This is a genomic window from Neorhizobium sp. SOG26, assembly GCF_003491345.1.
In the GTDB taxonomy this organism is placed as follows: Bacteria; Pseudomonadota; Alphaproteobacteria; order Rhizobiales; family Rhizobiaceae; genus Neorhizobium; species Neorhizobium turbinariae.
In genome coordinates, this window is the sequence record NZ_CP025513.1 from 772,999 (window position 1) to 829,264 (window position 56,266).

A 56,266-nucleotide genomic window follows, 5' to 3' on the forward strand; every position below is an offset into this window, starting at 1 on the left:
GCACGATACCTGCGCTTCAAGGGTATGCGGAAGCCGCCGAACGCGGTGAGCCCCTGCCGGACAACCTGCGCGCCAGCATCGGTATCGGCACGGCCGAAGATGTCGCGCCGCTTGCCGTGTTCCTGGCATCTGACAGGTCTGCAACGATCACCGGCCAATGCATCGGCATCGGTGGGGACAGGTTATCGCTTTGGTCTCACCCTCAGGAAAAGCAGGTGGCGCTTTGCAAGGGCGGTTGGAGCGCGGACGAGATTGCGGAACGATGGGCGTCAGATTTTGCCGGACTGGAGGAGAGTGTCGGCATCACGATGGACGGTCTTTGATCAACAGGACCGCATAGGAGAGCGGTCATTGGGAGGAGAAGGAAGATGAAAGCTACATTCACTTTGATAGCACTTGGCATGGCGGCGGTCGCCGCTCAGGCAGCAGGAGCCGCTGAGCTCAGGCTCGCCCACTGGCTGCCGCCGCAGCACACGCTGCAAACGACGGGCTTCGAGCCCTGGATCAAGTCGATCAGCGATGCTTCAGGCGGCAAGGTCACGATGACGATCTTCCCGGCGCAACAACTGGGCTCGGCGACCGACCACTATGACATGGCGCGTGACGGTATCGCCGACATCACCTTCGTAAACCCGGGTTACCAGCCGGGACGTTTCCCGATCATCTCTGCAGGCGAGCTTCCCTTCATGGTGACGAATGCCAAGGGCGGGTCCAAGGCGTTCGACAGCTGGTATCGTGCCTATGCCGAAAAGGAGATGGCGGACGTCCATGTCTGCATGGCTTTCGTCCAGGATCCCGGCACGATCCACTCGCGCGACGCGATGCGTGTTCCGGGCGACATCAAGGGCAAGAACATCCGGCCTGCCCAGGCGACCATGGGGAGCTACGTGAACCTGCTCGGCGGGGCGAGCGTCCAGGTGCCAGCACCGGAGGCCCGAGAGGTCATCGCCCGTGGTGCGGCTGACGCCATCACCTTCCCTTGGGATAGCGTCTATCTCTTCGGCATCGATGCGGTGACGAAGCACCATATCGACATGCCGCTCTACACGACGACCTTCGTCATGGCGATGAACAAGGCGAGTTACGAGGGTCTGGCTGACGACGCGCGCAAAGTCATCGACGACCATTGCACCAGCGAATGGGCCGAAAAGATCTCTGCGGGCTGGGCTGACCAGGAAGCATCTGGACGTGAGAAGGCGCTCTCGCAGAAGGATCACACGGTCTACAAGCCGACCGCGGAAGAGATGAACGCATGGAAGGAATCAGCCAAGCCGCTGACGGACAAGTGGCATGAGCAAGTGAAGGCCTCCGGTGGAGACTCGGAGGCCATTTTCTCGGCGTTCAAGTCTGCTCTCGCCGCTGAAAAGGCACTCGCGGAATAGGCTGAAAAACATGGACAGGCTGGAACGGGCCTTGAATCAACTGACGCTTGGCGTGGAAGTGATGGCGGGGCTTTGCCTCGCCATCGTCACCGTCGTGATCTTCGCGTCGGCGATCGGGCGGTATCTATTCGCTTACCCGATCCCGGATTCCTTCGACATCGCCCGGTTGCTGCTGGGCATCACCGTGATGTGGGGTTTTGCCGTACTTGGCTTCTCAGGCCGGCACATCACCGTCGACCTGCTGGCCGAAGCTGTGCGGCCAGCGCTCCGGCGTGCCATTGATGTCTTCGCACAGGCCGTCTTGCTACTGTTTTCGGTGCTTCTTGCATGGAAGATCTTTTCGCGGCTTGCCAGTGCCTATGCCAGCCACGAGGCAACATTCGATCTGAGGCTGCCGGTGTGGCCCTTCATCGGCATCATCTGGATTGGCGCACTCATGGCGGTGGCCATGGCCCTGCTGCGCTTTGGCATGCTCGCAGCCGGCCGGCAGGCAAGCCCGATCTCACCAAGCGAGAACATTCATGACTAGCCTGGACTGGATTGCCATCGGCGGCTTTGTCGCCTTGTTCGCCATGCTCGCGTTCCGGGTGCCGATCGGCGTAGCCATGAGCCTCGTCGGGGTCGGCGGCTTTGCCGTTGTTGCCGGCTGGAAACCGGCGCTGAACCAGCTCGCGATCTCGCCGATGCGTACGATCACCGACTACAACCTCTCCCTGATCCCAATGTTCGTGCTGATGGGGGTTTTCGCCACCCATTCCGGCATGTCGCGTGAGCTGTTTCGAGCGGGACAGGCATGGCTCGGGCAGTTGCGAGGCGGGCTGGCGCTCGCTACCATTTCCGCCTGTGCCGGCTTTGCCGCGATCTCGGGTTCATCGGTCGCAACGGCGGCGACCATGAGCAACGTGGCGCTGCCGGAGATGCGCCGCTTCGGATACTCCGACAAGCTTGCGACCGGGGTCATCGCCGGCGGTGGGACTCTCGGAATCCTCATCCCGCCATCGGTGGTGCTGGCGATCTACGGCTACATTACCGAGCAGGATGTGGGAAAACTGTTCATCGCAGGCATTATTCCCGGACTGGTCGCCGTCCTGATGTACATGGCCTGCGTTTACGTCGCCTACTGGAAACACCTCCCGCGGGGTGCCAAGGTGTCAGGCGGCGAGCGGCTGCAGTCGCTGAGGGCCATCTGGGCCGTTGCCCTCTTGTTCATCGCCATCATCGGCGGAATCTATGCGGGCGTGGTGACGCCGACGGAAGCCGCAGCCGCAGGTGCGTTCCTGACGGCGCTGATCGGTATCCTGCGCGGCAGGCTGAATACCCGCCGGATCATGGAGTCGCTTGTCGAGGCGCTGACGACCTCGGTCGCGATCTACACGATCCTGATCGGCGCGATGCTCTTCAACTACTTCCTGGTGATCACCCAGACGCCGCAGAAAATCGCCGCCTTTCTGGTCCATCTCGATCTCGGGCCCTATCCGACGCTGTGGCTGATCCTCGGCTTCTTCCTGCTGATGGGCTGCATCCTCGATGCAATGGCGATGGTGATCCTCCTGGTGCCGATCGTCTTCCCGGTGATCACCCAGCTTGGCTTTGATCCGATCTGGTTCGGCATCATCGTGGTCATGACCGTGGAACTTGGCCTGATCACCCCGCCGATCGGCATGAACGTCTTCGTCATTAACTCCATCAACAAGGACGTCAGCCTCGTCACGATCTTCAAAGGCATCATCCCCTTTGTGATCACGGACCTGTTGCGGCTGATCCTCTTCGTGGCGTTCCCGGCAATCGTGATGTTCTTGCCGAACTCGATGTAGCGACCAGTCTCAAGCCATGGCGGAAGCGGGCAACTGCTCGAGAAGAGCCGCGATTCTGGCGCGCGCATCGGCTTCGCGAACGTCGAGGAACATCATAGCGGCGCGTCGCGCAGCCTCGATGCCCTGCGTGCTGTCTTCCAGCACGAGGCAATCGGCAGGCGAGGTGGCGAGACGCTCGGCGGCAAGCAGGAACATGCTCGGGTCCGGTTTTCCCTCGGCGACATCGTCAACCGTGACAATTGCGTCGAACAGGTGAAGTAGCTGGCAGGCCTCCAGCGTGGCTTTCACGACGGAGGCCTCGCCGTTGGATGCCACGGCGGACGGCCGGGCTCCCCAAGCGTGGGCGAGTTCGGCGACCGGTGGATTGGGGGCCGCATGACCTCCAGCGGCAAGCGCACGCGCTTGCTCAAGGCTTTCTCGGTAAAGCCGGGCAGGTTCGACCTGCCGGGCTGAAGCGCTGTTCCACTCTTCGATCAGCGCCTGCCTAGAGAGGCCGGTGCGTGTGTCGTAGAACGAACGCTCAAGCTTTGCCCCTTGGGCAACGAAGGCATTCGCAAACGCCTTGAAATGCAGTTCGCCTGTGAGCGCGAGCGTGCCGTCGCAGTCGAAGATGAGGGCTTTGGGCATTGCGATCATGCAGGCAGGCTTTCATTGAGGCAGGCCGCCAGGGCGGCAGATGTCAGCGGTTTGGTGAGGCAGAAAATGCGGCCGGCAAAGCGACCGGCGAGAGGTGAGCTGTCCGGAAGATTGCCGGACACGACGATGACCTTCGTTTCGGCGGAGCGGGTGAGCGCCGTCTCAGCGATACGCCAGCCGGCGGCTTCGCCCAGCAGGTTGAAGTCTGTCACGACGAGTTCGAACGGGTCGCGTGAAGCAAGAATATCCAGCGCCTCAGCTACCGAGCAGGCTTCGATGAGCTTGGGAGTCTCGAGCAAGCGCCGGGCATGCGCGGCGTCGACGGGATTGTCTTCCACCAGAAGGACCGGGCCTGGAACGATGAACTTCCTGTGTTCGGCCGAGGCGAGAGGCAGAAGCAGGCGTACCGTCGTGCCATTGCCGACGGTCGAAGTCATTTCCAGGTCACCGCCCGACTGGCGGATGAAGCCGTATACCATCGCAAGCCCAAGCCCGGTCCCGGTGCCGTCAGCGCGGGTCGTGAAAAACGGTTCGGTCGCCTGTGCCAGTACTTCCGGCGACATGCCCCGCCCGGTATCCGAAACCTCTATCTGGGCGATTTCGTGTGACTTCAGGCTCAGGCGGATCTCGACGCGACCGGCCCCGCTGATCGCCTGCCCGGCGTTCAGGCAGAGGTTGAGGAGCGCGCTTTCCATCTGACCAGGATCGACCCTCACCATCAACGGCTTATCGGTCACCTTGATTTCGAACTCAATCTCTTCGGAGAGGGCAAACCCGATGAGATCCTCGACGCCCTGAAGCAAGGTATTAAGGTCCACGACCTCGGGCTCGAGGTTCAGCCGGCGCGCGAAGGCAAGCAGTCGTTGCGTGAGCGATGTACCGACTTCGAGCGCCGAACCGATCGACTGTCGCAGGCCCGACATCCGTTCTGGGGAAGCGGTTTCCATGAGGTGCAGGCTGGTAGAGATCGTCGAAAGAATATTGCCGAAGTCGTGTGCGACTTCTCCGGAAATCTTGCCCAGCGCTTCCGTCCGCTGGACCGATCGAAGTCTGTCTTCCAGCTCTCTTCGTTTCGACGCATCCGAGAACAACATCACCGAGCCGCCTGTCGCCAACCGGCTTTCGCGCAGTTCCAACACGCGTCCACTGGGATGATGCAGTTCGGCAAAGCCATCGGCACCATCAACGCGCGTCCAACCTGCTTCCGCTAAAAGATCAGCCATAACAGGTCGCCCAACCAATGCTTCTGTTGCGACCCCCGACACTTGCGCAAATCGGCTGTTACGCGCGACCAGGGCACCGGTTTCCGACAGGATCGCAAGGCCGTCACTCATTCCGTCATAGAGGTTCTGGAACAGCGCATTACGCTGGGCAAGCTGCCGGTTGGAGCGATCCAGCCGGAGTGCGTTCGCGCGGAATGCGCGGAAGGACTGGAATAGCTTGCCGATCTCATCGCCCGGGTGGGTGGTTCGCGGCAGGCGGCTCGAGCGGTCGCCGACCGCCAGGCGCGACATGGCCTCCGATATGGCTCGCAGGTTCGCTGCCACGTAAGTCGAGACAAAGATGCCGGCCGTGATCGCGACGACAGCGCTCGCAAGCACCGCAATCAGAATGATGCTTTTCGCAAGCGTCAACGAGGAGCGGGCGCGGTCCCGCTCGGCAGCGATATCCGCCTGCGCACGAGCGCCGGTTTGCGCTGCATAAAGATTGGTGGCTTCGGCTCCAAGCCGGATGCGATCGAGGGCAGCTTCCGCCTCGATCTGCCGCGCGAGCTCCTGCCTGCGCAGCTCAAACAAGCCGTCCGACCCCTCGGCGCGCGTACGAAGGTCCCATGCTTCGCCGGAGGCACGAGACCCCAGGCGGGCGATCATGACGCGAAACTCGCGTTGATACTCTCCAACTGCAACCAGATTTCCAGCACGTCCTGCGCCAATAAGTGCGCCAGCCATCCGCTGCAGTTCAAGCCATTGATGCGCCTCGGCAAGTGACCTGTCGGTTTGGCGGGCGTTGTCAGAATAACGCCGTTCAAGGATCGCGATCTCGGCATTGATGCGCAGGATCCGGTCGGTCAGGCGGGCACGTTCGCTCGCAACGTCCGCCAATCGGTTGACGTTCTCCGAAAGCTTGCGAAGATTGGCGACCATCTCGGCATCATCAGGCGAGACGCCGCCGAGGATCTCGTTGACCGTGCGGCTCGCCTCGTCCGCTTGCTGGCGAATGCGGAACGGGCTCGGCAGCGTCAGCAAATACGGCGCTTTGGTCGCAAGATCGGAGGCGCGACGCGACAGAGCGAGCGCCCGTTCCGCAGATGCCAGCGTCACGTCGTGCAGATGGTCGAGCTTGGAATTCGCGAGGCTCAACGCTGTCCAGCTCGTGCCGCCCACGACGAGGGTCGCCAGGGAAAGGGCGATCAGCGTGAGAAGCAGGCGAGTGCGGACAGACGTACGTGTGGCTGTCATGTGGTCGTGACGAAGATGTAGCCGTGTCCACGGCGGGTCTGGAGGTGGACGGGCTTGGCTGGAACAGGCTCGATCTTGCGCCGCAAGCGCATGATGAGCACGTCGATCGTGCGGTCCATGTATTGCGACAGGTCGCTGCCGAGTTCACGCAGGAGGTCTGTGCGCGGGATCACCCGGTCTGGATTTCGCACGAAATATTCGAGCATCCGGTATTCGGCATTCGTCAACGGTATTTCATTGCCGTCAGGGCCGATGAGCTCGCGCCGGCTCTGATCGAGGCGGAAGCGGCCGAAGGTGCGGATCTGGTTCTGGCTGCGGTCGGGCAGCGACAAGCTGGCATGCCCGGTGCGGCGCAACACCGCCCGCAGGCGTGCAACGAGTTCACGCGGGTTGAACGGCTTCATGATGTAGTCGTCGGCACCTGTTTCCAGCCCGATGATCTTGTCCGTCTCGTCGCCACGGCCGGTCAGCATGACGATGGGCAGGCCCATCCGCTCGCGAATATGAATTGCCAGTGTCAGTCCGCTTTCTCCCTGAAGGCGAAGATCGATCATGGCGAGATCGATCGTCTGGTTGGCTGCCGCCGCAAAAAAGCCTGCACTGTCTGCGACCGGTACCGGCACGAAGCCGTTGTCGATCAGCAGGGTGGCGATGGATTGACGCAGTTCCGTATCGTCGTCGACGATCGCAACCACGGCGCTTCCCGCAGGCGCAAGAGAAGACATATGACCTCCTTCGGCGAACCTCCCTGCCGTCATTCTCTATATTGCCGTATTACAAAGAACGGGACGAGGATTATCGCGTGTCGTTTATGACCGCCGGGAAGCGGCCTCTGTAACATTGTTCATCAAGTTCCCCGGTAGCTGAAGTGTTGTTAATCAATGACCATTAGTCACTGCTGAGGCGCCTGTGGCAGGTTCTCCGGGAGCGGATTTGGAGATCCGTGGATTCCCTTGGGAGGACATTATCATGAAGACGATAGCGATTAGCGCATTGGCGCTGGCAGCTTTTTTTACCGCCAATTCTGCAAATGCTGAACAGTTGAACGTCGTTTGCTCCAACGAGCAGGCGTGGTGCGACCTGATGGCGCAGAATTTCAAGATCGACACCGGCATCGACGCCGCCATGGTCCGCAAGTCGACCGGCGAAGTGCTGGCACAGCTGCGCGCTGAAAAGGGCAACCCGAAGGTAGATGTCTGGTGGGGCGGTACGGGCGACCCGCACATCATTGCGGCAAACGAAGACCTTACCGTTGCGACGGGCGTGGACGTTTCCGGCCTGCTCGGCTGGGCACGCAACATGACCGAGATGACCGGTGGTCGCGCCGTTGGCGTGCACGTCGGCCTGCTCGGCTTTGCCTACAACAAGGAATTCCTGGCCGAGAAGAAGATCGCGCCGCCGGCCTGCTGGCGTGACCTGGCGAAGCCGGAATACAAGGGCGAGATCCAGGTCGCCAACCCGAACTCCTCGGGCACGGCCTACACGGAACTTGCGACCCTGGTGCAGCTCTTCGGCGAAGACGAAGCCTACAAGCTGCTCGCCGAGATCGGCGCCAACGTCAACCAGTACACCAAGTCGGGCTCTGCGCCGACCAAGGCTGCTGCACGTGGCGAAACGGCAATCGGCATTGGCTTCATGCACGACATGGTCAAGCTGAAGAAGGAAGGTTTCCCGATCGAGATCGTCGCACCTTGCGAAGGCACTGGCTACGAGCTCGGCGCCGTTTCGGTCGTCAAGGGCACCCCGAACCTCGAAGCTGCCAAGAAGTGGGTTGAGTACGTGATCTCGGCCGAAGGTCAGTCGCCGGGTCTGGAAGTTGGTGTCTACAACATTCCGTCCCACCCGGACGCGAAGACCGACCCGGAGGCTCCGTCCATGGCCTCGATCAAGCTGATCGACTACAACTTCGCGACCTACGGTGCATCTGAAACCCGCGAGCGCCTGCTGGCGCGTTGGGAAAAGGATGTCAAGGGCGCAGGCGGCGCAGTCGAAAACTAAGGTCTTCCGGACTCGCGCCGCAGGGCGCGAGTCATCTCTTTTCAGGATATCGTTGCGATGACGCGCACCACCAGGCTCTGGAGCTCCGTGGGTTTGGCAGGCTTTTGCTTGCTGCCATGGTATATTGTGCCAGGGGGCTTCTGGTCCCTTAGCTGGTTGAGCGACCTTGGCAATCAAGGCGCTTCCGGACTTGTTCATGGTTTGACCGGCAAGTTCTGGCTGGTCGCGCCCGCCATCGCGCTCCTCGCGGCCCTCATCCTCAGCGGCATGCGGCTCTCTGCAGCCGCCCATGCGCGCGCCTCGGTCGCCGCTGGTGCTCTTGGTCTGCTGCTCCTGGTTGGCCAGGGTCTCATGGTCCTGCGGCAGGGATCGCGCTTCGACCTGTTTGGCGATGTTTCCCAGGCAGGCATGGGCGCGGGGGCGTTCATTGTCGCCTTGTCGCTGCTCTTCGTCATGACGACCGGCATTTCCGGCCTCGGCAAGGGCAGGGGCGACGCCTTCGTCACAGGCCTTGTCGGCTTGATCCTTGCGCTGGTCGGCGTGTTCGTTTTCTATCCGATGGCCTTCATCTTCGTGCAGGCTTTCCAGTTGCACGGCGGAGCGGGTTTCGGTGTATCCGAGTTCCTGCCACGTCTCTTTGCTCCCACTACATGGTCGCTCCAGTGCCTGGTCGGGCACGGATATTGCGGACCGGCGGTCAACTCGCTTGCCCTTGCATTGCTGGCAGGTCTTGGGACGACCGCCCTCGGCCTGGCATTCGCGCTGATTTTCACGCGCACCTCTTTTCCGCTGAAGAAGCTGCTGCGTGTCCTCACGGTCCTGCCTATCATCACCCCTCCCTTTGTCATCGGTCTGGCCCTGATCCTCCTTTTCGGCCGGACCGGGACGGTGAACGTCCTGCTTGCCGATGCCTTTGGCTGGGAGAAGACCCGCTGGCTCTACGGCTTCTGGGGTGTGTGGCTCGCGCAGATGTTGTCGTTCACGCCGATCGCCTTCCTGGTTCTGATCGGCGTTGTGGAAGGCATCAGCCCCTCCATGGAAGAGGCCAGCCAGACGCTCGATGCCAACCGCTGGCAGACGTTCCGCCGCGTATCTTTCCCGCTGATGCGTCCGGGTCTCGCCAACGCGTTCCTGCTCGGGTTCATCGAGAGCCTCGCCGACTTCGGCAATCCGCTTGTGCTTGGTGGCAACTTTAACGTCCTGTCGACCGAGATCTACTTCGCGATTGTGGGCACGGTTGCCGATCCGGCCAAGGCTGCGATCCTGTCGATGATCCTGCTTGCCATGACACTTGGTGCCTTCGTGGCGCAGCGCACATGGCTGGGCAAGAAGAGCTACGCGACCGTGACCGGCAAGGCCGACAATGGGCAGCATGCCAGCCTCAACCCGACGCTGAAGTGGGCCTGCTACCTCACCGCACTGCCGTGGGCTGCCTTCACGCTCGTCCTTTACGTGCTGATCGTCTTCGGCAGCTTCGTCAAGCTATGGGGCTACAACCACGCCTTCACGTTCGAGCACTATGAGAAGGCGTTCCGCATCGTCTTCCGCAACGGCGTGCATTTTGTCGGCGCGGCCTGGGACAGCTACTTCACCACGCTCACCATCGCTGCGGTTTCAGCTCCGCTAACCGCGATCGTCGGCCTGGCTACGGCCTACCTTCTGGTGCGCCAACGGTTCGTGGGACGCGACGCATTCGAGTTTTCGACGATGTTGTCGTTTGCCATCCCGGGGACCGTCATCGGCGTCGCCTATGTCATGGCGTTCAACTTCCCGCCGATCGAGCTTACCGGCACCGCCATCATCCTCATCCTGGTGTTCATTTTCCGCAACATGCCCGTTGGCGTGCGCGGTGGCATCGCAGCGATGAGCCAGCTCGACAAGTCGCTCGACGAAGCATCCATCATGCTGGGCGCCAACAGCTTTACGACGCTGCGCCGCGTAATCCTGCCGCTGATGGGACCGGCCATGCTCGCCGCCGTCACCTACAGCTTCGTTCGCGCGATCACCTCCGTCTCCGCCGTCATCTTCCTTGTGTCGGCGCGCCACAACATGGCGACGAGCTTCATCGTCGGGCGTGTCGAAAACAACGAGTTCGGCATTGCGATCGCCTATTCCACGGTCCTGATCGTGACCATGCTGCTTGCCATCCTGATGCTTCAGGCCGTCATCGGCCGACGTCGCCTGCGCCGCGCTGACCGCGTCGCGGCTTGACATGAAAGGGCTAGACACAATGACCAAAGGCTCCGTTCGCTTTGAATCCGTCACCAAACGCTACGGCCCGGTGGTGGCCCTGAAGCCGCTGACGCTCGAGATTGAATCCGGCACGCTGTGCACGCTGCTTGGGCCCTCCGGATGCGGCAAGACGACGACCCTGCGGCTGATCGCTGGCCTCGAGAGTGCGTCAGAAGGGAAGATCCTGATCGGTGGCGAAGACGTAACCCATCTTTCCGCAACCTACCGTCGCGTCTCGATGGTCTTCCAGTCGTATGCGCTTTTCCCGCACATGACGGTGGCCGACAACGTCGCCTATGGTCTTTCGGTCAAGCGCGTGCCGAAGGGCGAAGCGGCTGCACGAGCCGACGCGGCCCTCGAAATGGTCGGCCTCAAGGGCTTCGGTAAGCGCCTGCCGTCCGAGCTATCAGGAGGCCAGCAGCAGCGCGTTGCCGTTGCCCGCGCCATCGTGCTCGAGCCGGAAGTCCTCCTGCTGGACGAACCGCTCTCTAACCTGGATGCGAAACTTCGCCGGCATGTGCGCGAGGAAATCCGGCAGATCCAGCAGCGCCTGGGCCTGACCGCGGTTTATGTGACGCATGACCAGGAAGAGGCCATGGCCGTTTCCGACCGGATCATCGTCATGAACAATGCCGAGATCGCCCAGGCGGGCACGCCGCGCGACCTTTACGAGCGCCCGGCATCGGCCTTCATCGCCGACTTCATTGGCGATGCCAACCTTCTGGATGTCGACGTGGCGCAGGATGGGTCGGAGACAAAGGTCCAGTTGCGCGAGCACTCGTTCAATCTGCCGCGGCCAACAGACCTTAAGGGGGCGGCGAAGCTGGTTCTTCGCCCGCATCAGGTACGCTTGTCGCAGGGGCCGTCCGCGATGTCGCTTCCGGCCGAGGTTGCCTATGCCGCCTACCTCGGAAACTGCATCCAGTACACACTGGCGACGGCCGCCGGAGAGATCTTCGCAATCCTTCCTCCCTCTGGGCAGCCCTTTGCCAAGGGCGACACCGTGCACGTGACCTGGGATCCGGAAGACCTGCGCCTCGTCGCAGCATGACGGTGCGTTCGATGTAAATTGACTGGGGCGCCTAGCGCTTCCAGTCTTTTGACATCCGGACTTTGTCGCCCCACAGGAAGCGCTCTTCGTGCGTGCTTGCGAAATCCGGGTCAGCATAGATGTAGAGCCGTCTGATCAGGTCGCCGTCAAAAGCGAATACGTTGGCGAAACGTCCTTCGGAGCGCCCTTCAATAGGCCACGGCGTGCCGTCAGCCATCACACCGCTCTCGAACCCTTCGACGATCACATGGTCGCCGGCGACATGGAAGGTCAGCCGATCGATGTCATGGCGGATGCTCTTCAGCGAACCCATGAGCCCCTTGGCAAGCTCCATGAATTCCGCCTTTCCATAGCCAACGCCGAACTTCGGGAAGTACACCTCGACATCATCGGTAAACAGGTCGAGGATCGTTGGATCGCCTCGGTCGATCCTGCGGAAATACTCGGTCGCGGCTTCGATGCGACTGTCCGCAGAATGAGCCATGCTTTTTCCTCGCTGGTGGTAATCGGCCTGCCGAAAAGTATAGGGCGGGCAAGCAACAAACCAATGCGCTCGGCGCGGGAACCTCGCGAATCCTGTCACGTTTCCGCAAACAGGAGCATCAACAGGAGGTTCTTGATGATGACCACTCGCCCCAAACGCTTTTGCCGCACGGAGTTCAAGCATTGAGCCGCATTGCATCCATCTCAAAACACGCCGGGCACGCGGCGGTGCCACAGGAAGACGCAGGTACTGAAGTCGCGGAAACAGATGCGGCTCCCGATGAGCCGCGAGGCTTTCTCGCACAGCGTCAGCGGGCTGAACTGTCGTTGCTGTTCAACAAGGATGCCGGGCTGAAGGCCAAGGTTGAGGTCAGCAACGGTGGGCTGCTTTCGATCGCTGCACTCGTGTCGAGCATCCTGCTCACCACGAGTGTTCTTGTTCATGTCGCAGTTCGCGACGGGAAGCGGAGCCGCTGGCTTAGTTGACGTCGCGAAGATTTCACCGCTGAATTCCGTCTGAAAACAGGGTACTGCCGTGCGATTGAAGTCTTCGCTGTTGACTTTACTTTGCTCCTAATCGACCTGTTCCACTTTGAAGCAGTTGCTGAAGGTAAGGTAGATTGGCCAACGCAGTCGTAGGTGCTCACGATATCATTCTGGTCGTGCTGGCGGTGCTGATCGCAGTCGCTGCCTCCTATACTGCGCTCGACATCGCCTCGCGTATTGCAGCTGCCCCGACGCGCCTCGGATCTGCGGCATGGCTCGCGGCTGCTGCGGTGTGCATGGGCGGCGGCATCTGGTCGATGCATTTCGTCGCGATGCTGGCCTACGTCTTCCCCGGGGTGACGGTCGCCTATGATCCGGCGCTTACCATCCTGTCGCTGCTGATCGCTGTGGTCGTCACAGGCGGCGGGTTCGCGGTGGTCTCGCGGCCCCGAGCCGGGACAGTGGCCCTTGTTCTGAGCGGGCTCTTCATGGGAGGCGGCATCCTCGCCATGCACTATGTCGGCATGGCCGCGATGCGCATGCACGCGACCCTCTCCTATTCAATGACCTGGGTGGCGGTCTCCGTATTCATCGCGATGGGCGCGGCCATCGCAGCCCTTTGGCTCGCCTTCCGTGGCGGCGGCTATCTCCAGAAAGGTTTCTCGGCGCTTGCCATGGGTCTCGCAATCTCCGGCATGCATTTTGCTGGCATGCGCGCTGCGTCTTTCGGCATGCATGAAGGCATGGAAGCGGATGCCGATCTCGCGAGCGTCGATCAGGGCACGCTTGCGCTTGCCGTGGCGTCCATCACCTTCCTGATCCTTCTGGCGGCGATCGTCGCAGCGATGTTCGACCGGCGGTTTGCGGCACTCGCTACCAATGAGGCACTGGCCCTGAAGCGCAGCGAAGAACAGTTCCGCTCGCTCTATCGCCGCACGCCGCTGCCACTGCATTCCCTCGACGACGAAGGCCGCATCGAGGACGTCAGCGATGCCTGGCTCGCCATGCTCGGTTACCAGAGGCGCGATGTCATTGGCCGCCCGCTGATCAATTTCATGACCGAGGAATCGGCCCGGCAAAGACTTCTCGACTGGAAACAGCTCCTGGAGGCGGGCGAGTTGCGCGAGCGGGAATACCGGCTCGTGACCCGCGACGGAGACTTCATCGACGTTCTGGCCACCTCCCGCGTGGAGCGGGAGGCCGATGGGCGTTTCTTGAGAAGCGTTGGCGGGCTGGTCGATGTTACCGCGCGTCGCCGCGCTGAAGCTGCCTTGCGCCAGGCCCAGAAGATGGAGGCCGTCGGGCAGTTGACGGGCGGTATCGCTCACGACTTCAACAACATTCTCGCGGTCATTCTCGGGAGCCTGGAGATGATCCGCAAACGTGTGCCGGCGGATGAGCGTACGGCGCGCATGGTGGAGAACGCGATCGAAGGGGCCAAGCGGGGAGCGGCGCTGACGCAGCGGATGTTGTCCTTTGCACGCCGCCAGAGCCTGAACCCGCAGCCGGTTGACCTGCGTTCCCTGGTTGAAGGCATGCGCGACATGATGGAACGGTCTCTCGGCCCGAGGGTGTCGCTCCTTGTCGACCTGCCGCCGGATCTGCCAATGGTTCAGGCAGACCCACACCAGCTTGAGATGGCCTTGCTGAACCTTGCCGTCAATGCCCGCGACGCCATGGATGAGGGCGTGATCCAGATTACCTCCGACCCCGAGAAGATACCGCCTTCGACGCTCAGCAAGGGGAGGTTCTGTTGCCTCAGCGTCATCGACAACGGCAAGGGCATGGACGAGGCGACGCTTGCGCGAGCGCAGGAGCCGTTCTTCACTACCAAGGGCGTCGGCCGCGGCACCGGCCTTGGCCTTTCCATGGTCAGTGGCTTTGCCGAGCAGTCGGGCGGGCTGCTAGACATTATCAGCCGAAAGGGTAAGGGGACGCGAGTCGACATCTGGCTACCTCTGACGGATGCGTCGGCTCCGGCTGCTGATGCCGATGCGGACACCCCGGCAATCCCGGCTTTTGCACTGGCGGGCAAGTCGGTCCTGATCGTCGACGATGAACCGCTGATCCTCATCAACACGGAAGCCACGCTGCAGGAGGCGGGTGCACGGGTTCGGTCGGCCGCGACGGGGATCGAGGCGCTTGAGATCATCCAGAGAGACCCTGAGATCGCCTGCGTCGTCACTGATTATGCGATGCCCGGCATGACGGGAGCGCAGCTTGCCGCTGCGATCCGCGTTACGAAGCCCGGCATCCCGATCATCATCGCGACGGGTTATGCGGACGCACCGGAGGAGATCGCCAAGTATCCGCGGCTACAGAAGCCGTTCACAGCGGCAGGCCTTATCAGCTCTGTCACTGATGTGCTCTCCACGTCCACGGCCGAGGTCATCGAGTTCCCGAAAGGCCGCCCAGGTACGTCGTGAGGCAGTCGCCCCGGATCGAGGCTGCCGGCCATATCTCCGGTCAGTTCGCGAACAAGCCTTTGAGGCGTGACGGCTGGCATCGCAGGTATTGCGGTGCTGCCTGCACCTGTGCGCCAAGTTCAGCCGCGGCATGCCATGGCCAGCGCGGATCGTAGAGTACGGTGCGGGCGAGTGCGATAAGGTCCGCATCGCCGGTGGAGATGATCGCCTCTGCCTGCTCCGGATCGGTGATCAGGCCAACAGCTACAACGGGCATCTTGACCGCAGCCTTGACAGCACGCGCCAGCGGAACCTGGTAGCTTGGCCCAACCGGGATCTTCTGCTCGATATGCAGGCCGCCGCTCGACACGTGGATCGCGTCGCAGCCTCGTTTTTCTAGCATCCGCGCGAACTGGACGGTTTCCTCGACGCTGAGGCCGCCGTCCACCCAATCGGTCGCCGACACACGCATGGTAACCGCCTTGTCCGGAAATGCCTCGCGCACGGCTTCGAACACTTCGAGCGGGAAGCGGACGCGATTTTCCAGCGAGCCTCCGTATTCGTCGGTGCGCTGGTTGGACAGAGGCGACAGGAACTGGTGGAGAAGGTAACCATGCGCTGCGTGGATCTGCACGGCGTCGAGACCAAGCCGCGCCGCACGTACCGCAGAAGCAGCAAAGGCATCGCGGATGCGTGTAAGACCTTCCTTGTCGAGGGCAGTCGGCGGCGTGTACGCAGGATCGAAGGGTATCGCCGATGCCGAGACGGTCTGCCAACCGTTCGGGGCGTCGGGCGCGATCTGGCGACCGCCCATCCACGGCTTCTCCGTCGATGCCTTCCGGCCCGCGTGGGCAAGCTGGACGGCGATCGGCATGTCTGACCATTTGCGGATACTCTCGAGCGTGCGACCCATCGCCTTCTCCGTCGCATCATCGTAAAGCCCAACATCGGCATAGGTGATGCGCCCATCTGGCGTCACGCCGGTTGCCTCGATCGTCAGCAGGGCGGCACCGGACAGCGCGAGCTGACCCAGATGGATCAGGTGCCAGTCGGTCATGCAGCCGTCTTCCGCCGAATACTGGCACATTGGTGCAATGACGATCCGGTTGCGAAGTTCGACATTGCGCACACGAAGCGGCGTGAAAAGTGCGGGCGTAGCCATGTGATTCCTATCGTCTGGAGGAACAGCGGGGTTCCTTGGGGCAAGTAAAGCGGATGATAACGCTTGAGAGGCTCCGAAGTTTGGCAAACTTCGCCAGGAAGACAAGCCGCCTGTCGCGGCCTACAGGCGTGACAGTGCTGTACCGCGTGATGCTTGTGCCACATTGGCAGCTTCATTGCTGTCCCAGTCGCGCCAAAGCGATGAGTTGGAATTTGCCCTGCCCAAGACAGGCACTAAAGTAAGCGGCACTTCAAAAACATCCGCATGAAACAGGTTCGGCAGCTTTGGAAACCATAACGATCGCTCTCGTCTTGCTCGTCGCTGTCGTTCTGAGCGGCGCGATCTCGCGCAGCCTGCCAGCCCCGATACCCCTGCCGCTTGTCCAGATCACCCTCGGCGCAATGATCGGCATGGCGGCCGACCTGCGTGTCGCGCTGGAGCCTGACATTTTCTTCCTGCTGTTCCTGCCACCGCTCCTGTTTTTGGATGGTTGGCGGATCCCGGCTGATGAGCTGATGAAGGATCGCGCGACGGTTCTGGAGCTCGCTCTCGGACTTGTCGTGTTCACGGTCGTCGGCGTCGGCTTCTTCATCGACTGGATGATCCCGGCCATGCCGCTAGCGGTCTGCTTCGCGCTTGCCGCCGTCGTCTCACCGACAGATCCGATCGCCGTTTCCGCGATCGCCCAACGCGTACCGATCCCGCGGCGCATGATGCACGTGCTCGAAGGCGAGTCGCTGCTCAACGATGCCTCCGGCCTCGTTTGCCTGCGTTTCGCGATCGCCGCGGCCCTTACCGGAACCTTTTCCCTCTACGACGCCACCTTGACCTTCCTCTGGGTCGCAATCGGCGGACTGAGTGTCGGCGTCCTGCTGACTTGGGGCGTCACGCGGATCAAGGACTGGATCTCCCGGCGCATCGGCGAGGAAAGCGGCTCGCAGATCCTTGTCAGCCTCCTCATTCCCTTCGCCTCATATCTTGCTGCCGAGCACCTGCATTGCTCGGGCATTCTGGCCGCGGTCGCGGCTGGCGTGACCATGAGCTTTGCGGAAGGCAAGGGAACGGCGCTTGCTGCAACCCGTATTCGCCGCAACACCGTCTGGGACGTGATCCAGATCACCGCGAACGGCATCATCTTTGTCCTGCTCGGCGAGCAGCTTCCCGGAATTGTCGCTCGCTCGGCTGAGACGGTGAAGCTGACGGGCCATGAGAGCGCCTGGTGGCTTGTCGTATATGTCCTGGCGATCAATGCTGCTCTGGCGGCGCTTCGTTTCATCTGGGTCTGGGTTTCGCTGCGACTTACGATGTTCCGCGCCGGTCGTAGCAGCCATTCGCCGAATTGGCGGATTGTGGCGGCGATGTCCTTCGCCGGTGTGCGAGGTGCGATCACGCTCGCAGGTGTCCTTACGCTGCCCTTCGCCATGGGTGATGGATCACCGTTCCCGGCACGCGACCTCGCCATATTTCTGGCCGCAGGCGTGATCATCGTTTCGCTCATTGCAGCGAGCATCGCTCTGCCGCTTCTGTTGAACAACCTGCAGATGCCGGCCGAACCTGCGCATGATCGCGAAGAGGATATCGCCCGCATTCACGCGGCCGAGGCGGCGATCGCCGAGATCGAGCGTGTGCAGCATAAGCTGGCCGAAGGGCGCAAGGATGCCGACCTTTATGTCGCCGCCGCCTCCCAGATCATGGAGCTCTACCGGCACCGCATCGAAAGCCGCAACAGCGAAGGGGAAGCCGGCAATGCTCTGCGTCAATCTGAAAGGATTGAACGCGAGATGTGGCTTGCTGCCATCCGCGCAGAGCGGCGGGAGCTTTTCCGCAAGTTGCGCAGGCGCGAACTTGGAAGCGGCACAGCCCGCAAGCTCATCCGGGAACTGGACCTTCTTGAAACGCGATATGCGGACTGAAAGGCGGCTCTACTTACGGTCGTCAGTCTGCCAGATAAGCTATCCGGTGCGGTTTGCGCACCGCAAATGCGATCCCTGTCGCGGTTAACATTAACGCCCAAGCTGACTTGACCGAAGCAAAAGATCGGGTAGGGGACCTTGGCCACATTTCGTGGTGCAAGGGGAACTTTTAAATGAAACTTGATATTCGTGCGGCCTTCGCGGCAGCATTGCTTTCGTGTGTCTGTGCTACCTCCGCTCTCGCCACCGGTGCTATCGCAGTCAACGATGAAGCGGGCACTTCGGCTGAAGATGCCGGTTATGCAGTCGGTTACGGCGGCAACAAGAAGGAAGCCTCCGCCAGCGCAATGAAGGAATGCAAGGCTGCTGGCAACGAGTCCTGCGAAGTTGTTCTGACCTTCGAACAGTGCGGCGCCTATGTCGGCAACAAGGCCTATTATGCAACCGGCATCGGCTCGACCGAAGCTGCCGCGCAGAAGGCTGCGCTGGCGGAATGCCCGACCTGCAAGCTCATCGTTTCCGACTGCCACTAAGACACCGGCTTCCATGAACATGGTTAGAAGCTACGGCCTTTGCGGCGCTCGTTTGTGCGACGGCGCTTGGCGCCACACAATCATCCGCATTCGCATGGAGCTGCGTCGCCGTGTCTGATGAAGGCACTTACGGCTACAGCTACAACTACAAGACGGAGAACGCGGCGCGCAAGCGTGCGCTGAACGAGTGTGCCAACCGCACGACCGAGGACTTCGAGTGCGAAATCACCGAGTGCGACGAAGACGATTGATATAAACCTGACGAGCCGGAGAAAACCTCCGGCTCGTCCCCGGACTGTGTGAACCGCGCCCCTTACTCGAACAGTACCAGTATGTTTTCCGCATTGGTATTGGCGATCTGCAGGCTCTGCCGCGCCAGTTGCTCCTGCGTCTGCAAGGCCTTGAGCCGCGTCGATTCTTCGTTCATGTCAGCGTCTACCAGACGGCCAACGCCGGTCTTCATGACGTCCGACAAGGTTGTCGCAAATCCGGCCTGCATTTCGATCCGCTTCTGCAGCGAGCCGAGGAGGCTGGCACTCGAGATCGAGCGCTGCAGCATGTACTCCACGCCCGTGATGTATTCGTCGATGGTGAACAGCGACTGGGTGATGTCCACCTCATCCAGATTGAACTCCAGCGCCCATGTCGGGATCGACCACACATCGCCCACCGCAACACGGGCCGCACGATTGCCCGCCTCGGGGTAGATGGTCTGGTCGGCGGCGAAGGTGATTGTGTTGCCGCTGGGCGTCGCCTTCAGCCCGCTACCGGCAGAGACGAACTCGATCACCTTGGCAAGGTCCACAGCATTGGTCACGGCGCCGTCTGTCGTGCCTAAAGCGGCGTCCACGACCGGCTTGTCGATCTTGTATGTCGTGTTCATGCCGGGACCGACCTGTACATCGAAGTAGATCTCCGATTTCGGAGAGACGGTGAACGGCTTCGTGAAGCTGATGCTCGCCTGCGGATGCATGTTGTCATGGTTTCTTTCCCGCGGGTCCTCGAGAGAGAGTAACAGTCCGATGCCCAGGCTGATGAATTTACTGATATCGTATCATATTTTCCTTTGTTACTTCGTCACATTGGTAAACCGAAAGTTAGTTTGCGCAAGCCTTAGTAATTATGCGTTTTTATGCACGCAGCATCAGAGGGGGCGTAGACGAGTCTGTTTGGCGCAATGAACTCGAGTGTGTCTGGAATGAAGGCGCAGTCGAATTGGCTCGGAACAACGAGCGACAACATCGCAAACGCAAGCACAGTTGGTTATAAGCGTGCTGATACTGCCTTCTCAACACTCGTAATGCCCCACCAGCCAGCCGGAGGATATTCTTCCGGAGGCGTTGAGACGACTATTCGCAGGTCAATCTCGGAAGCGGGTTCTGTCTCTTATACCAATTCACCGACCGATATTGCGATCGTCGGAAAAGGCTTCTTTGTTGTGGAGGATGCCGATGGCACGCAGTATCTCACGCGCGCCGGCAATTTTCAGAAGGATGCCCAGGGGCATCTCCTCAACAGTGGCGGCTATCGGCTGGCAGGTTATGATTATCGCGACGGCGAGGGCCCTGGCGGCGATCTCGTAACCATCGACCTCAGCAATGCGCCGTTAATTGCCAGTGCTTCGACCGTTGGTACCTTCAATGTCAACTTGCCGATTGAAGCAGGCTCAGTCAGTTCCATCATGGTGGATACGCCCCCTTCCGAGAATGGACCCTCCACCCGCTATACCAAGCACCTGAAGATGACATCAACGGGCGATGGTGGTGGTCTCGGTGGTACGACGGACATCTATTTCACGAAGCTCGCCGAAAATAAGTGGGAAATCACGGCGTTCGTCACATATGGCCCTGGTGCGACTGGCTTTCCGTATGATCTGGATGGCGGCGATGTCTTCATGGCCTCCACGGTTCTCACGTTCGATCCGAACACGGGCGAAGTGGTCGACGGTGATCCGAGGCTGATGCCAGATCCCGCCGACAACTTCTACTATGACTTTTCTTCGCTGCTTGAAGAGGATACCGCGAACGCCGGGGCGATAAAGCTAAAGGGGAACTTCATATCCGACACTCCGCAAATTGATAGAGCTGCTGGCGAAGTCCCCCCTTCGGCGAATTTAGCGAGTTCGGTGTTCGCGCGGAAAGATACCTATTCCGGTTATGCTGGTTTGCCGTCTCATGTCGCCATCGACATGTATTCTACGAAGGTTGGCGATAATACCTGGGAGGTTACGTTCTTCAACCAGGCCGATTCGACCGCCGGCGGCTTTCCTTACGGCGAGCCAGGCTCTGCACCTCTCGCAACAAGAACATTGGTCTTTGATCCGGTTACTGGTGAGCTGATCAGCGGCGCCGGGGCCTTCCATGTTGCGATCCCAGACATAGGATCCTGGAGCGTAGACTTGAGCGATATGGTGTCCAAACAGGACTACTTTTCCACGATCGCTGATGGCATGAGCATTTCGCTTGATCTCGCTCGATCTTCAGAGACAATCCAGCCACATCTCGCCGGTTCGGTGGCGTCCCAGAACCAGGTGGGAGCGAAGTACACGAGCAAATCCGCGCTCACTGCCTATGACACTGCCGGCCGTGCCGTCATCGTCGACATCTATTATTCCAAGGGGCCAGACAACAAGTGGGAAGTGAGTGTGTTTGACCAGAGGGATACGCTGACTGGTGGCTTTCCCTACGGTGTTGCCGGCTCACCGCCATTGGCCACCACAATTCTGACTTTCGACCCGACCACCAATCGTCTAACGGGCAACGGCGTCCTGGAAGTCCCGATCGCCGGCGGCGAGACGCTGAAGCTCGACATGTCAGGTTCAACCCAGCTTGCAGCCGAATTCAATGTTTCCAAGGCGACCTTCGACGGAAGCAAGGCCAGCAACCCCACGGGCTACTCCATCTCCAGCGAGGGCATTGTTTCCGCCACTTATGATGATGGTCAGGCCGTAGCCCTTTATCGTATCGCACTCGCAGACGTCATGAGTCCCGATAACATGACCGCTGTGAATGGGACGGTCTATCTTGTGAATCGCGAATCCGGCGAGGCCGTTATGGGTTTCCCGGGTAGCGGCAATCTCGGGAAGCTCTACTCGGGAGCCTACGAGAATTCCAACGTGGATCTGGCTGACGAGATGACCAACATGATCGAGTCCCAGCGCGTTTATACGGCCAACTCGAAGGTGTTCCAGACGGGTTCGGAAATGTGGGATATCGTCAACAGCTTAAAGCGCTGATTTGGACCGGAGGGACATAGCTTAGTTGAAGCCTTCAGCCGAAATGGCTGGAGGCTTCGGTTAGGGCATGAGCTGCTGAAAGCGCTTGGAATGCAAGCGAGCATCCAATGGGCGGTGAAACCAAGTTGGATTACCACCCCATAAGGGGCGGATAAAAGTGGGACAATTTCGGGCAAAAAATCAAGCAAAAACAATGCTTGAAAAATGGAATGGTGCCCAGAAGAGGACTCGAACCTCCACACCCTTTCGGGTACCAGCACCTGAAGCTGGCGCGTCTACCAATTCCGCCATCTGGGCGACGGAGAGCGATGTACGGGTATGACCGATTCAAGTCAACATGGTTTTTTCAACTTTCTTGCCGACAGCGAAAATAGTTTCGGGTTGAAGGAATTTTGCACGCAGCAAGGGTGGCATGGCCACCAAACTGCAACCGCCGACAAGGTGCTAGCGCTGCCTACGGGACGGCTAGGCTTCTGACTCTGCAAGACTTCGAGCAGCGCCGCGATGTAACCGTAGGTGATGCTCTTCCTCCCGCTGAGGCGCTGTTGCTCCGAAAGCGAGCATAACCTCAGGCTCCTTTTGAACAGGTGGGAAGTTCGCGGTTCGCTAGAATGGAAGGCGCAATTGCAGTGTCCGCTTTAACATCGCTTTAATGAGAAGTTTCTAACGTACGCTCCAGGATCTCTGATGCCGTGGAGCGAGTGGCGAAGATGGTGCTGGGACTTCGTTCAGATCAGGGAGAGTGCCGGGCGTCAGCAGAACCGACGGCAGTGACCAGCGCATTGAAGGCCCTGCCGATGCCTCTCGTGTTGGTCAGCCCGTCGCTGGATATCGTCGCCGGCAACGATGCCTTTGGTCGGGCCTGGGCGCCAGCAGGCATGCCCGTCGACATGCTTGACCTCATTCACAAGGATGACCACGGAAAGCTGTCATTGGCCGTCAGGCGAGTGCTGGAGGAAAACAAGGATCAGGTCCTTGAGGCACGTTTCATGACCGGCGGCCTGCCGCGCTGGTCTCGGATGAGTCTGACGCCTGCCCCGTTGACCTCCGAGGATACGGGTTGCGTTCTGTTGGCACCGACGGACGCGGAGCGTGAGAAAGCGGCCCAGCTTGAACTGGAAGAGCGCGAAACGCGCTGGAACAACGCGCTCGTCTCGTCTGATCTCGGCGTGTGGGACCACAACAACGCACTGCGGCGCAAATACTATTCGAACACCTGGCGCAAGATCCGCGGGCTTGCGCCAGAGGATCCGCTAGCGGTCAGCAAGGAAGAGTGGCTGCAAAAGGTTCATCCCGATGATCGCGACAGGGTTCTTGAGGCGATGGAGCGCCAGAGCGACGGCGATCCGGACTACGCGATCTTTGAGTATCGCGAGCAGCACAAGGACGGCCACTGGGTCTGGATCGAGTGTCGCGGTGCTTGCGTGGAGCGCGACGCAAACGGCGCTGCCCTGCGTATCATCGGTACTGACACCGACATCACCGAGCGCAAGGCGGCAGAAGCGGAGTTCCTGCGTCTCAGCCGCCGGTTGGAGATGGCGCTCGAGATTTCCGGCGTGGGCGTCTTCGAGGCGGATTTCGACAGCGGCATCACCGAATGGGACGAACGCATGTTCGCCATCTATGGCCTGCAGGGAAGCGGCATCATCGAGATCGGCGGTTTGTGGGAGAGTCTCCTTCACCCAGATGACAAAGAACGCGTGATCGACAACGTCATTCGAAACTGGGAGCACGAGGCGCCGTTTGCGGACGAGTATCGCGTTATCCTGCGGGATGGCACGGAGCGCACGATCCGAAGCTACAGCAAATGTTTTGTCGACACCGACGGCCACCGCAAGATGGTCGGGGCGAACTGGGACATTACCCGGGACGTCGTTCTTCGACGTGAACTGGAACGTGCCAAGCTGCTCGCGGAAGCGCGAAGTGCCGAGCTTGAGGCCGCCCATGGGCGGGTGGAACATATCGCGCTCCACGACCACCTGACGAGCCTTCCCAACCGCCGCTATTTCGAAGACGTACTGGAAGCCGCCTCTGCCATCGAGCACAGCAAGGTCGCGGTCCTGCATATCGATCTCGACCGCTTCAAGCAGATCAACGACACCCTGGGCCACCTAGCAGGCGACCATGTCCTGAGGGTCGTAGCCGAGAGGCTGAAAGGCTGCGTGAAGGCACATGACTTCGTCGCGCGCATTGGCGGCGACGAGTTCGTGTTGATCTGCATGGATGCGGGTTCGGCGAGAATGTTGTCGGCACTCGCCCAGAGGATCATCAAGGAGATCGGTAAGCCGCTCACCTATGAGAGCAATACATGCCGGGTGGGCGCCAGCATTGGCATCGCGTCGGCCGATTCTGGGACATCCGCCCGCCAGCTTCTTTCGAATGCAGATATTGCACTCTACCGCGCCAAGAGCCGCGGACGAAACTGCCACGAGTTCTTCTCGCAAAGCGCGCTCCAGGAGATCACCAGCGCGAAACACCTTTCGGACGATATCCTGCGTGCCCTGGAGGCCAGGGAGTTCGTGCCATTCTACCAGCTTCAGTTCGACGCGAAGTCACTGGCGGTCGTGGGTGTCGAGACGCTTGTGCGCTGGGCGCATCAGGATGGGCGACTGCTGTCGCCCGACAGCTTCCTGCCCATGGCCGAGGAACTCGGGATCGTCGCCGATATCGATGCCGTGGTCCTGGAAACGGCTCTTGCCGATGCGCGGCGATGGCGCGGGATGGGGTTCTCGATCCCGAAGATCTCGGTGAACGTATCCTACCGGCGCCTGAGCGACCCGACGCTCCTGAAAAAGCTGGAGAAGCTTGCCATTCCGCCGGGCACGCTCGCCTTCGAGCTGCTGGAGTCGATCTTCCTCGACGAATGCGACGGTGAAACGCTTGAACGGCTTACGCAACTTCGGCAACTCGGCATTGAGTTGGAAGTGGACGATTTCGGCAGTGGCCATGCCTCGATCATCAGCCTGCTCAAGGTATCGCCGCATGCGCTGAAGATTGATCGCGAGCTCATCAAGCGCATTCCGCAGTCCAGGAAGCAGCAGAAGCTGATCAGCTCGATCATCGATATCGGCAAGTCGCTCGGCATCAAGGTGATCGCTGAAGGGGTGGAAACGAACGAGCATGTTCGCCTCCTGCAACAGCTCGGATGCGACGTGCTACAGGGTTATGCGCTGGCGAAGCCTACGCCGTTCGACGGGATCGTCGACGTTCTAACCATGCGGCGCCTTGCAGAGCTGCGAGAATGATGACCACGCCCACGACCACGCGCGTTTCCGGCACCTCGTCGAAGAAGACATAGCCGGTGATGGTGACCATGACGATCGACAGATAGCCGATCGGCGCCAGCACGCTCGCGTCCGCGATACGGTAGGCGCGCAGGAAGCAGTACTGGCCAACCTGCGCCAGGAAGCCGATGCCGAGCAGCGGGATCCAGTCGAACGGCAGGACCGGCTGCCAGGTGAACGCTGCTGGGATGGCCGTGATGACCGCAAGCCCGACGGTATAAAAGACCATCATCACCGTCGTGTTCTCGTCCTTCAGCGCACGCGTCTGGATGATTGCCAAGGCTCCGAACACGACTGACACCAACACGACCAGGACCTTGACGTCGAAACGCGAAGTTCCGGGCGCCATGACCACCAGCACGCCGATAAAGGCGAGCCCTGCGCCGACCCAGCGGATGCGGCTCACGGTTTCGCCGAGAATGGCCACGGCAAGTCCCATTGTCACCATCGGGCGGGAGAAGCCCACCGCATTGACCATCGCGAGCGGAAGCATGGTGATGGCAAGGAAGTTGCTGGTCAGAGCAATGGCGTTGCAGCAAATGCGGAAGAGGTTGCGCCAGGGATGCTTTATCCGCGTCAGTTCCACCCGATGATGCCAGATCAATGGCAGGATGAAGAAGAGGCCGATCATGGCCCGGATGAACACCAGCTGGAAGGCCGGATAGGTCGCCCCTTGCGCCTTCACGAGCGCCGTCATGCCGCCGGCGACCAGCGTCATGTCGAGAAGCAACCAGCCGATGGCGACGCGGGTATTGTTCTCCCGCATCGGTTCATCGGGTTTTGTATCGGTGGCAGTCACGCCGGCTGCACGAGGTTTGCCATCAGGCGGAAGGCGCCCGGCACCAGCTTGTCGAGCTGGTGATGCAGCACGAGGCTGGTGTGTGTATGCCGGCCCTTGCCGATGGCGCCGGATATCAGCGCACCCTTCAGCGGCTGTTCGTTCTGGTCGTGCATTGCGAGCAGCGGCTCATAGACGTCATCCCAGCGCGACACAAAATAAAGGCCGCGCTCCTTGTCCCATCCCTGCCAGTCTTCCGGTCCGATGACATTCGGCCCCTTGAGGAGGACGTGATCGGGCGCAAGCACCGTAACTTCCGAGCGAGGATCCGTCACCCGCCAGCGCAGGGACGGCGAACCGATTTCGATACGGCGCACCGGCGTCTCGTTAGGGTTCCAACCGTCACTCGGGCGATGGTAGAGGGTGACGAGATGGCCGCCGGCTTCCACGAAGCGGTGCAGGCGCTCGGTCGCGGCCGCGAGGTCCTTGCGGATGCCAAAGGCGAAGATGCCGACAACGATGGTCGTGTAGCGCGACAGATCCCCCGTCAGCGCCTGAGCATCAAGCTCGGTGACGTCGAGGCCCATGCGCGACAACCAGAGGCCGACCCGATCCGCGCCGCCGCCGACATAACCGATGCGCGCATCCTTCGGGAGCTTCAGGTCGAGCGACAGGATTTTCAGGGCCGACGGCGAGCGGAAGCTCGTGCGGCCGATATGGCGATAGGCAATTGGCGTTACCTGGTAGGCGGGACGACCGTCGACCTGCGGCTCAATCTCGATGAGGCCCGGCTTGGCGGCACTCGTTGCGGAAGCGATCCAGCCACCGTCTGCCTGTTTCATCGTCCAGCCTGCAGGGGCCTTGAAGGAGACAGGCGCGTTGACGCCGGTGATCTCTGCCTTGATCGGCCAGTCCTTTTGCTGCGCATCGAGTGGAACGATGAAGGCATCCGGGAACAGGGTAAGCGACTGAGCCGGCGTGACGGCGAAGGGTTCGGCGAGATCATAGGTGCCGGAAACGGTGCGTCCGCGGATTTCGGCGCTCACCTTCACATGTGCATGCCCGTTGCCGCCAAGCGCAGACCAGGCCGGCAGGTAGAGGCTGGAAAGCGGTGCGTCGGATGCGGCGGTCAGCGAGAAGACGCGCTCTCGCGCCAGCGACTGGACGGAGGAGGAGACACCTTCAGGCAGGACCGGCTCAACGTCCACCTTGAGGTTAGATGCACCCTCGCCAAGCTCCACCGTCAAGGTGGCGGCACCACCGGGCGAGATGACGGCCGGTTCGGCATAGGCCGCCTCGAAGACTTCGGCCGCTTCCAGGATAGCGGCATCAACCTGGCTGCGCTTGCGGCCAATGCGATGGCCATGCAGTTCACAAAACTCTGCCGGTGCCTGCGATGAGGCGATGTCCAGCCAGCCCGCAGCTTCGGTAAGCGCGCTGATAATGGCTTCCCGATCCGGGAAGGCGGTAATGGCTACGGCGATCGCTGCGTCTGCCGAGCGCAGCGCTTCGGAGACATTGGCAGGCAGGCTGGGGAAGTCAGCAAGTGCAGCGAGGGAGGCGGCCAGCCCTTCAAGCACGGACTGCTCCGGTTTCGAGCCGTTGTCGGAAAGCTTGAGATGCAGCGGCCAGGCCTTCTTCGCCTGCTTCGGCCAGTGGCCCATGCCCTGGGAGGCGTGGTAATAACGCGACCACTCACCGATGCGATCGTATTCGGCACCCGTTGCCGAGTCACGGCCCTCGGACAGGACATTCAGGGTTGCATCCGGAGGCGGCACTTCGTCGTCATAGGTGTCGCCGCCGCCAGACCACGCCGGGAGGTAATATTTGGCGACCTTCCACGGCTTCAGCCCTTCAGTGAAATGTTCAGGATAGGCATTGGGATCGGCAGCCAGTCCAATTGCCGTTTCCGCTGCGCGTGTCATCGCGCGATGGTGGCCATGCTGCCCGGGCACATCGAGGAAGGTCGGGATGACAATGTCCGGCCGCTCCGTGCGATAGGCGCGCACCAGGCGCTCGACGACACGCGCTTCCCCCCAACGGGTGAAGGTGGCATCGCCATCCTTGGAGAAACCGAAGTCATGTACGGGATCCGTCGGACCATGCCCGAGCCAGGAGACATCGGAATCAATGGCGCGGGCTGCCTCTTCCAGTTCGCGTGACCGCACCACGCCCAGTGGCCCGAGCCGTTCCGGGCCAAGAGCATTCTGGCCGCCTTCGCCGCGCGTCGAACACGCGATGATGACACGCATGCCAAGGCCAAGCCGGAACCAGGCGAGCAGACCGTTCTGCTCATCGTCGGGATGGGCGCCGGTGTTCATCATGGTCACGGTGGACTTCAGCCGGGAGAGCTTCCGATGAAGCCGAACAAGCGAGGGATCGGCCATCTGCCGTTCGATTCGTTCGCGGGCGGTCAGCATGAAATATCTCCTCAGTCTGTCATGCGGGATTGTCGGTGAATGCGGGAAGCGAGGTTTCAAGCTTCGGCGTCACCATGTCGAAAAGCGGAAGGGAGGCGGCACCAAGTGCGGCGGTCAATCGTCCTGTCTTGCCGCGGACAACGCGGGGGAGGTCACGCTGGCGTCGGCTCGCCACCGATGTCGGCAGGTTGCCCATCTGCGCGATAACGCCGTCGATCAGCGCATCCGGCAGAGCACCGCCCAGAACCACCGTCTGTGGGTCGAGAATGTTTTCCAGCATCGCCACAATGGGCCCGAGATAGGCGGCCGCTTCGCTGATCCATTCCTCGACGGCGGGATGCCCATCGGCATGAAGCTGTGCAAGGTTCGCCAGCGCATCGCCGTCCACGCCGTGGCAGGCGAGTTTTTCCTTCAGGACATAAACGGAAGCATAACCTTCCAGGCAGCCGAGTTGGCCGCAGGAAGGGCAGGGGCGCCCTTTCGGCACAACAGTTACGTGGCCGATTTCGCCGGCATTGCCGAAGGCGCCGCGATAGGGGGCGCCGTCCTGAATGATGCCGAGGCCGATGCCGACGCCGAAATAGATCATGCAGAAGTTCGAGATTGCCAAGCCCGCGCCGAACAGGCGTTCGCCGACGGCAGCCGCCGTGGCATCGTTCTCGACCAGAACGGTATGTCCACAGGCATCGCTCAAGGCTTGCGCTGCATCCATGCCAGCCCAACCAGGCAATGTCGTCGGGCCAACTGATGTCAAGCCTTCGATGCCGAACGGACCCGGCATCACAACGCCGGTGCCGAACAGTTTTGCGCCGACCGACGGCTTAATGGCGGACAACTCCGACGCGAAACAGTCGAGAATCGATTCAGGCTGGGTATCCTGCAGCGGCAGGAAGCGCTGTGCCTTCAGGCGACCGGCTAGATCGAGAGAAACGGTGACCATGTGGTCGGCGGCAATCTCGACACCGATCGTGCCGCCGGCTTCCGGATTGACCGCAAACTGGATCGGCGGCTGACCACGGCCGGATTTCAGCCGTCCCATCTCCATCAGGAGGTTCTCATCGACAAGCTCGTCAACGATGTTCGCGACGGCTTGGGCGGTCAGATGCGTGAGTTTTGCAATATGGGCGCGGCCCAGCGAGCCATTGCGCCGGACAACGTCGAGTACCACGCGGCGGTTGTGGTCGCGGCTCCGCTCGGGGTTTTTGCCGATCGCCACGGGATGTGTGCCCACTGAGTGTACCGTCATACGTTTCCTTCCCGACGTGATTGATAACGTCACTCCTCGGAGAACCGCAATAGGATAATTCAAGTAAATTATCTTATTGACAAAACGCGTGAGACACGGAAGCGTAAGGGGAGGGCTGAGGCAGCTCGGCACCGAAGGGAGAGAGGGAGAGCTCCTCCCGCGAAGAAGAAGCACGCATTCCGGTCGCTCGGATGCAGGGAACAACACGCTGCCGACCGCTCAGAGGGAGCTGGCGGAGCAAACGGAGGGTCAAATGCGCAAGGCAACCTTGTTCGCCGGACTTATCGCTGGGTTCAGCACATTCGCGTTCAACGCGGCTCAGGCTGTCGAAATCGAATACTGGCAGTATGTTTTCGACACCCGCGTCAAGGCGATGGACCAGCTCATCGCTGAATTCCAGAAGGCAAATCCGGATATCACTGTCAAGCAGGTGACGTTCCCCTACGCGGACTACCAGACGCGCGTCATCGCCGCCAACATGTCCGGCAATGCGCCTGACGTCATGCAGCTGTTCTACGGCTGGCTCGACAAGTTTGCGGCCGGTGGCATCCTTCAGCCGCTGCCGAAGGACGCTTTCCCGGCAGAAAAGATCGAAAAGGACTTCTTCCCGATCGTTTCCGCGATGAAGCGCGATGGGGAATATTACGGTCTGCCGACCGCCGTGCGCTCGCTCGCACTGTTCTACAACAAGAAGCTTTTCACCGAAGCCGGTCTTGACCCGAACAACCCGCCGAAGACGCTCGACGAATTCGTTGACGCAGCGCAGAAGATCGCCAAGCACGACAACGCCGGCAACATCACCGTTGCAGGTTCGACGCTCGACATGGGCGGCCAGGATCACCAGTGGTGGCGTGAAGTGCTGATCCGCCAGTTTGGCGGCGAGCCCTACACCGACAACGACAGCAAGGTTGCCTACAACAACGAGGCCGGCCTTAAGGCGCTCGAGTTCTACACCAGCCTGCAGATGGAAAAGAAGATCGGTCAGGCCGGCTTCATGGATGAAGGCCAAGCTGCCTTCCGCGCCGGCAAGGCTGGCATGACGATCGACGGCACCTTCCGCCTCGGCTCGTTCCGCACCATCAAGGACTTCGAATGGGGTGTGACCGAATTGCCGGCGAACGCAGAAGGCGTACGCTCGAACTATGCGAGCTACTTCGCCAACGGCATCAGCGCCAAGTCCTCGGGCGAAAAGCTCGAAGCTGCCAAGAAGTTCCTGACATACATCACCTCGCCTGAAGCCATGGACATCTGGCTGAAGACGGTTGGTGAACTGCCGGCCCTTCGCTCGGCCGCGTTGACCGACGAGAACCTGAAGGACCCGATCTACGGTCCGTTCCTCAAGGGCCTCGAATACGCGCAAACCACGCTGTTCAAGGACGAGCAGGCTCAGCGCCAGAACGCGATCGACATGGTCAACCGCGTGCTGCTCGAAGGCCAGTCGGTGAAGGAGTCGCTGGAACAGGCGGCCGAAGCCGAGCAGGAAATCATCGACGCGGCCCAGCCGTAACCCTCAGCCAGAAATGCGGATTCATTCATGGCAGTGATCGAGCAACAGGGGGCGGCAACTGGCCGCCCCGCCGGATCCCCCACGGGATCATCAGGCGGCCTTTCCATGCGGACCAAACGGCTTCTTTGGGTCTGGGGTTTCCTGGCGGTGCCGATCCTGTTCTACACGGTGATCCGGTTCTACCCGACCTTCCAGGCCTTCTACCTCTCGCTGACGAACTGGGATCTGGTTCGTCCGCCGAAGCTCATCTGGTTTGCGAACTACATCAAGCTCTTCAAGGACCCGCAGTTCTGGAAGGTGTTCAAGAACACGTTCCTTTACCTGATCGTCGGCACCCCGATCAGCCTCGTCCTTGCTTTCACGATCGCCTATTTCCTCGATCGTGTCCGTTTCATGCACAACTTCATTCGTGCACTCTACTTCCTGCCGTTCCTGACGACCGCGGCCGCCATGGCCTGGGTCTGGCGCTGGTTCTATCAGCCGCCACCGATCGGCATCATCAATGATGTGCTGGGCATGATCGGCATCCCGCAGCAGCCGTTCATCCGCTCGACGGACCAGGCGCTGTATTCGATCATGGTCACCGCCATCTGGGCAGGCCTCGGCTTCCAGATCATCATCTTCATGGCTGGCCTACGCGCCATTCCGAACACCTTCTATGAAGCCGCGCGCATCGACGGGCTCGGCGAATGGGCGATCCTGCGCAAGATCACCCTGCCGCTGCTCAAGCCAACGACAGTCTTCCTGGTTGTCTTCTCTTCGATCGGCTTCCTGCGCATCTTCGACCAGGTCTACAACATGACCACGAATGATCCGGGCGGACCGCTCGGATCGACCAAGCCTCTCGTGCTCATGATCTACCAGACCGCCTTCAACTCTTATGCCATGGGTTATGCCGCGGCGCAGACCGTGGTGCTCTTCACCATCCTGCTCATCGTTTCGCTGCTGCAGCTTTGGATCCTGAGGGACAAGAAATGAGCGACGCCGCAACCATCGCCCCTCCGCTCCACAAGGCAAACATCAGGCCCGGCCGGATCATCGCATGGACCCTGCTGTTCATCGGCGGATTGATCATGATCTCGCCGCTGCTCTTCATGTTCTCGACCTCGTTCAAGTCGGCCGACCAGGTCTATGACCTGCGGCTGATCCCGGCGGCACCGACGCTTGAGAACTACATCACCGTCCTTGCAGATGGGCGCTTCCTGCGCTGGTTCTTCAATTCGATGCTCGTCGCTGTCGTCGTGACGATCTCGAACTGCTTCTTCGACAGCCTCGTGGGCTACACGCTTGCGAAGTTCGAGTTCCGCGGCCGGTACTTCATCTTCCTCGCAATCCTCTCGACGCTGATGATCCCAACGGAAATGCTGGTGATCCCGTGGTACCTGATGTCGAGCCAGCTCGGATGGCTGGACAGCTACTGGGGGATCATGTTCCCCGGAATGATGACCGCTTTCGGTACCTTCCTGATGAAGCAGTTCTTCGAAACCGTGCCGAACGACTTCATCGAAGCGGCCCGCGTTGACGGCCTCAACGAGTTCCAGATCTGGTGGAAGGTGGCGCTGCCGCTTGTAACCCCAGCTCTTTCGGCGCTCGCCATCTTCACCTTCCTCGGCAACTGGACGGCGTTCTTCTGGCCGCTCATCGTGACCACCAGCAAGGAGCTCTACACGCTGCCTGTCGGCCTTTCGAGCTTTGCCGTGGAACAGCAGATCCAGTGGGAAATGATCATGACCGGTGCGGCCATCGCCACCATTCCCACGCTCATCGTCTTCATCGTGCTGCAGCGCTACATCGTCCGCGGTGTCATGCTCGCAGGCCTGAAAGGATAAGAACATGGCGAACATGAACCCGCGCCTTTCCGACACCAGCAAGTTTCCCGATCCCGTCTACAAGGAAACAGTGCTTCGACCGCTGTTCGACGGCGCCAAGAACCACCATGTCGACGGTTTCCGCCGCATTGACCGGGCCCATCTCGTGATGCTGGTCGAGACAGGCATCCTGGACAAGGATCTGGCGGCGAAGATCGCCGGCGCCCTGGAAGCAATCGACAAGGAAATCGATCCGTCCGCGCTTGTCTACACGGGCGAAGTCGAGGACTTCTTCTTCCTGATCGAAAAGGAGCTGAAGGCACGCATCGGTGTCGATATCGCAGGCCGCCTTCATACCGCGCGCTCCCGCAATGACATCGACCACACGCTCTTCAAGCTCGGCCTTAAGGAGCGGATCGATGCGCTGATGGAGAAAGCGCGCAAGCTGCTTGGCGCCATGATCGACGCCGCCGATCGGCATAAGTCGACGCTGATCGTTGCCTACACGCATGGCCAGCCCGCGCAGCCGACAACATTCGGCCATTACCTGTCAGCCGCGATCGAGATCCTGATCCGGGACATGGAGCGTTTTGCGGAAGCCCGCCGCATTGTTGACCTGTCGCCGATGGGCGCTGCAGCGATCACCACGTCCGGCTTTCCGATCGACCGCGCCCGCGTCGCGCAGCTCCTCGGCTTCTCTGCGCCGCTGCGCAACTCCTATAGCTGCATCGCATCGGTCGACTACACGACCTCGACCTACTCGGCGATCGAGCTGATGTTCCTGCATCTCGGTCGCCTGATCCAGGACTTCCAGTTCTGGACGAGCTTCGAGGTCGGGCAAATCTATGTGCCGAACGCGCTGGTGCAAATCTCTTCGATCATGCCGCAGAAGCGCAATCCGGTGCCGATTGAGCACATGCGCCACCTGGCGAGCCAGACCTTCGGCCGCGCCCGCACGGTGCTCGACGTGATGCACAACACGCCGTTCACCGACATGAACGACAGCGAGGGCGAGACGCAGGGAATGGGCTATGAGGCCTTCGCCTCCGCCTCCCGCGTGCTTGACCTTCTGGCGGCACTGATCAGCCAGATCAGCATCGATCCGGAGCGGGTGGACCAGAATATCCGTCGCTCTTGCATCACCATCACCGAATTGGCGGACTCGCTGGTGCGCATCGAAGGCCTGTCCTTCCGCGAGGCGCACGAGATCGCCGCTGCGACGGCCAAGAGCGTGGTAGCCGCCAAGGGCAGCCTGACGGACGACGGTTTTGAGCCGTTCCTGAAAGCGTTCGAGGAGTTGACCGGCCGCAAGCCGACTGTCGATCTTGTAAAGTTCAAGGAGATCGTCTCGCCCGAACATTTCGTTGCCGTGCGTGCACGTTTTGGCGGACCGGCTCCCGAGCCGATGGCTGAAGCGCTGAAGAGCTACCGCGACCGCCTGGCTGCTTTCGAAGAGCAAGCCCGGAAGGCCGCTGAAAAGGAAGCGGCTGCTGCCGCCGAACTCCAGGAAAAGTTTACTGCCCTGATGGGAGCCCGCTGATGGCGACGATCGAACTTGAGAAAATTGTAAAGCGCTACGGCAAGGTCGAGGCCGTCAAGGGTATCGACCTGCAGATCTCTGACGGCGAATTCGTCGTCTTCGTGGGCCCTTCGGGCTGCGGCAAGTCGACGACGCTGCGCATGATTGCAGGCCTTGAGGAGATCTCCGACGGCAAGCTGAAAATCGGATCGGAAGTCGTCAACGAGCGCGAACCGAAGCAGCGCAATATCGCGATGGTGTTCCAGAACTACGCGATCTACCCGCACATGACAGTCCGCCAGAACATCGGCTTCGGCCTTTACACCTCCAAGCTCAGCAAGGAAGAAAAGGACAAGCGGATCGAAGAGGCTGGCAAGATCCTTGGCCTCAGCGCATACCTCGACCGCCGCCCAGCCGCCCTTTCCGGTGGCCAGCGGCAGCGTGTCGCGATCGGGCGTGCCATGGTGCGTGATCCCTCGGCCTTCCTGTTCGACGAGCCGCTCTCCAACCTCGACGCCCAGCTTCGCTCGCAGATGCGCATCGAGATCAAGCGGCTCCATCAGCGCTTGAAGACCACAACGGTCTACGTAACGCACGACCAGATTGAAGCCATGACCATGGCCGACCGGATCGTGGTGATGAAGGACGGCCATATCCTGCAGGTGGGCACGCCGTCCGAGCTGTATGAAAGCCCGGTCGACGTATTCACCGCGCGGTTCATCGGCAGCCCATCAATGAACCTCGTGAAGGGCCGACGCAATGGCGCGGGCGTTGAGGTCGGCGCCGGCGACCTGCTGATCGGCGTTCGTCCTCACGATCTTATTGCCGGTGCAACGGACGGCCACTTCAGCGTGACCGGAACGGTGACGGCGGTTGAGCCGCTGGGGCCGGAGACACTGGTTCACCTCGACCTGCCGGAAGGAACCGTTATCGCCACCGCGCGTAACAAGACTGTGCCTGAAGTTGGCAGCCAGCTGACCTGCAGTGCGGCTGCGGGTACCCTCTACCTCTTCGACGCCAGCACAGAGAAGTTCCTGGGCCGTTCATGATGACGCAGACAGCGACGAGATCTGCGGTGCTCAGCATCGGGCGGGTCTATTGCGACCTGATTTTCACGGGCCTCGGCCACCTGCCGGTGCTCGGCCGCGAAATCTACGCGGACAACATGGAGATTGCGGCCGGCGGTGGTGCCTTCATCGCGGCTGCGCATCTTGCCCATGTCGGCCGCAAGGTCGCTCTCGTCACGCGTCTCGGCATGGATACGCTTTCGACGGACATCGAGAAGCAGATTCTCGAAAGCGGCGTTGATCTGCGTTTCGTCGAGCGTGCCCCCGACGCCGGGCCCCAGGTGACTGTGGCTGCCGTAGTGGGGCAGGATCGTGCCTTCCTTACCCGCCGCGCCGGTCCGGCTCTGCCCGCAACACTGGATGATGCATTCGGCTGGGAAGAGACGCGGCACCTCCATATCGCGGAATACGCAACGCTGCACGAGATCCCGGATCTTGTTTCCCAGGCAAAGGCCAGGGGCCTGACCGTGTCGCTCGATCCGAGCTGGGACGCGACGTTGATCTACGACCGCGGCCTGTTGAAGGCCTGCGAAGGTGTTGATCTTTTTCTTCCGAACCTGGAAGAAGCGGAAGCCATCACCGGATCGGCAGATCCGCAAGCCGCAATCGGGAAGCTGGCGCAAGCCTTCCCGATGGTTGCCCTGAAAGGTGGAGCGCAGGGTGCCTGGCTGATGTCACAAGACAAGCTCACGCATGCCCCGGCAGAGACGGTGCCGGTCATCGACACGACGGGTGCCGGAGACGCCTTCAACGCCGGCTTCATTCATGCCTGGCTTGATGGTGCCGATAACGATGCCTGCCTGAAGGCCGGCATTCGCGCCGGCAGCCTGGCGGTGCAGATGCGCGGTGGCGCGACCGTGCTGAAGTCGGACGCGGGCGTCTAACCAACTTGGAACGACTAAGTTATGCGTTGATGGGCGACTTGATCGCGAAGGCTTCGTATGGCTTCAGCGCCACCGTCTCCCGCAGGCTCGGCACAACCTCGTAGTTGGTGATCAGGCATTCGCCTTCGCATGCGAGTTCATGCGGAAGGTCGAGCCTGACTTCGTTGGGCTTGAAGTTGGCGACGACCACCAGTCGCTCGCCATCCAGCGTTCGTGTGTAGACAAACACGTCCGGGTGCTGGTCGAGCCAGGACTGGTACTCACCGTAGACGATGATCGGGTGCCTTTTTCGGAGAGCGATGAGCCTGCGGTAGTGGTTCCAGATCGAATCCTCGTCCATCATCTCCGCTTCCGCATTCACGGTCTCGAAGTTCGGATTGACCTCGATCCACGGCACGCTCGTTGAAAACCCGCCATTAGGGGCGTTGCTCCATTGCATGGGCGTCCGCGCATTGTCGCGGGCGTTCTCGTTCGCCCCCTTGATGAACTCGTCGGGGGACAGCCCAGCCTCGAGGTGCAGGCGATGCATGTTGAGCGTCTCGATATCGCGGTATTGAGCGATGTCATTGAACGGCACGTTGGTCATTCCGATCTCCTCGCCCTGGTAGATGAAAGGCGTACCCTTCATCAGGTGCAGCACGGTCGCCAGCATCTTGGCGGATTCCCTGCGGTAGCCAGTGGCATCGCCATATCGTGAGACGGCGCGCGGCAGATCGTGGTTTCCCCAGAACAGCGAGTTCCAGCCATCGTCAGCCAAGGCATATTGCCACTTGCTGAGCACGGACTTCAGCTTGACCAGGTCGAATGGCTTCGAGCGCCATTTCCCGTAGGTCTCATCCCACTGCTGCGTAACGTGCTCGAACTGGAAGACCATCGAAAGCTCATGCCGGTCGCGGCCGGAATAGAGCAGGGCGGAGCCTGGCGTCGCGCTCCAGGCTTCGCCCACCGTCAGGATGTCGCGCCGACCAAAGGTCTTCTCGTTCATCTCCTTCAGGTAGTCGTGCAGGTGCGGGCCGTCATGGACGATGCCCTGATCCACCTGCTTGCCGATGTAATCGATGACGTCCATGCGGAACCCGGCAATGCCTCTATCGAGCCACCAGTTCATCATGTCATAGATGCGCTGCCGCACCTGCGGGTTTTCCCAGTTGAGGTCTGGCTGGCGGCGCGAGAAGAGGTGCAGGTAATATTCCCCGGTTTCCGCGTCGAGCGTCCAGGCAGGGCCTCCAAATGACGACTTGAGGTCGTTCGGCGGCCCTCCATCGGGAGCGGGCTTGCGCCAGATATAGAAGTCGCGGAGCGGATTGTCCTTGCTCTTGCGGCTTCCCAGAAACCATGGATGCTCGTCAGAGGTGTGGTTGACCACGAGGTCGAGCACGATGCCGATGCCCATGTCGCGCGCCTCCGTCACGAGGTCATCGAAATCACCCAGCGTCCCGAACTCAGGCGCGATGTCCTGATAGTCCGAAATATCGTAGCCGTTGTCGTCCATCGGCGACTTGTAGATCGGTGATAGCCAGAGCACGTCGACGCCGAGGTTCTTGAGATACGGAAGCTTAGCAGTGATGCCGGGGATGTCGCCGATGCCGTCTCCGTCGCTATCGGCAAAGCTGCGTGGGTAGATTTGGTAGACAGTCGAGGTATGCCACCACTTGCGCTCGCTCGGCAGTTCGGCCTGGTGAAGCGCATCGGCTAGTTGGTCGAGTATATCCGCCATGAGGTCCTCCACTGAACTTGAGGGCGGAACGTTGCACGCGCGCAGCCAGTTCCCGGCTGCCTGTCAAGATTGGAACCTGTTTTAGCGCAAGCTGTTAGACAAACAGGAAGCCAGCCAATGGAGGCCCTCATGAGTAGCAAACTTCCCCCGACACCTTCGGAGAACCTGAGCCACAAAGGCACAGGCGAACAGACGCATTCGGATGTCAAGCGCGCCCATAGTGATGCGGCGAGCGACCCGGACAAGCGCGGCCAGCAGGGCAACAGCAAGGTGAACACGACCCACCAGGGCTACCAACAGGACCGTTGAGGAGCGAAGTTATGTCGACATCACAGAAAACACCGGCGAGCATCCGCCAGGGTGGGCCCGGGTCCAGCCACGAGAATGCGAAGGCTCCACTCGATCTCAAGAAGCCTGCGTCCGATGACTCGGATAACCGTTCGAGAAGCCGCGTCTCCGGTGGTGGCGGCGAGAAGGACAGCCACCACACGCATGAATCGGAAAGAAAAGGCGGCGGCAGCCGGCCTGCCCATTGATCAGCTTAGGTGCTGATCCACCTCAAGGGCATCTTCCGGTAGATCCGGAAGGTGCCTTTCTTTTCAAGCCTGTTGCGTCTTACGCGCTCTGACAGCTTCCCCGAAAGCCTGGAACAGCGCCCGGTTGATAGGGTTCGTCTGCGGGTCATACTCGGCATGCCACTGGACACCCAGCGCAAAACCCGGTGCTTCCTTGAAGCGGATCGCCTCAATCGTCCCGTCTTCAGCAACACCTTCGGCAATGATGCGTTCGCCAAGCTGCAGGATGCCCTGGCCATGCAGGGAATTGACGCGAATGGTGTCCTTGCCGAGCAATTTCGCGAAGACTCCATCGGGAAGAAGCTGCACCTCGTGCCGGTCCGCGAAAACAACGGCGGGATCCGGATGGATTTCGCCCGTCTCCAGACGCGGCATGCGATGGTTCATCCGGCCGGGAAGGGTGCGGATTTCTGGATGCAGCGAGCCTCCCGCTGCAACGTTCATCTCCTGGAAGCCACGGCAGATGCCGAAAACCGGAATGCCGCGTTCGACGCAGGCATCGATCAGCGGCAAGGCAAGCGAGTCACGGTTCTCGTCATAGGGCTCGTGGCTGACATCCGGCTCCATCTTGAAGTAGCGCGGATGCACATTCGCGCGTGCGCCAGTGAGCAGGATCCCGTCGACAACTGAAAGCAGGCTGTCGATATCGGTGATCTTCGGATTGCCCGCGAACATCATCGGCAGCGCGTCCGTCACCTCAGCAATGGCCTGCAGGTTCCGCTCACCTACCAATTGGGCGGCAAACCGATCCTCGACGATGAACGAGTTGCCGATAACGCCGATGACAGGCTTGGTCATTTCGCATCCTGAATGTTGTCGATTTTCTGCAGGCGGGTCAGGAGATGTTATTTGCGCACCATGCCGACGCGCGCAAGAACTTCTTTCGGGATATCATAGCGCTTGATGATGTCCCGGTTGTTCCGCATGCCGCACATCTCCCGCTGGATGAAAAGCGCCCAAACCGCATCGGCCGCGTGATATAGGAGATCGTCATCGGGTGCCCTCGCATCGTTTGCCCGCAAGGCAGCAAGCGCCTCCTCGACCTTGATGCCCTGTCGCGCGAGAGCCGCAGCCCGTTCGACCTGCATCTCGTATTCAAGGACATTGAAGCCGGTATTGGCAAAGCCTGGCTGCGACAGCGACTGTGGCGGGCGGAAGCTCATCGGCGACCTCCGGAAGAAAAAAGTGTCTCGGGCTCGGGAAGGAGCATGAGACACATATATCTTGCGCAAAGATGCGCTCTTCAACCGTAGGCGATGGGATTAGCGGCAGACGCGCACGCTTTCCAGGTGCCAGCCGCCGTTATAGGCATTCCGCACGCGCCTGTCCTCATACCAGCAACGCGGCGGTGGCGGTTCATCCACGTAGTAGCGCGGCTCGGCACTGTTGGCGAGCGCACCGCCGATCAAGCCGCCGATGACACCGGCTGCTAGCCCACCGGCAATGGCGGCACCATTGTCATGGCGATGACGGCGCGGCGGTGGTGGTGGCGGTCCGTGGCGGTGCCAGTGCCGGTATTCTGCAAAGGCAGAGCTTGTCGGCGCAACCACGGCGGTGGCGCAGGTGACTGCAAGGATGATGGCGGATGCTACAAGTTTCTTCATTTGGAAACGCCCCGGATGGCGCGGCCTGTCATTGGCCGGACGTAGGTAAACATGCACCTGCGACGCTTAATGGAAGCTGAAGATGAAGCGGCGACCGGAGTGAACTCCCGCAGGTTTGGCATTCACCTCCCGCCGTTCGACCGCTACAACGGAGCCGTATCTTCAACGAACGAGTCCTTTGCCATGACCGACAGCGTTACCGACCGTTTTCTCCGCTATGTTGTGATCGATACTCAATCCGATGCCAAATCGCTGACCCAGCCTTCAACGATGAAGCAGCGCAAGCTGGGCGAACTGCTTGTCGATGAGCTTAAGGAAATCGGCATCACCGACGCTCATCTCGATGAGCACGGTTATGTCTACGCGACCATCCCGGCCACGACGACGAAGAACAACGTCCCGGTCATCTGCTTTTCCGCGCATATGGACACCGCGCCTGATTTCTCCGGCACCAATGTAAAGCCGCAGATCGTCAGGAATTACCGCGGCGGCGACATCCCGCTCGTGGGTGACAAGAGCAGGGTCATTCGCACGGCTGAACACCCGATCCTCAACACGATGATCGGCCATGACATCATCACCACCGATGGCACCACGCTGCTGGGCGCAGACGACAAGGCCGGCATCGCCGAGATCATCACGGCCGCCGAATACCTGATCAACAACCCGGACATAAAGCACGGCGCGATCCGCATCCTGTTCACCACCGACGAGGAGATCGCTCGCGGGGTCGACAAGGTCGACCTGAAGAAGCTCGGCGCCGATTTCGCGTATACGCTCGACGGCGAAACGGCGGGCACGATCGAAGATGAAACCTTCTCGGCGGACAGCGCAGAGATCAGCATCCAGGGCGTCGCGATCCACCCAGGCTTTGCTTACGGCAAGATGGAGAACGCGATCCGCATCGTCGGCGCCATCATCGATCGCCTTCCGAAAGACCAGGCGCCGGAAACGACGCGGGGACGGGACGGCTTCATCCACCCGACGGATGTTTCAGGCACGATGGAAGGCGCCAAGCTTTCGCTCATCATTCGCGACTTTACCGAGGCGGGGTTGAAGACGAAGGCAGCGTTGCTGGAGGAAATCGTCAAGGAGGTGCTCAGCGGCTACCCGGGCTCCACCTACACGCTGCGCGTCAAGGAGCAGTACCGCAACATGAAGGTCGTGCTCGACCAGCATCCGGAGATTGTTGAATATGCCGAAGAAGCAATCCGGCGCGCGGGCATGACGCCGGTGCGGGGCAGCATTCGCGGCGGGACGGACGGATCGCGGCTGTCATTCATGGGACTGCCGTGCCCGAACCTCTTTGCCGGCGGTCATGCCTTCCATTCGCCGCTCGAATTCGTCAGCAGCCAGGACATGGAAAAAGCCGTTCACACCATCGTTGAGCTTGCGAAGCTCTGGGAGGAGCGGGCCTAAACGGATTTCGCCGCCGGGTGCCGGTCAGGCATCCAGCGGCGACATGGTGTCGATAGCCTGATTAGCGGCAGACACGCGTCGTGCGCACAACCATCTCGCCGTGGCGGTAGGTGCGGACCTTCTTGGTGAAGCAGTCACGTTCGCGCTGGCGTACAACGTGGCGGACGCGGTCACGCCCACGATGGTGGAAGCGGGGACGTTCACGCTCGCGGTGGTAACGGGGGCCGTCATCGCTGCGGATCGTGATGCTGGCGCTCTGCGCCATCGACGGGCCTGCTGCAGCAAAAACGGACGAAAGCGCAATCGCCGACGCGAGAATGATGTTCTTCATGGGATCCTCTCCTGTTCATACACCCGCAGGCAACGCGGTGCCCCCGGCCCATGTTCCTTTGAAGAGCGCCCGTCGACTTAAGTCCACCGTTGCTGCAGCTTCAGCCGAAGCGCATCAGAAGCGGTCCCGCTACAGGAAATATTCTTTAGACATGACTTCCGGAGCCTGGACATACTTCGTCTCACCACCGCTGATCTGCTGCATCTGCAAGAGATTTCGCAAAGCCGGCTACGGCCGGTCTTCCTCATATTGCGGAAGATCGAGAGGTGCCAGCCAGTTTTCCCGCCGCTTCGCCCAGACCTCATAGGATGGTTCGAGGTCTGTCGGAGCCATGTCGAGGGAGCCGACGCGGATCTCGATCTCGTCGCCTTCGCTCTCGTTGAAGACGCGCGAGCCGCATTCCGGGCAGAACCCGCGCCCCTGATAATACTTCACCTCGCCCTTGCTTTCGAAGGCATGGCGCGGCCAGACGCCGAAAGTGACGAAGCTGGAGCCACTTTCCTTGCGGCAATCGGCGCAATGGCAAAGACCGATCCGCAGCGGCACGTCTTTCACTGCGTATTGGATCTGCCCACACAGGCAACTGCCGGATCTGATTATCATCGCCATCCTCCAGATTTCCAAATGAGGTAGGGCGTTCGTCGGGCAAGAAAAGTCGATTGATGCTGATCATGGCAGCTGACGGCCGAGGGGGACATAAAGCCGCAAGCCGCGCGTCGTGCTTTTACGGCCGGGTTGGATGCATTACCTTCATTGGTAAATCTAGGAGTTGTCGGGATTAGGGTGAACAGCGATCTACAAGGACGAGCCGCGCATGTTGCCGGGATACGCGAGCGCGCCGAAGCAGAGATGGCTAAGATCGGCGTCGACCAGGCCTTCATCGATCGGCTGGTGGAGACCTTCTACGCGCGCATCCTGGAACACCCGGAACTTGGGCCGGTCTTCGATGCCAAGCTCGCCGGTCGCTGGCCAGCTCATATGGAGAAGATGAAAAGCTTCTGGTCGGCGGTCGCCTTCCACAACGGGGCTTATGGCGGCAAGCCGGTGCAAGCGCATGTCGGGGTGGCTGGCATGTCGCCCGAGCTTTTCCCGAAATGGCTGGCGCTGTTCTCCGATACCTTGTCCGACATTGCGCCGACCGAGGAAGCCAAGGCTTGGTTCATGGCAACGGCAGAGCGCATCGCCCGCAGCCTCACCCTTTCGCCGTTCTACAACCCGGCGCTCGACGATCCGGCGCGCAAGCAGGGGTGACGGTGGCTAGCGGCCGGTCGCAGGACCTTCAGCCAGCCTTTCCTGTGCTTCATCGAGCGACATCTGGAGCACCCGTTTGCCAATCTCGAAGCTGAAGCCGCCACGCGCGAAGGCGGACATCTCCTTGGCCTTGATCTTGTCGTCGAGTTCGCGCCTGCGGAACGGACCAAAGGCGCGTTTGCGTGCGAGCACAACGGCGGCATAAAGGTCGTCCGCATCCGCGACCGCCTCGGCCACGGTGTCTCGCGCAATCCCCTTCTGGGTGAGCTTCTGTGCGATCGCCCGTTTTGACCGCCCACCGCGCATGCCGGACCGCGTGCCCATCTCGGCAAAGGCTACATCATCAAGCGCGCCGTTGTCGTAGGCGAACTTGACGGCGGATTCTGCAAGCGCCTTGACCTGTGCGTCCGTGATGCCTTCGAACTTCTGCCGCGCCTTGCGCGAGATCGCGTCGAAGAGCTGCTTCTCCGTGTGCATCCTTCGCTCGATGCGGTAGATCGTGGAGTTGCGCGCCCAACTGAACATCCGCGGCGTCGGAGTGTCCGATGTGGTTATGTCCTCTTCCAAACGGACATGCCTTCCGTCTTTCCCAATCCGGTGCTCGTTATATCTCGTTCTAAACGAGATCGGCCAAATAAGTGTTTTCGGCCCTGGACTGAGCGTAAGCGGACGGATCGATATCTGCGAAGATCAGCGTTTCGCCTTCGGCGGGTGCCCTGGCAACCAGCTTCCCATCCGGCGCCGCGATCCGCGAGAGACCAGCATAGGCGAACAGCTCGTCTGATCCGCAGTGGTTGATATAGGCGACAAAGACCTGGTTCTCGAAGGCGCGCACCTGGATCATGTGCTCGGCGATGAATTGTCCCGACCAACCCGTCGGCAAAGCGGTGGGCACGACCACGAGATCGGCACCACCCTTTGCAAGATGCCGGACGTTTTCAGGAAACTCCACGTCGTAGCAGATCAGGAAACCGATTTTGACGTCATCGAGAGTGACCAGAACCTGTCGCCGGTCTTCTTGGCGGAACCACGCACGCTCATAGGGACCATAGAGGTTACATTTGCGGTAGACCGCCGTTTGGCCCTTCCCGTCGGTGAAGAAGGCGCTGTTAAAGGTCGCGTCATGCGTTTCTTCCGCAAATCCGGCAACGATCGCAATGCCGTGTCTCGCAGCAACCTCCGAAAGCTGATCGGTGACGGGCCCGTGCGCGGGTGTGGCAAGATCCGGAAACTGGTCGGCCGCGCCATAACCCGTGAGCGCCAGTTCCGGTGCAATCAGCAGTCGCGCACCCTCTGCGGCCGCCCTCTCAGCCGCCGCTTCAATCTTTGCCAAATTGGCGTCAACATCACCAACGATCGGCTGCATCTGGTAGCCGGCGATCTTCATGAGCATGCCTCTACTTCTCTTCCGACATCGCGCCCAACAATTTCGGCAGGTCACCGAACCTCGCGACCAGGCCAAAGACGACGGCTGCGACAAGCAGGAACAGCACCGTAACCGATGCCATGGTCGGCGTGTAACCATAGCGCAGGGCATTGAAGATCTTGATGGGCAGCGTTTCCATGGTGAAGCCCACCGTCATGTAGGCGACGATATATTCGTTCAGCGACAGAACGAAGGCAAAGGCATAGCCGGAAACCAGATAGGGCAGGATCAGCGGCAGCACGACAGTGCGGAACACAGTCCGGTCATCGGCGCCCATGGTCGCGGCCGCTTCTACCAGCGAACGGTCGATCGCCGAGAACCCAAGAGACAGCGTTACCAGCGGCAGGGTCACGAAGAAGATGCCGTGGCTCACGACCGCCGTCCAGGACTGGCCGTAGAAGCCGGTGGTCGCCCAGAAGGTGAGGAGACCGAGTGCGGTGATGACGGGCGGGAGCGTGAAGGGGGCGACGCCCAGAAGCTGGAAGATGTTAGCCCAAGGCGCAACGCGGCGCCAAAGGAACCAGGCAAGCGGCAACGCGATCAGCAGCGCCAGTAGCGCGGATGAGGCCGCGAGCGTCAGCGACGCGATGAGGGCATTGCGCCATTCCGGATTGGTAAAGATCTGGCCGTACCAGGACAGCGAAAAACCCTGCGGCGGGAAGGTGAGCGACTGGCGCTGGTTGACCGAGACGCCAGCAACGACGATCAGCGGGAGCGCCAGGAAAAGCCCGACAGCGAGGAAGAACAGACGGCGCAGAGCGTTCATTTCGCCTCCTTCTGCCGGCCGGCGTAGAGGGCGAGACCCACCAGCGCGAGCGACACGAGCACGAGGAACACGGCCATGGCCGCGGCGAACGGCATGTTGGATTGGTAGACCGCCTGGTCAGTAATGAGCACCGAGAGCGTCCAGTGCTGCGGTCGCCCGAGAAGTTGCGGCAGCAGGTAGGATCCCAGCGCGAAGATGAAGACCATGATCAGCGTTGCGAGGATCGTGTTGCGCAGCGCCGGCACGACCACGGTGAAAAAAGCCTTGATCGGCGAGGCGCCAAGCGTGCGTGCCGCTTCCGTCAGCGTCGGATCGAGCCGGACAAGGGCGGGATAAATCACCAGCACCGTATAGGGGAACGCCTGGTAGGTCATGGCTGTCATCACCGCGCCGAAGCTCGGGGTCAACGCCTGCGGCTGGCTCACCAGCCCAAGCCAGACCAAGAGGTTGGTGAGGCCGGCCGTGCGCGAGAAGAGCGTCGACCACGCAAAACCGATCATCACCTCGGAGAGTGAGAGAATGCAGAGCAGCGCCACCAGCCAGATCACTTGTATTCGGCGTTTCGAGCGGGCCAGCAGGTATGTGAAGGGAATACCGAGCACGACGCAGGCAATCGCGACTGCAATAGCCAGGAACAGCGAGAAGCCGAGAACCTTTCCGAAGAACAGGCTCAGGAAGCGGGCGTAGTTGTCGAACACGAAGTCCGGCGTGTAGAAGCCGCCCTGCTGGCGTTGGAAGAAAGAGACGGCGATCATCGTCGCAAAGGGCACGACGAAGAACAGCGTCAGCATGCCCGCCGGGAAGAAAAGCGGCCCGTAGTCAGCCAATCGCTGCGGCGGCTCGCGTCTCATCTCGCCAGCACCACACTGGTGGCCGGGTCAAGGCGGATGCCGACCTGCTGGCCAACCGAGACTTCAGGCCGGCTCCGCGGTGAGGAGACCGCGATGACTTGGGTGCCGCCTGCCTCCACAAAGGTTTCGATCGCGCCGCCAAGATCGCGGATGAAGGTAACAGTTGCGGGAATCGCACCATTGCCGGGCGCGGTAATCTGGACGTCTTCCGGCCGCACCGAAAGAACGCCCTTGGTGGTTCCCGCCGGCATCGAGAATGCTTCGATCGTCTGTCCGAGTATCACGGCGCGACCGGCACTGTCGGCTTCGACGGGAATAAGGTTCGTCTGGCCGATGAAGTCAGCAACGAAACTGTCGGCGGGGCGGCGGTAGATCTCGACCGGCGGTGCGGCCTGGCGAATCTCGCCCTTGTTCATCACCACGACCGTATCGGCCATGGTCATCGCCTCGCGCTGATCATGCGTAACCACGATGGTGGTGATACCAAGCCGCTGCTGGAGCTGGCGCAGTTCCACCTGCATTGCCTCGCGAAGCTTCGCATCGAGTGCGGAAAGCGGTTCATCGAGCAGGAAAAGTTTTGGCGAGATGGCGAGTGCACGGGCAATCGCCACGCGCTGACGCTGGCCGCCGGAAAGCTTGTTGACGGAACGGTCGGCAAAACCCGGCAGATGGATCATGCCGAGGAGTTCTTCGACGCGCTTCTTCTGCACGTCCTTTGCGACGCCGCGGATCCGCAGGGAGTAGGCAATGTTCTCGCCAACGGTGAGGTGCGGAAAGAGCGCCAGAGACTGAAACACCATGCCGAGTTCGCGCTTATGGGTCGGCACACCGGTAATGTCGGAACCTGCAAGCTCGATCGAGCCCTGGGTCGGGAGGTCGAGGCCGGCGATCATCCGCATCAGTGTGGTCTTGCCGCAGCCGGATGGGCCGAGCAGGCAGACGAACGTGCCTTCCGGCACGGAAAGGCTGACGTCGTTGACGGCGGTAAACGTGCCGAACTGCTTCGTCACGTGATTGATGTTCAGTCCGGACATTCGGTCTCCGCGGTTAAAGCCGCTTTTCGTAAATGCAGAGCAAGCAGCCCCCTCATCCGGTGCTGCGGACCACCCTCTCCACAAGGGAGAAGTGAGCTGCTGCGCCGTCGCCACTCCGCCTCCCTCTCAGAAAGAAGGTGGCCAAGCGTTAGCGGAGGTCGGGACGAGGGGGTTCCTCACCCCGACCTTAGCTGATTTCGGATCAGCCGGCGATCATCTCCGTCCACTTCTGGTTCAGGAAGTCGGACTTGGTCTGGTAGAGGTCGTAGCGCGGAATGATCGGCTCAATTTCGGAAGAAACGGCTGCAAACTCCTCATCGGTGAGGTCGAGCAGGCTGCGCTGAACAGTCGGCGAGGTGCCCACCTTGCGAGACAGGACTGCCTGCACTTCAGGCTGGCACATGTAGTTGATGAAGGTATGCGCTTCTTCGGTCTTCTTGGAGGCGCGGGAGATCGCCCAGCAACCGCTGTCCTGGATGCCGCCTTCCTTCGGGAAGGTCGAGCGGACCGGGTTGCCGTCGGCGGCGGCAAGGCCGGTGACGTCGTGGTAATACTGACCCATCGGGATTTCGCCCGACTTCAGTGCCTGTTCGAACTGCGCTTCGTCGCGGTACCAAAGGCGAACATTCGGCTTCAGTTCGGCGAGCTTTTCCAGTGCCTTGACGATGCCTTCGTCGGTGTCGAGCGCGTTGGTGCCACCCATGAAGGTCTTTGCTGTCACCTCAAGCAGGAAGGAGTTGGAAACGAGTGCCAGCAGACCAAGCTTGTCGGCCTTGTCTTCGGCCCACATGTCTGCCCAGGAGGTCGGCGCTTCCTTGAAGACGTCGGTGTTGGACACCAGCGTGATGTACCAGGAAACCGCGCCGATGCCCGCAACGCGGCCATCCGGATACTTGTTGACGAAGCGCTCGATAAGGTTCTTCGAGTTCGGGATCTTCGCCATGTCGAGCGGCGCCCAGAGATCTGTCGACTGGCCCTTCAGCATGGCGACCTGCGACATCATCGAGACATCGGCCGGGGCAGCGCCGGCGCGTGCGGCCTGCTCAAGCTGTACGAGCCACGCTTCGCCGGTCGGCTCGGCAACCGATTCAACGGCGATGCCCGTCGCCTTGGTAAATTCCGCAAAGATGTTTTTTTCGAAGGAGTCCTTGAAGTAGCCGCCGTAGACGCCAACCTTCAGGCTCTTGTCCTGGGCGCGCAGTACCGCCGGCATGGCCAGCATGGAAGCGCCGGCCAGGCCTGCCCCGAGCACTGTTCTGCGGCTGATTTTCCCGTTGAAAAGATCGGACATGTTTTTTCTCCTTTTGTTTGCCCGGGGGATGGTTCCGGCGGGCGAGTTCCCACTCTTGTTCGCAGTCTTACTTCGGCTTCAGCCCTTCACGGAAGGGCTGAAGACCATCAGGCTCAAGATTTCAAACAGCATTTGCGCGCCGGCATGCGCCGTATTGGTTGTTGCGTCGTATTGCGGTGCGACTTCCACCACGTCACCGCCGACGATGTTGATGCCCTTGAGGCCGCGGATTAGTTCCAGGACCTCCCGTGTGGTGAGCCCGCCGACTTCCGGTGTGCCGGTGCCTGGCGCAAAGCTCGGGTCGAGGCTGTCGATGTCGAAGGAGAGATAGGTCGGGCCGTCACCGACGATCTGCTTTGCTTTCTCGATGATCGTCGGGATGCCCATGCCGGTCACTTCTTCCGCATGGATCACCGTCATGCCGGACTCGTAGGAGAACTCCCACAGATATTCGGCCGGGCCACGGATGCCGATCTGGATGGTCCGGGTCGGGTCCAGCACGCCGTCGAGCACGGCGTTGCGCATCGGCCCGCCGTGATGGAACTTGGTCTCGTCGAAGAAGCCACCGGTGTCGCAATGGGCATCGATATGGATGAGACCGACTGGCGCCTTCTTGCCGACCGCCTTCAGGATCGGATGAGTAATGGAATGGTCGCCACCAACCGACAGCGGCAGCACACCGCCCTCAACGATCTGGCTGATGCGCTTTTCGATATCCTCGTGGCTCATCTCGAGCCGATAACGGCTGCGGAACGGCACGTCACCGATATCGGCCACACGCAGTTCGTGCGTCGGTGCACATTCGAGCACATGGTTGTACGGCCCGACGCGCTCGATTGCGCGCAGCGCGCGAGGTCCGAAGCGCGAACCGGGGCGGTTGGTGACGCCGAGATCCATGGGCATACCGATCATCGCAACCTGCAGGTCGCGGAAGTCCGGGTTTTCTGCATCGACCGCGAGATAAGGCGCGTCCAGAAGCGTCGGGAGCCCGGCGTAAGGTGCCACCCGCGTACCCGCGCTGTTGAAGATCTTCTCGCCGACCTTCTTGAACTTTTCGTCGAAGATCTCGCCGCCGGGGCTGTTCAGATACTTCGCTCGCAGTTCCTTGAGCCTCTTGCCGTCGAAAGCCATGATTGCCTCACCTGTATCCCGGCTGCCCGAGGCAGCCTAATTTTTGTTCCGCAGGGCTTACCGCCCTTGTTTTCATCATTATCCGACGAGACGGGGTGGAAAAGCAATTGAGATTGTTCTAGCGGATCGCGTGAGAAAAACTAACAGATGAGTGAGATGTGACGAGCCGACTGCCGCCCCTCAACCCGCTGCGTGCTTTTGAGGCAACCGCCCGCCGCGGGTCTGTTTCTGCGGCGGCACGAGAGCTCAGCGTGACGCATGGCGCGATCAGCCACCAGATCAGGGCGCTGGAGGTGGCTCTGGATGTCACGCTCTTTGAGCGCGGCGCAAAGCGCTTGAAGCTCACCTCCGAAGGCGCGCTACTTCTGCCGGCTGTCACACAGGCGTTCGGCGAGATCGCTGCGGCCACGGCACAGATGAAGCGCCCTGCTACGTCGGGCGAACTGTCCATCACCTGCGTACCGGCGCTCTTCTCGTTCTGGATCGTGCCGCGCCTGAACTCCTTCACAGATCAGTTTCCCGGTGTGCGGCTGAAGCTCAAGGCGTCCAACGATCCAGCGCATCTCCATTCGTCGGATGTGGATGTCTGCATCCTGTATGGTGACGGCAACTGGCCGGACGCCTGGACGCGGCTCTGGAGCAATCTAGAGCTCTTTCCGGTTGCGAGCCCAACACTCCTCAACAGCCGCCCGCTGCGCTCGATCCGGGATCTCGAAGACCATGTGCTGCTGCATGGAGACGACGACGGCCGCGAGTGGAACACCTGGCTTTCGGCCGCCAATGCAATCGACTTGCCGCGCCGCCAGCAGCACTTCATGGGCGATGCCCGCTTCTCGACGGAGGCCGCCGTCCACGGCCAAGGGATCGCGCTCGGCGACACGATCACCGCCAGCAACCTCATCGCGCGAGGCGAACTGGTCGTGCCCTTCGACCTGAGCGTTACCGCCAATGATTCCTTCTACGTTGCCTGCCGCCCGGCGATGCGCACAACCCCCATTGTGCGCGTCTTCATCGAGTGGATGTTCGCAACCCTAGAGGCTGACCAACTTGCAAAACCGCAGACGTCCGCCAGAACGCTCATCCGGAGCCGGCGTGCCTAGCGCCGCGCTTGTTGCCCTGACGCCCTTGTCGGATCGGTTCAGTTGAATGGAAACGTCACTTTATCAACCAGTGAAAACATTCCTGGAGACCTTCGGTTACGAGGTGAAGGGAGAGATCGGCGGCTGTGATGTCGTTGGCGCCAAACACGGTGACCCGACTGTTGTCGTGGTCTGCGAATTGAAGATGACCTTCAATCTCGAGCTCATCCTGCAGGCGGTCGACCGGGCGGCGGTCTCCGACGAGGTGTGGATCGCAGCTCGTATTTCGGCGAAGGGAAAGGGGCGAGAGGCAGACAAGCGCTATCGCGATCTTTGCCGGCGGCTCGGCTTCGGGATGCTGGGCGTGTCGGATCAGGGCGAGGTTAGCGTTCTCGTCAGCGCCGTTTCACCGATGCCGCGAACAAACCCGAAGCGCCGTACCAGGATCATCCGAGAGCATCGCAAGCGCATCGGCGACCCCGCGCTTGGCGGCAGCACCAAGGTGACAGTGATGACGGCATATCGGCAGCAGGCGCTGGCATTGGCGGCAGCTCTCGCCGCAGGACCGCTGAGACCACGCGATCTCAAGCAGGTGGCGGAGAATGCCGGCGGCATCCTGCGGGACAACTATTATGGCTGGTTCGAAAAGGTGGAGAGGGGCGTCTATCAACTGGCCCCTGCCGGGCATGACGCTCTGAGGGCGCGGCATGCCGCGACGACTTGAGCCAATCATGGCTTCAGGTTGCTGGCGAACGAAACAGGCAGGCCGCGACAGACCCGCCTGTTTCTCTTGTCACCTTACTTAGTGAACAGCTTCTGCAGGGCAGCGCCGTCCTGCGGGCTGACCTTCAGAACCTGCGCCCAACCGGCTTCCTGTGCCGTCTGCAGGAACTTGGCGGCAGAAGCCTCAGGCAGGTTGTAGGTTTCGATGCCGGCTTCACCCTGGCGCTTGCGCTCGGCGTCGGCATCCTGTTCGAAGCGGCTCGAGCCGTCTTCCATCGCCAGGATCGCCTTCTCGAAGACAGCCTTCTGCTCGGCGTTCAGCTTGTTCCAGGCCGCGAGGCTGAAGTAGACACCGGTCTCAACCTGGTAGAAGCCAGGGTCGACACGCGTCTTGGTCTGTTCCTGCCAGCCGAGGTCGAACACGCCGATTGAAGGCCAGCCGTACCCATCAATGGTGCCCCGCTCGAGTGCGGTGAAGACCTCACCTGGCGCGATCTGCATCGGGTTGGCGCCGAGCGCCGAGAAGAATGCCTGGTAGATCGGAACCGAACGGAGCTTCAGGCCATCGAAGCTGTCGCTCTTGGCGGGCTTGGACAGGTAGACGTGGTACTTGATCTTTTCAGCGAGGCGGCCGAGCCAGTGGATGCGAGCACGCTTCTCGTGGATCTGGTTCATCAGGTCATAACCGCCGTTCTGGCGAAGCTCGGCCATGCTCAGGTCGGTCATGGTCAGCGCGACACCTTCCGGGACGAGGTTGGCGTGGAAGACGGCCGTGGTGTTGGCGAGGTCGATGACGTTGCCGCGCAGCGCATTGCCCACTTCGAAGGGCGGCATGGCTTCCGGGCCGCCGAGCACCTGGATCTTGACGAGGCCCTTGCCCGCTTCGTTGACTTTCTGGACGAATTCATCGAACGGCTTGGCAAAGGCCGTGCCAGTCTGGAACGCGGAGATCGCGCGCAGGGTGACTTCATCAGCCTTCGCCGGTGCCGCGAGCGCAATGAGGCTGACGGCGAGCACCGAAAGCGTGGAGGTGAATTTGATTTTCATTGGAATCCCCTATTGTTGTTGTGTCAACGCACGAGTGATGGAAGGAAAAGAGTAAGCTGCGGCCACAGAACCATCAGTGCGAGAATAAGCAGCTCGATGATGATGAATGGCAAGGCGGCGCGATAGATCTGCAGTAGTGGTGTCGACCGGCTGACGCCCTGCATGACCATCAGCAGGATGCCGAACGGCGGCGTCAGTAGGCCGAGTTCAATTGCGACCAGCATCATCAGGCCGAGCCAGACGAGGTCGATGCCAGCGGCTTGCGCCAGGGGCATGAAGAACGGCAGCGTGATCATCATCATGGAAATCTGGTCGATAAAACAGCCCATGACCAGCAGGATCAGCAGCATGGCCACGACCAGCGCGATCGGTGACAGCTCCACAGTCTGGATCAGAGTCAGGAAGCCGTTGGTGGCGCCCGAGAACGACAGGATCTGCGAGAAAGTCACAGAGGCGACGATGATGAAGAGGATCGAGACCGAGACCTTGGCGGTCTCCAGCATCGACTTGACGAAAGAAGACCAAGTGAGCTGGCGGTAAAACAGCGTTGCAAGCAGTGCCGTGGTGGCGCCAAGCGCTGCCGCTTCGGTCGGTGTCGCAATGCCCGCCAACATGCCGCCGATGACGGCAATGAAGATGAAGAAAAGCGGAACGACGTCACGGAAGAACGGAACAACGCGTTCGCGGAACGGCAGTTGTTTGGTGTCGACATCGTTCGGTGCGCATGACGGATCAAAGCGGGCAGCCAGGATGACATAGGCGAGAAATGCAACACCCATCAGCATGCCTGGCAGGATGCCCCCGATCAGCAACTGCGAGATGGAGATGCCGGAGAGCGACCCGAGCATGACTGCGAGAGCCGAAGGGGGAATCAGTACGGCGATGCCGCCGACGGCCATGGCGGGCCCGAGTGCCAGCGTGGTTGAGTAACCGCGCTTCAGCATTTCCTGCGACAGCGTCCCGCCGAGGAGAGCGGTATTGGCGATCGAGGATCCGGAAAGGGCCGCGAACGTCGTCCCACCGACAACCGTAACGCAGGCGAGCCTTGCCGGCAGGCGGAACAACAAGCGCTCGATCGCGTCGATGGCGCGGTAGGCAAGGCCGCTGTGGAACAGCAGTTCACCCATCAGGATGAACAGGGGGATTGGCGCGAGCGAGAAGGAGTTCACCGATCCCGCGGCATTGCGCACGAGCTGTTCCAGCCCGACTTCGCCCCCAAGGAAGATCCACGCGCCGAGCAGGTTGACGCCGAGGAAGGCGAAGGCGACCGGAAGACCGATCGCGAAGAGAACGGCGAGCGTCCCGCCGAGCAGAAGAAGCGTTGCCCACCAGGTCATCGGGTTTCTCCTTCACCCGCAGCACGGAAGAGAAATTCGATGGCACAAAGTCCGAAACAGGCAACAACCGGTATCATCAGATACCATTCTGCAAAAACCAGGTTCTTGAAGACGAGCGATCCGACTTCGTAGGTATCGAGCGTGACGCGAATGCTTTGGTAGAGAAGCAGCAGGCAGATGACGAAGCCGGCGATGTAGGAGATCTTCATCAGCCATTGCGCCGCCGTCGCGCCCACAAGGCGCAGGAGGATATCGACATTGACGTGGCCGGCCTTGTGGAGGACCCATGGGGCGCCGAAGAAGGTTGAAATCGTGATGAGATATTCGGTGATCTCATTCAGCCACGGCCAGCGGGCCAGCGCGAGATTGCGCACGAAGACGTCGAGCGTCACGAGAACAGCCAGAAGGCCGAAGCCGACTGCTGAGATGAGCCCGCAGCATGAGGCGATGCGACCCCAGACAGTGTAAAGACGTTGAATCATAGAACCGCCCTAAATTAGGGGGTCAGGTTAGTTCAAACTTAAAATATCTGCAATCCCCGTCCCAGCCGGTCCACAATATGGCTCTCGCTCGCGCAAGGGGGAGGGATGTTGAACCAGCGATCCGGTCGAAGATGCAGGAACGTCCCACAACGAAAAAAGCCACTCGCTCGTGAGCGAGTGGCCTTTCATGAACGTTAAGAAGCTTACGGCTGGGTGCCCGTGCCACCTGCGCCACCTGCCGGCGGAGTAGCCGGGGCTGCGTCACCTGCAGGCGGAGCAGCAGGCGTCGTCGGAGCCGGTGCAGGCGCCGAGCTATCAGTGGTCGAGGAGCTGGTGGACGAAGTGGTCTGCGGGTCTGTCGAAGAGCCGCCCATCTGCGACCATACGAAGGCGCCGACCAAGAGAACGGCAATAACTGCTACCCACGGAACCCAGGACGAGCTGCCTGTGCGGACGTGAGTCGAGCTGCGAACCTCAGGGGTGCGAGGATCGAGATTACGGTCTTCCAGTTTTCTGTCGTTGGGATCAAAAGCCATGTTACTTCCTCCTTGTGCTGCCCTGACAATGCCGTCGCTACTGATTTGGTTCCCGAAAACGTGATCGTCTTGATCTCGGAGGGTGCCAAACGTGCGGGATTGGGTGCTTCTAGGGGGCATTCTGGAGGTTGAGACGCCGGGCCTTGGGAGGAGGGACGCGCCCGGCATCTCGCTTTGGCGGAGGAGACAGAAATGCTCATCTCCGCCGAAGTTCGTGTCGTCAGAGACTTACTCTTCGCGCTGGCCCGTGAAGTTCAGCAGCAGCTGGAAGATGTTGACGAAGTTGAGGTAGAGCGACAGCGCACCGAAGACCGCCAGCTTCTGCTGGGATTCCTGGTCGTAGTTTTCGGCGTACTGCTCCTTGATGCTCTGTGTGTCGTAAGCCGTGAGCCCAACGAAGACCACGATACCGATCACCGACACCGCGAACTGAAGCGCGCTGGAGGCGAGGAAGATATTGACGATCGAGGCGATGACCACGCCAATCAGACCCATGATGAGGAACGAGCCCATCTTGGAAAGGTCGCGCTTCGTCGTGTAGCCGAACAGGCTCATCGCGCCGAACATGGTCGCGGCAATGAAGAAGGTCCGGGCAATGCTGGCGCCGGTGAAGACGAGGAATACGGACGCCATCGACAGGCCCATGACCGCGCAGAATGCCCAGAAGGTCATCTGTGCTGCGGAGGCCGACATCGTCTGCATCTTGAAGGAGAAAAAGAACACAAATGCCAGCGGCGCAAGCATCACCGCCCATTTCAACGGGGACGAGAAGATCGGCACATATAGCGCCGGCGTCGTGCCGACGATGAAGGCAACGATGCCGGTAACAACCAAGCCAAGGCCCATATAGTTGTAGACGCGCAGCATATGCTGGCGCAGGCCCTCATCGAAGGCCGCAGCTGATACTTGCGAGAAGCCGCCGAAGCGGTTCTGGTTTGGATACATTCTTGTCTCCTGCTGGGTTAGTACAAAGAGTGCTTCAAGGTCTCGGCCTCGTCTGCGAGACCGATATTGGGTGTGCTTGAGACGAGGGCGTAGGCAACTTCACCCACCTGCCACCACGCCGCCCCGGCATTCGAAAGGTTCAGATCCTTGACGGGCTCCACGGCAAAATAGCCCGGCCTGCCGGCGAAGACCGAGATGTTGCTCCCGTCTGGGGTCCGGACGCTTGCCTCAACGCTCGGTCCGAAATCCGACGGAAAGATCTGGACATCGACGACCTTCCAGTCCGTCGGCAGCTCCGGCATGGTGATTGCCGTTGCGGCGCGGATCTCGTCGCGATCATAGGTCTTCACCTCCGGCTGCGACTGCATGGCTGCGCGGACGCGGGATGTGTGATGAGCGCGGACCGCCTCCTCGACAAA

The 56,266-nt window shown here is 60.8% G+C and carries 53 protein-coding genes, 1 tRNA gene and 1 pseudogene (2 of these 55 running past the window's edge); 26 read left to right on the top strand and 29 right to left on the bottom strand.

Going from position 1 to position 56,266, the window contains the following annotated elements:
• The 4 genes in view from CYG48_RS20240 to CYG48_RS20255 are tightly spaced (at most 45 nt apart) and all read left to right on the top strand, a layout consistent with a single transcriptional unit that may run on beyond the window.
• Positions 1-323 carry the end of an SDR family NAD(P)-dependent oxidoreductase gene (locus CYG48_RS20240; RefSeq protein WP_118852383.1) on the top strand. The gene continues 589 nt to the left of window position 1, outside the view, so only the last 323 of its 912 coding nucleotides appear in the window; its start codon lies off the left edge, out of view; the stop codon is at positions 321-323.
• Positions 324-368: 45 nt separating this feature from the next.
• A complete protein-coding gene (locus CYG48_RS20245; protein WP_118852385.1) occupies positions 369-1,382 on the top strand; it encodes a TRAP transporter substrate-binding protein in 1,014 nt (337 codons plus the stop codon).
• Positions 1,383-1,413: 31 nt separating this feature from the next.
• Entirely contained in the window at positions 1,414-1,911 is a 498-nt protein-coding gene (locus CYG48_RS20250; RefSeq protein WP_245450553.1) for a TRAP transporter small permease, read from the top strand.
• Complete coding sequence (locus CYG48_RS20255) at positions 1,904-3,196, top strand: TRAP transporter large permease (protein WP_118852389.1); 1,293 nt, start codon at positions 1,904-1,906, stop codon at positions 3,194-3,196. Before CYG48_RS20250 ends, CYG48_RS20255 begins: the two co-directional genes overlap by 8 nt.
• A gap of 9 nt (positions 3,197-3,205) precedes the next feature.
• Here the strand turns inward: CYG48_RS20255 and CYG48_RS20260 are convergent, their stop codons facing one another.
• From CYG48_RS20260 to CYG48_RS20270, 3 genes are read right to left on the bottom strand one after another with little or no spacing between them, the layout of a single operon-like run.
• Complete coding sequence (locus tag CYG48_RS20260) at positions 3,206-3,823, bottom strand: HAD family hydrolase (protein ID WP_199925317.1); 618 nt, start codon at positions 3,821-3,823, stop codon at positions 3,206-3,208.
• Positions 3,824-3,828: 5 nt separating this feature from the next.
• The gene (locus CYG48_RS20265) at positions 3,829-6,291 is read right to left on the bottom strand and encodes an ATP-binding protein (protein ID WP_118852393.1); all 2,463 of its coding nucleotides are present in this window, start codon (positions 6,289-6,291) and stop codon (positions 3,829-3,831) included.
• Positions 6,288-7,016, bottom strand: a complete 729-nt coding sequence (locus tag CYG48_RS20270; RefSeq protein WP_118852395.1) for a response regulator — start codon at positions 7,014-7,016, stop codon at positions 6,288-6,290. Before CYG48_RS20270 ends, CYG48_RS20265 begins: the two co-directional genes overlap by 4 nt.
• A gap of 244 nt (positions 7,017-7,260) precedes the next feature.
• Here CYG48_RS20270 and CYG48_RS20275 point away from each other — a divergent pair, with 244 nt between their 5' ends.
• Genes CYG48_RS20275 through CYG48_RS20285 form a run of 3 tightly spaced genes read left to right on the top strand, consistent with a single transcriptional unit; the run spans position 7,261 to position 11,572 of the window.
• Positions 7,261-8,289, top strand: coding sequence for an ABC transporter substrate-binding protein (locus tag CYG48_RS20275; RefSeq protein ID WP_118852397.1), 1,029 nt, complete (start codon positions 7,261-7,263; stop codon positions 8,287-8,289).
• Between the two features lie 57 nt (positions 8,290-8,346).
• On the top strand, positions 8,347-10,500 hold the full coding sequence (locus CYG48_RS20280) for an ABC transporter permease (protein WP_118852399.1): 2,154 nt from the start codon (positions 8,347-8,349) through the stop codon (positions 10,498-10,500).
• Positions 10,501-10,519: 19 nt separating this feature from the next.
• Entirely contained in the window at positions 10,520-11,572 is a 1,053-nt protein-coding gene (locus tag CYG48_RS20285) for an ABC transporter ATP-binding protein (RefSeq protein WP_118852401.1), read from the top strand.
• A 31-nt stretch (positions 11,573-11,603) separates the two neighbouring features.
• Here the strand turns inward: CYG48_RS20285 and CYG48_RS20290 are convergent, their stop codons facing one another.
• On the bottom strand, positions 11,604-12,056 hold the full coding sequence (locus CYG48_RS20290; protein ID WP_118852403.1) for a nuclear transport factor 2 family protein: 453 nt from the start codon (positions 12,054-12,056) through the stop codon (positions 11,604-11,606).
• Between the two features lie 182 nt (positions 12,057-12,238).
• Between CYG48_RS20290 and CYG48_RS20295 the strand changes: the two genes are divergently transcribed.
• Together CYG48_RS20295 and CYG48_RS20300 are read left to right on the top strand one after the other, a co-directional pair.
• Positions 12,239-12,541 carry a hypothetical protein gene (locus CYG48_RS20295; RefSeq protein WP_150132739.1) on the top strand — a complete coding sequence of 101 codons (303 nt, stop codon included), beginning with the start codon at positions 12,239-12,241 and terminating at the stop codon, positions 12,539-12,541.
• 134 nt (positions 12,542-12,675) lie between these two features.
• A complete protein-coding gene (locus CYG48_RS20300) occupies positions 12,676-14,967 on the top strand; it encodes an MHYT domain-containing protein (protein WP_118852407.1) in 2,292 nt (763 codons plus the stop codon).
• A gap of 40 nt (positions 14,968-15,007) precedes the next feature.
• Here CYG48_RS20300 and CYG48_RS20305 read toward each other — a convergent pair whose 3' ends face one another.
• A complete protein-coding gene (locus tag CYG48_RS20305; protein WP_118852409.1) occupies positions 15,008-16,108 on the bottom strand; it encodes an NADH:flavin oxidoreductase/NADH oxidase in 1,101 nt (366 codons plus the stop codon).
• A gap of 284 nt (positions 16,109-16,392) precedes the next feature.
• Here CYG48_RS20305 and CYG48_RS20310 point away from each other — a divergent pair, with 284 nt between their 5' ends.
• The 3 genes and pseudogenes from CYG48_RS20310 to CYG48_RS20320 all read left to right on the top strand — a co-directional run.
• Positions 16,393-18,021 (top strand): Na+/H+ antiporter, encoded by a 1,629-nt coding sequence (locus CYG48_RS20310; protein WP_118852411.1) that lies wholly within the window; start codon positions 16,393-16,395, stop codon positions 18,019-18,021.
• A gap of 173 nt (positions 18,022-18,194) precedes the next feature.
• Positions 18,195-18,554 (top strand): DUF4189 domain-containing protein, encoded by a 360-nt coding sequence (locus CYG48_RS20315; RefSeq protein WP_118852414.1) that lies wholly within the window; start codon positions 18,195-18,197, stop codon positions 18,552-18,554.
• 107 nt (positions 18,555-18,661) lie between these two features.
• Positions 18,662-18,805: pseudogene (locus tag CYG48_RS20320) on the top strand (DUF4189 domain-containing protein); the annotation flags it as partial.
• A gap of 62 nt (positions 18,806-18,867) precedes the next feature.
• Here the strand turns inward: CYG48_RS20320 and CYG48_RS22970 are convergent.
• Entirely contained in the window at positions 18,868-19,527 is a 660-nt protein-coding gene (locus tag CYG48_RS22970; RefSeq protein WP_118852419.1) for a flagellin, read from the bottom strand.
• A gap of 204 nt (positions 19,528-19,731) precedes the next feature.
• Here CYG48_RS22970 and CYG48_RS20330 point away from each other — a divergent pair, with 204 nt between their 5' ends.
• A complete protein-coding gene (locus CYG48_RS20330; RefSeq protein ID WP_118852421.1) occupies positions 19,732-21,789 on the top strand; it encodes a flagellar hook-basal body complex protein in 2,058 nt (685 codons plus the stop codon).
• Positions 21,790-21,999: 210 nt separating this feature from the next.
• Here the strand turns inward: CYG48_RS20330 and CYG48_RS20335 are convergent.
• Positions 22,000-22,086: transfer RNA gene (locus tag CYG48_RS20335), tRNA-Leu, on the bottom strand.
• A 473-nt stretch (positions 22,087-22,559) separates the two neighbouring features.
• On the opposite strand from CYG48_RS20335, the gene CYG48_RS20340 reads away from it, so the two are divergent.
• Positions 22,560-25,034: a sensor domain-containing protein gene (locus CYG48_RS20340; RefSeq protein ID WP_245450554.1), complete on the top strand. Its 2,475-nt coding sequence runs from the start codon at positions 22,560-22,562 to the stop codon at positions 25,032-25,034.
• Here CYG48_RS20340 and CYG48_RS20345 read toward each other — a convergent pair.
• The 3 genes from CYG48_RS20345 to CYG48_RS20355 are packed head-to-tail and all read right to left on the bottom strand — an operon-like array spanning position 24,970 to position 29,517.
• Positions 24,970-25,839 (bottom strand): DMT family transporter, encoded by an 870-nt coding sequence (locus CYG48_RS20345; RefSeq protein WP_118852424.1) that lies wholly within the window; start codon positions 25,837-25,839, stop codon positions 24,970-24,972. The two genes, CYG48_RS20340 and CYG48_RS20345, sit on opposite strands and share 65 nt — an antisense overlap.
• Positions 25,840-25,868: 29 nt before the next feature.
• Positions 25,869-28,271 (bottom strand): PIG-L family deacetylase, encoded by a 2,403-nt coding sequence (locus CYG48_RS20350; RefSeq protein WP_118852426.1) that lies wholly within the window; start codon positions 28,269-28,271, stop codon positions 25,869-25,871.
• 19 nt (positions 28,272-28,290) lie between these two features.
• Positions 28,291-29,517: an ROK family protein gene (locus CYG48_RS20355; RefSeq protein ID WP_118852428.1), complete on the bottom strand. Its 1,227-nt coding sequence runs from the start codon at positions 29,515-29,517 to the stop codon at positions 28,291-28,293.
• Between the two features lie 253 nt (positions 29,518-29,770).
• Here CYG48_RS20355 and CYG48_RS20360 point away from each other — a divergent pair, with 253 nt between their 5' ends.
• The 6 genes from CYG48_RS20360 to CYG48_RS20385 are packed head-to-tail and all read left to right on the top strand — an operon-like array spanning position 29,771 to position 36,302.
• Positions 29,771-31,024, top strand: a complete 1,254-nt coding sequence (locus tag CYG48_RS20360; protein WP_118852430.1) for an extracellular solute-binding protein — start codon at positions 29,771-29,773, stop codon at positions 31,022-31,024.
• A 27-nt stretch (positions 31,025-31,051) separates the two neighbouring features.
• Positions 31,052-32,002, top strand: a complete 951-nt coding sequence (locus tag CYG48_RS20365; RefSeq protein WP_118852432.1) for a carbohydrate ABC transporter permease — start codon at positions 31,052-31,054, stop codon at positions 32,000-32,002.
• Positions 31,999-32,853 (top strand): carbohydrate ABC transporter permease, encoded by an 855-nt coding sequence (locus tag CYG48_RS20370; RefSeq protein ID WP_118852434.1) that lies wholly within the window; start codon positions 31,999-32,001, stop codon positions 32,851-32,853. Before CYG48_RS20365 ends, CYG48_RS20370 begins: the two co-directional genes overlap by 4 nt.
• A 4-nt stretch (positions 32,854-32,857) precedes the next feature.
• On the top strand, positions 32,858-34,372 hold the full coding sequence (gene argH, locus CYG48_RS20375; protein WP_118852436.1) for an argininosuccinate lyase: 1,515 nt from the start codon (positions 32,858-32,860) through the stop codon (positions 34,370-34,372).
• Positions 34,372-35,400 (top strand): ABC transporter ATP-binding protein, encoded by a 1,029-nt coding sequence (locus tag CYG48_RS20380; RefSeq protein WP_118852438.1) that lies wholly within the window; start codon positions 34,372-34,374, stop codon positions 35,398-35,400. Before argH ends, CYG48_RS20380 begins: the two co-directional genes overlap by 1 nt.
• Positions 35,397-36,302 carry a carbohydrate kinase family protein gene (locus tag CYG48_RS20385; protein WP_118852441.1) on the top strand — a complete coding sequence of 302 codons (906 nt, stop codon included), beginning with the start codon at positions 35,397-35,399 and terminating at the stop codon, positions 36,300-36,302. The genes CYG48_RS20380 and CYG48_RS20385 overlap by 4 nt, the downstream gene beginning before the upstream one ends.
• 19 nt (positions 36,303-36,321) lie before the next feature.
• Here CYG48_RS20385 and CYG48_RS20390 read toward each other — a convergent pair whose 3' ends face one another.
• Positions 36,322-38,019, bottom strand: coding sequence for a glycoside hydrolase family 13 protein (locus CYG48_RS20390; protein WP_118852443.1), 1,698 nt, complete (start codon positions 38,017-38,019; stop codon positions 36,322-36,324).
• Between the two features lie 129 nt (positions 38,020-38,148).
• Here CYG48_RS20390 and CYG48_RS20395 point away from each other — a divergent pair, with 129 nt between their 5' ends.
• Together CYG48_RS20395 and CYG48_RS20400 are read left to right on the top strand one after the other, a co-directional pair.
• Positions 38,149-38,328, top strand: a complete 180-nt coding sequence (locus CYG48_RS20395) for a hypothetical protein (RefSeq protein ID WP_118852874.1) — start codon at positions 38,149-38,151, stop codon at positions 38,326-38,328.
• Positions 38,329-38,339: 11 nt separating this feature from the next.
• Positions 38,340-38,555 (top strand): hypothetical protein, encoded by a 216-nt coding sequence (locus CYG48_RS20400; RefSeq protein WP_118852445.1) that lies wholly within the window; start codon positions 38,340-38,342, stop codon positions 38,553-38,555.
• A gap of 63 nt (positions 38,556-38,618) precedes the next feature.
• Here CYG48_RS20400 and CYG48_RS20405 read toward each other — a convergent pair whose 3' ends face one another.
• From CYG48_RS20405 to CYG48_RS20415, 3 genes are all read right to left on the bottom strand, one after another.
• Positions 38,619-39,392 (bottom strand): gamma-glutamyl-gamma-aminobutyrate hydrolase family protein, encoded by a 774-nt coding sequence (locus CYG48_RS20405; RefSeq protein ID WP_118852447.1) that lies wholly within the window; start codon positions 39,390-39,392, stop codon positions 38,619-38,621.
• Positions 39,393-39,439: 47 nt separating this feature from the next.
• Positions 39,440-39,757, bottom strand: a complete 318-nt coding sequence (locus CYG48_RS20410) for a DUF6665 family protein (protein WP_118852449.1) — start codon at positions 39,755-39,757, stop codon at positions 39,440-39,442.
• A 99-nt stretch (positions 39,758-39,856) separates the two neighbouring features.
• The gene (locus tag CYG48_RS20415) at positions 39,857-40,198 is read right to left on the bottom strand and encodes a hypothetical protein (RefSeq protein WP_118852451.1); all 342 of its coding nucleotides are present in this window, start codon (positions 40,196-40,198) and stop codon (positions 39,857-39,859) included.
• 183 nt (positions 40,199-40,381) lie between these two features.
• Here CYG48_RS20415 and pepT point away from each other — a divergent pair, with 183 nt between their 5' ends.
• The gene (pepT, locus tag CYG48_RS20420) at positions 40,382-41,617 is read left to right on the top strand and encodes a peptidase T (protein ID WP_118852875.1); all 1,236 of its coding nucleotides are present in this window, start codon (positions 40,382-40,384) and stop codon (positions 41,615-41,617) included.
• A gap of 61 nt (positions 41,618-41,678) precedes the next feature.
• Here pepT and CYG48_RS20425 read toward each other — a convergent pair whose 3' ends face one another.
• Positions 41,679-41,948, bottom strand: coding sequence for a hypothetical protein (locus tag CYG48_RS20425; protein WP_118852453.1), 270 nt, complete (start codon positions 41,946-41,948; stop codon positions 41,679-41,681).
• Between the two features lie 228 nt (positions 41,949-42,176).
• Complete coding sequence (locus CYG48_RS20430; protein ID WP_118852456.1) at positions 42,177-42,551, bottom strand: GFA family protein; 375 nt, start codon at positions 42,549-42,551, stop codon at positions 42,177-42,179.
• Positions 42,552-42,731: 180 nt separating this feature from the next.
• Between CYG48_RS20430 and CYG48_RS20435 the strand changes: the two genes are divergently transcribed.
• Positions 42,732-43,199: a group III truncated hemoglobin gene (locus CYG48_RS20435; RefSeq protein ID WP_118852458.1), complete on the top strand. Its 468-nt coding sequence runs from the start codon at positions 42,732-42,734 to the stop codon at positions 43,197-43,199.
• A 6-nt stretch (positions 43,200-43,205) separates the two neighbouring features.
• Here the strand turns inward: CYG48_RS20435 and recX are convergent, their stop codons facing one another.
• From recX to speB, 7 genes are all read right to left on the bottom strand, one after another.
• Entirely contained in the window at positions 43,206-43,766 is a 561-nt protein-coding gene (recX, locus tag CYG48_RS20440; RefSeq protein ID WP_118852460.1) for a recombination regulator RecX, read from the bottom strand.
• 49 nt (positions 43,767-43,815) lie between these two features.
• Positions 43,816-44,586 carry a carbon-nitrogen hydrolase family protein gene (locus tag CYG48_RS20445; protein ID WP_118852876.1) on the bottom strand — a complete coding sequence of 257 codons (771 nt, stop codon included), beginning with the start codon at positions 44,584-44,586 and terminating at the stop codon, positions 43,816-43,818.
• A gap of 10 nt (positions 44,587-44,596) precedes the next feature.
• Entirely contained in the window at positions 44,597-45,391 is a 795-nt protein-coding gene (locus CYG48_RS20450; protein ID WP_118852462.1) for an ABC transporter permease, read from the bottom strand.
• Positions 45,388-46,242, bottom strand: coding sequence for an ABC transporter permease (locus CYG48_RS20455; protein WP_118852464.1), 855 nt, complete (start codon positions 46,240-46,242; stop codon positions 45,388-45,390). The genes CYG48_RS20450 and CYG48_RS20455 overlap by 4 nt, the downstream gene beginning before the upstream one ends.
• The gene (locus CYG48_RS20460; protein WP_118852466.1) at positions 46,239-47,276 is read right to left on the bottom strand and encodes an ABC transporter ATP-binding protein; all 1,038 of its coding nucleotides are present in this window, start codon (positions 47,274-47,276) and stop codon (positions 46,239-46,241) included. Before CYG48_RS20460 ends, CYG48_RS20455 begins: the two co-directional genes overlap by 4 nt.
• A gap of 202 nt (positions 47,277-47,478) precedes the next feature.
• On the bottom strand, positions 47,479-48,567 hold the full coding sequence (locus tag CYG48_RS20465) for an ABC transporter substrate-binding protein (RefSeq protein WP_118852468.1): 1,089 nt from the start codon (positions 48,565-48,567) through the stop codon (positions 47,479-47,481).
• A 78-nt stretch (positions 48,568-48,645) separates the two neighbouring features.
• Complete coding sequence (gene speB, locus CYG48_RS20470) at positions 48,646-49,698, bottom strand: agmatinase (RefSeq protein ID WP_118852470.1); 1,053 nt, start codon at positions 49,696-49,698, stop codon at positions 48,646-48,648.
• 158 nt (positions 49,699-49,856) lie between these two features.
• Here speB and gcvA point away from each other — a divergent pair, with 158 nt between their 5' ends.
• Together gcvA and CYG48_RS20480 are read left to right on the top strand one after the other, a co-directional pair.
• Complete coding sequence (gcvA, locus tag CYG48_RS20475) at positions 49,857-50,798, top strand: transcriptional regulator GcvA (protein WP_118852472.1); 942 nt, start codon at positions 49,857-49,859, stop codon at positions 50,796-50,798.
• Between the two features lie 46 nt (positions 50,799-50,844).
• The gene (locus tag CYG48_RS20480; RefSeq protein ID WP_118852474.1) at positions 50,845-51,501 is read left to right on the top strand and encodes a DUF2161 domain-containing phosphodiesterase; all 657 of its coding nucleotides are present in this window, start codon (positions 50,845-50,847) and stop codon (positions 51,499-51,501) included.
• Positions 51,502-51,575: 74 nt separating this feature from the next.
• Here CYG48_RS20480 and dctP read toward each other — a convergent pair whose 3' ends face one another.
• The 6 genes from dctP to CYG48_RS20510 all read right to left on the bottom strand — a co-directional run.
• Positions 51,576-52,547, bottom strand: a complete 972-nt coding sequence (gene dctP / locus CYG48_RS20485; RefSeq protein WP_118852476.1) for a TRAP transporter substrate-binding protein DctP — start codon at positions 52,545-52,547, stop codon at positions 51,576-51,578.
• Between the two features lie 23 nt (positions 52,548-52,570).
• On the bottom strand, positions 52,571-53,884 hold the full coding sequence (locus CYG48_RS20490; RefSeq protein ID WP_118852478.1) for a TRAP transporter large permease: 1,314 nt from the start codon (positions 53,882-53,884) through the stop codon (positions 52,571-52,573).
• Positions 53,881-54,366: a TRAP transporter small permease gene (locus CYG48_RS20495; protein WP_118852480.1), complete on the bottom strand. Its 486-nt coding sequence runs from the start codon at positions 54,364-54,366 to the stop codon at positions 53,881-53,883. Before CYG48_RS20495 ends, CYG48_RS20490 begins: the two co-directional genes overlap by 4 nt.
• A gap of 203 nt (positions 54,367-54,569) precedes the next feature.
• Entirely contained in the window at positions 54,570-54,902 is a 333-nt protein-coding gene (locus tag CYG48_RS20500; RefSeq protein WP_118852482.1) for a hypothetical protein, read from the bottom strand.
• 228 nt (positions 54,903-55,130) lie between these two features.
• The gene (locus tag CYG48_RS20505) at positions 55,131-55,847 is read right to left on the bottom strand and encodes a Bax inhibitor-1/YccA family protein (RefSeq protein WP_118852484.1); all 717 of its coding nucleotides are present in this window, start codon (positions 55,845-55,847) and stop codon (positions 55,131-55,133) included.
• A 17-nt stretch (positions 55,848-55,864) separates the two neighbouring features.
• Positions 55,865-56,266, bottom strand: the 3' portion of a protein-coding gene (locus CYG48_RS20510) for an anti-sigma factor family protein (RefSeq protein WP_118852486.1). It continues 360 nt past the right edge of the window; only the last 402 of its 762 coding nucleotides appear in the window; its start codon lies off the right edge, out of view — the gene reads right to left on this strand; its stop codon occupies positions 55,865-55,867.

Bases quoted from the DNA above. Each gene is read 5' to 3' on its own strand.
- CYG48_RS20245 (WP_118852385.1), top strand. From the start codon at position 369: ATGAAAGCTACATTCACTTTGATAGCACTTGGCATGGCGGCGGTCGCC.
- CYG48_RS20255 (WP_118852389.1), top strand. From the start codon at position 1,904: ATGACTAGCCTGGACTGGATTGCCATCGGCGGCTTTGTCGCCTTGTTC.
- CYG48_RS20260 (WP_199925317.1), bottom strand. From the start codon at position 3,823: ATGCCCAAAGCCCTCATCTTCGACTGCGACGGCACGCTCGCGCTCACA.
- CYG48_RS20265 (WP_118852393.1), bottom strand. From the start codon at position 6,291: ATGACAGCCACACGTACGTCTGTCCGCACTCGCCTGCTTCTCACGCTG.
- CYG48_RS20270 (WP_118852395.1), bottom strand. From the start codon at position 7,016: ATGTCTTCTCTTGCGCCTGCGGGAAGCGCCGTGGTTGCGATCGTCGAC.
- CYG48_RS20275 (WP_118852397.1), top strand. From the start codon at position 7,261: ATGAAGACGATAGCGATTAGCGCATTGGCGCTGGCAGCTTTTTTTACC.
- CYG48_RS20280 (WP_118852399.1), top strand. From the start codon at position 8,347: ATGACGCGCACCACCAGGCTCTGGAGCTCCGTGGGTTTGGCAGGCTTT.
- CYG48_RS20285 (WP_118852401.1), top strand. From the start codon at position 10,520: ATGACCAAAGGCTCCGTTCGCTTTGAATCCGTCACCAAACGCTACGGC.
- CYG48_RS20290 (WP_118852403.1), bottom strand. From the start codon at position 12,056: ATGGCTCATTCTGCGGACAGTCGCATCGAAGCCGCGACCGAGTATTTC.
- CYG48_RS20305 (WP_118852409.1), bottom strand. From the start codon at position 16,108: ATGGCTACGCCCGCACTTTTCACGCCGCTTCGTGTGCGCAATGTCGAA.
- CYG48_RS20315 (WP_118852414.1), top strand. From the start codon at position 18,195: ATGAAACTTGATATTCGTGCGGCCTTCGCGGCAGCATTGCTTTCGTGT.
- CYG48_RS22970 (WP_118852419.1), bottom strand. From the start codon at position 19,527: ATGCATCCGCAGGCGAGCATCAGCTTCACGAAGCCGTTCACCGTCTCT.
- CYG48_RS20330 (WP_118852421.1), top strand. From the start codon at position 19,732: ATGAACTCGAGTGTGTCTGGAATGAAGGCGCAGTCGAATTGGCTCGGA.
- CYG48_RS20345 (WP_118852424.1), bottom strand. From the start codon at position 25,839: ATGCGGGAGAACAATACCCGCGTCGCCATCGGCTGGTTGCTTCTCGAC.
- CYG48_RS20350 (WP_118852426.1), bottom strand. From the start codon at position 28,271: ATGCTGACCGCCCGCGAACGAATCGAACGGCAGATGGCCGATCCCTCG.
- CYG48_RS20355 (WP_118852428.1), bottom strand. From the start codon at position 29,517: ATGACGGTACACTCAGTGGGCACACATCCCGTGGCGATCGGCAAAAAC.
- CYG48_RS20360 (WP_118852430.1), top strand. From the start codon at position 29,771: ATGCGCAAGGCAACCTTGTTCGCCGGACTTATCGCTGGGTTCAGCACA.
- CYG48_RS20365 (WP_118852432.1), top strand. From the start codon at position 31,052: ATGGCAGTGATCGAGCAACAGGGGGCGGCAACTGGCCGCCCCGCCGGA.
- CYG48_RS20370 (WP_118852434.1), top strand. From the start codon at position 31,999: ATGAGCGACGCCGCAACCATCGCCCCTCCGCTCCACAAGGCAAACATC.
- argH (WP_118852436.1), top strand. From the start codon at position 32,858: ATGGCGAACATGAACCCGCGCCTTTCCGACACCAGCAAGTTTCCCGAT.
- CYG48_RS20380 (WP_118852438.1), top strand. From the start codon at position 34,372: ATGGCGACGATCGAACTTGAGAAAATTGTAAAGCGCTACGGCAAGGTC.
- CYG48_RS20385 (WP_118852441.1), top strand. From the start codon at position 35,397: ATGATGACGCAGACAGCGACGAGATCTGCGGTGCTCAGCATCGGGCGG.
- CYG48_RS20390 (WP_118852443.1), bottom strand. From the start codon at position 38,019: ATGGCGGATATACTCGACCAACTAGCCGATGCGCTTCACCAGGCCGAA.
- CYG48_RS20395 (WP_118852874.1), top strand. From the start codon at position 38,149: ATGAGTAGCAAACTTCCCCCGACACCTTCGGAGAACCTGAGCCACAAA.
- CYG48_RS20400 (WP_118852445.1), top strand. From the start codon at position 38,340: ATGTCGACATCACAGAAAACACCGGCGAGCATCCGCCAGGGTGGGCCC.
- CYG48_RS20405 (WP_118852447.1), bottom strand. From the start codon at position 39,392: ATGACCAAGCCTGTCATCGGCGTTATCGGCAACTCGTTCATCGTCGAG.
- CYG48_RS20410 (WP_118852449.1), bottom strand. From the start codon at position 39,757: ATGAGCTTCCGCCCGCCACAGTCGCTGTCGCAGCCAGGCTTTGCCAAT.
- CYG48_RS20415 (WP_118852451.1), bottom strand. From the start codon at position 40,198: ATGAAGAAACTTGTAGCATCCGCCATCATCCTTGCAGTCACCTGCGCC.
- pepT (WP_118852875.1), top strand. From the start codon at position 40,382: ATGACCGACAGCGTTACCGACCGTTTTCTCCGCTATGTTGTGATCGAT.
- CYG48_RS20425 (WP_118852453.1), bottom strand. From the start codon at position 41,948: ATGAAGAACATCATTCTCGCGTCGGCGATTGCGCTTTCGTCCGTTTTT.
- CYG48_RS20430 (WP_118852456.1), bottom strand. From the start codon at position 42,551: ATGATAATCAGATCCGGCAGTTGCCTGTGTGGGCAGATCCAATACGCA.
- CYG48_RS20445 (WP_118852876.1), bottom strand. From the start codon at position 44,586: ATGAAGATCGCCGGCTACCAGATGCAGCCGATCGTTGGTGATGTTGAC.
- CYG48_RS20450 (WP_118852462.1), bottom strand. From the start codon at position 45,391: ATGAACGCTCTGCGCCGTCTGTTCTTCCTCGCTGTCGGGCTTTTCCTG.
- CYG48_RS20455 (WP_118852464.1), bottom strand. From the start codon at position 46,242: ATGAGACGCGAGCCGCCGCAGCGATTGGCTGACTACGGGCCGCTTTTC.
- CYG48_RS20460 (WP_118852466.1), bottom strand. From the start codon at position 47,276: ATGTCCGGACTGAACATCAATCACGTGACGAAGCAGTTCGGCACGTTT.
- CYG48_RS20465 (WP_118852468.1), bottom strand. From the start codon at position 48,567: ATGTCCGATCTTTTCAACGGGAAAATCAGCCGCAGAACAGTGCTCGGG.
- speB (WP_118852470.1), bottom strand. From the start codon at position 49,698: ATGGCTTTCGACGGCAAGAGGCTCAAGGAACTGCGAGCGAAGTATCTG.
- CYG48_RS20480 (WP_118852474.1), top strand. From the start codon at position 50,845: ATGGAAACGTCACTTTATCAACCAGTGAAAACATTCCTGGAGACCTTC.
- dctP (WP_118852476.1), bottom strand. From the start codon at position 52,547: ATGAAAATCAAATTCACCTCCACGCTTTCGGTGCTCGCCGTCAGCCTC.
- CYG48_RS20490 (WP_118852478.1), bottom strand. From the start codon at position 53,884: ATGACCTGGTGGGCAACGCTTCTTCTGCTCGGCGGGACGCTCGCCGTT.
- CYG48_RS20495 (WP_118852480.1), bottom strand. From the start codon at position 54,366: ATGATTCAACGTCTTTACACTGTCTGGGGTCGCATCGCCTCATGCTGC.
- CYG48_RS20500 (WP_118852482.1), bottom strand. From the start codon at position 54,902: ATGGCTTTTGATCCCAACGACAGAAAACTGGAAGACCGTAATCTCGAT.
- CYG48_RS20505 (WP_118852484.1), bottom strand. From the start codon at position 55,847: ATGTATCCAAACCAGAACCGCTTCGGCGGCTTCTCGCAAGTATCAGCT.